Raw genomic sequence first — 57,671 nt, forward strand, 5'->3', positions numbered from 1 at the left:
CTCACATTCAACATTTCCATTCACAGTTCCTTTTCCGTTTAATTGCACTTTATGAAACTCGCCACCATTCGATGAACCGTAACCATTTATAATCAAATTATCTGTACGCATACTTTCTCCTCCACTACAACAATTTAGTTTTTAATGCTTCGGTATATTTCATAATCGCTTCGCGTAAAACGATTTTGGTGCCTTTTTCAAAAATTAAATCGTCCACGTTTGAAACTAATAAACATGTAGAAATCCCTAACTTTCGGACAATAATTAAGTCACAAGTTTTATGTTTAATTGCTTCATAATTTTCACGTAAAACTTGCAAGACCATTTTTCCTTCTTCTAAACTAATCTCTCCTGATTGCAGTAATTCTTCTAACATGTACACATAAAGAATATCTACAAATTGAAACTCTGCTCTTTTATTCGTTTGTTCTATGAAAAATTGTAAAACTGGTTCTGATGCAATCCCCTTGCATAAAATGTCTTCCTTTGTTAAAAGAATTTCTCTCACACTCGGCGAAAACATGTTCGCTAGTTCATCAAGTGATAAATCCTCTTTCATCGTTTGGATTTTATCGATACGCTCTAATATCTTTTCTTTCGGAAAAAATGTCTCTTGACCTGTAAACGTTGATTTTCGTACAAACCAATCTTCCGGAATTAAATTTTTTCTTTTCCACCTATATAACTGTCCGTATGAAATACCAGTTAGTTCTAATAAATCTTTTTTTGAAATTAAATCTGTACTCAACTGTATAACACTCCTTCCTGATAACAATGTAACATAACACTGTTACGCTGTAAATAGACTTTTATCACAAGTAGCGTAACAATGTGTAAAACAAACCTATTCCTACATACAAAAAAGGCTCTTACACACCTTATGAAAATGTGCAAAAGCCCTTATATATCAAGACTTAAACCAAATATTATAAAAATCAATCCAACCTTGTGAATTAATCATTATATTTTGAACTTTTTCATGTGTACTTACCTCTTGTTTATTACGATATAAAGGAATAATATGAATTTGACGTAACAAAGTATCCTCGATATCGCGTAACAGTGTAACTCTTTTCTCTAATTCTTCTTGTCTAAAATAAGGAGACAACTTTTCATGAAAGTCCATGCTGCTTTGTCCATGAATAAAACTATTTTTTGTAAGAAACATATATAATAGACTATCTTCTATTCGTTCACTAATTGTGGCACTATCATGCATCATATCGGCCTTTTGTATCGTACTTACTTCCAATAGCTCTTCTATATCAAGAAAATTATTTTCTACACGAATCCCATATTTCGCACACTCTTTTTGTATCCACTGTGCATCTTCAACATGATCTCGTCCTGTAAATGTGTAGAGTTGTAGCACTTCATTATGATAAGTACTCCTTTTAATTAAACTTTCTACATCTTCCTCAATCTCTACAATGCTTTCACCTGCTAATATTAGTTTTTTTGCCACTTCTCCACGTTCTCCGCCGAGTTCTTGAACGATTGTATAACCATGAATGATGTTATATAACGCTTTCCGAAATAACTCATCTTGCATTGGTCCTTCTTTCGTAAGATTACATGTTATATATGTCACGTTCGACTCAAGCCGAGACAATTCTTTATTATGTTTTTCTTTATCTTTATACTGCGCCTTTACTAAAACATCGTATGTACCTACACCTTGTTCTACATTCCACAACTCAACACGATCTAAAAAAGGTCTTTCACGAAAATATAAAGGATGTCCTTCTAAAATGAACAGATTTTCATTACTTTTATATAATTGAAAAGGCCCGGTTCCAATTAGCCCTCCTGCTTCATCTTCATTCACGATAGAACACTGTTCTGCACTTAGCATATGTAAAAACATTCGATTTTCTGTATGTAATTGAATTTCGAAAACGTAGTCATCCACTGAACGGATACTTTCAACGTGTTGTAACATCCATGTGTGTGCATTATTTTCCAGCTTTATAAATCGATTCAACGAGTATATAACATCATGTGCAGTAAGTTGTTTTCCATTATGAAAGTGAACTCCTTTTCGTAAGTAAAACGTCCATATTTTTTCAGCGTCATTATATTCCCAGTGAAATGCAAGTCTTGGCTCTATAATGTTTGTATTACCGTCTACATACACGAGTGTGTCGAATATATGTTTTACCATATGGCATTCTGAGCGCATTGTAGCGTATACAGGATCTAATGTGATATCTAAATTCATTTGTACTTGCAACCGGAGTACATCTCTTCTCCCTTCAGATGTCATTTCAACCTTATGACCAAATATTGAATCCACCCAGGAATGATATTCTCCCTTTACTGATGGAAAATGTGAGCTATAGCGTTCCACAAATATACTTCCGCTTTTCACATCCCCTTTTTTCGTTATTTCTTTTCCTCTATCTAAAATTAAAGACATCGGGTGCTTTTGAAATATTAACTTAGACCGATTTCCTCTGCCGCGACCTGGAAACCACTTAATCCAATTTAACTCATCTAATTTTTTTATAATTAATTTACTATTACGCTCTGTACAAAATAATGTACCAGATATATTTTGCACTGTTACTTCCAATCGTTCTCCCTCTTTTTTTCCTTTTCCATAAGCAATCCATAGTTCAATGTATTGATCTAAAATAAACATCATACTCCCCCTAAAAGGTGAAAAATCCTCCCTATAGTCTCTACCCTTTTTCCAACTCTCCTTTCATCTTATCATTTCAATATAGAAAGGAGGAATTAATATTGAATTATCTCTTACTTCGTTACAATAAACCTATTTTTATTAGATTGTGTGGTGAATTATTAACCCGAACGACTGAATCTATGTTAGCTCTCATTATGATTATTTACGTCAATAAAATGTTAAACGGCAATGTAATAATAACTATGCTAATTTTCGGATTACAGCCACTTTCAGACATTTTATTTACACTTATTGCTGGAGGAATTACTGATAAATATGGCCGAAAAAAGATTATGTTACTCGGATTATTACTACAAGGTGTTGCAATCGGCAGTTTCGTTTTCGCTCAATCTGTTTTTATATTTGCACTGTTATATGTCATTAATGGTATTGGCCGTTCCTTATACATTCCAGCTCAGCGTGCACAAATTGCTGATTTAACAAAACAAGAGCAGCAAGCAGAAATTTTTGCTCTCCTACAAACGATGGGAGCAATTGGATCCGTAGTCGGCCCTTTAATCGGTGCATGTTTTTATAATACTCACCCAGAATATTTATTTATCGTGCAAAGTGTAACCCTTACGATATATGCCGTTGTTGTTTGGACCCAGCTCCCAGAAACCGTTCCACCTATGAGTAAGTCGAAACAAACAGTTGAGGCAAGTTCACCAAAGCAATTTATTTTTAAACATTATGCCATATTCGGTCTTATGGTTTCTACACTTCCTATTAGCTTTTTTTATGCACAAACTGAGACGAATTATCGTATTTTTGCAGAACATGTATTTCCTAATCTCGTATTCATACTCGCATTTATTTCAACATGCAAAGCCATTTTGGAAATCATACTACAAATCTTCCTCGTAAAATGGTCTGAACGATTTTCTATGGCGAAAATCATCCTTATTTCTTACGCCTGCTATACAATAGCTGCAGTTGGCTTTAGTTATTCAACGACGATATTGTCGTTATTCTTCACCTTACTCTTTTTAGTCATTGGAGAAAGTATTGCTCTAAACCACTTGTTACGATTCGTTTCAGAAATTGCACCTCACAATAAACGTGGTTTATATTTTTCAATTTACGGTATACACTGGGATATATCTCGAACGTGCGGACCAGTTATTGGTGCAGTTTTATTAAGTAAGTTAAATGGAAGTATGCTGTTTTATATTTGTGCTAGTTTCTTATTAATTGGAGGTATTGTTCAAGCACTGTTTGTTCAAAATTTAGAACGTAAAAAAATCATGAACCAGCCTACACATAATTTATAGGTTACTACTTTTTCAGTAGATCAATATTTCTTGTTGGATGAATATTAAAAAACAAAAGTGAAGTATTTCGCGTATGAAAGTATGTTTTATATGGCAGGAGACGTTCCTTATTTACAACTAAAAACACCTCACTTAAGGAAAGTGAGGTGTTTTTGAAATCACTTAATTTCTTATCCTGCCATTTTATTAATACTATCCTCTGGTGAAAATACAGAAATATGATCTACCTTACCAGTCGATTTTGGAATGACAAATTTCAGCTCATACTGGTTATTTACTTTGTATACATATATTTTATCTTCACCATTCTCTTTAACTGAAGATGGTTTTCCTAATGCTTTTTCAATTTCTTGTAATGTAATCAATTTTAGTTCTGCATGATATGAGCGTACATCAAAAACTTGTGACCCTTTATTAAATCCGAAAACAATATTTTTATTTGTAAAAGTTGCGTACATTCCGTTCCCTGCATATTCGGTTTTATTTGCTTTCCCCCACGCTTTTTCAATTTCTTCAATATCCCCTGTATGGGCTCCAAATGGTACATTAGGTACTTTTCCTTCTTTTGCGAGTTCAAACAAATCTTTAACGTGGTTAATTGATTTTTGATTAAGTGTTCTATTTTTCGAATCTGGGTCAGGCGATGGTTTTGTTGTTTTTTCATTGCTTGGTTTTGCTTCAGGATTTTTCTGTTCTTCTGAAAAATTACTTTGTTCATTTTTATTATTTTCCGAGGTTGGATTTGTTTCCTTTTTTTCGTCTGTCCCTTTACATGCGACTAGCGCAAACATACATGTAAACACCAAAAATAACATAACTATTTTTAAATATATTTTCATCATTTTTACCCCCTATTGCATCTTATTCATTTCGTTAACCAACCCATTACAATACTTTTCAAATTATGTTTGTTCCAAAAAGTCACTGCTTCACTCTCTCCAAAAGCTTGTACAAAATATATTACAAAAGCTGTTTCTAAAAAGTAACCAAGTCTGTTATATCCGAAGTAACTACCTCCTGATAAACGAAACCATTTTCATATCCTTATTTAAACCTTCTCTTCTCAATGATAATATCCTCTATCTATAACTTAAAACATGCTCTCACAACAGCTCCTTGAAACAGAAAAAAACCAGTAGGAAGTGATTACTCTTTTCCTACTGATTGAAATAAAATTATACGGTAAATCTTAGCTTCTTAAAAAATGTAGCGATAGTATTTTTTACAGTTTCAAAATTATAAGCAAACGTGTTATCTCCACTTAATGATGAAATACATGTTAAACCTGCAGCTTTAATAAAAGCTTTTACATCTACAAGCATAGAATTAGCCTCCATGAATTTAATTACAATCATTATAACAGGTGTTTTACGATGCTAACATGAAAGTAATAAATAAATTTCTATTATTAATTTATCCCGCTATTTGCCGGGCAGTAAGATCCCCACCTCAAAATTCAGCGGAAACAAAGAAGTTAGGTGGGGGCCCTGCTGTCCGTAAAAGCCCGATTGGTGAGGGCTGATAATCAGTGGGGATGAACAAAACCCCCACTGATTAAAGTTTCACTTTATTTAGCTCACAGTACACCATTCCAATGTCATATAAAAAAGCTGCCCAAAAAGGGCAGCTTCAAATATGTATATTACACTTCGATTGATTTACCATCTTCAACAATATGATAAAGTAAATGCGCTAAATGATGAATTGGACCGTATTCTTCCTCTTCCTCATCTGTTTCACCTTGGAACTCAAGATCGTTTAAGTACAGTGCTAAAAATTGATAGTATAGTTTTAAATCAAATCCGTAGCACGCAGTTGGCTCTTCATGATCACCTTCGTATTGTAACATTAAGTATTGATCGTTTCCTTCTGCATCTTCTGCGTCAAAGAATACGAAGAATCCAACGTTTGTATCTAAATCAAATAGATGACGAGTGCCTTTTTCTGTTGCTTTGTTAAAGTCCTCTTCACTTAATTTATGTACTGTTGTCGCTTTAGCATTATCTTCTTGATGGAAATTTACTGTGAATGTTTTCAATGCTGACACCTCCTGATTGTATAATACTAGCATAACATATAAAAAGGACTGCTTACAAATGTAAACAGTCCTTACATTCATTTTCGCATTGCTCGTAATAAGAAGCTTACGATGAAAATTAAAATGATCGCACCGATTAAAGCTGGAATAATTGCATATCCGCCAATGACTGGACCAAAACTACCAAGTAATTTCGAACCAACCCAAGAACCGATAATACCAGCAATAATATTACCTATTACACCACCAGGTACGTCCTTTCCAGTAATTAAGCTCGCAAGCCACCCTAATATACCACCGACGATTAAAGACCAAATCATATAATAACCTCCTTTACATTTCACCAATCAAAATATAATTAGAAACAATTGCTTACCATTAGTTATGTGACATTTTTCATAAGTTATTCATGTTGTTCAACTTTAAGATTTTTGAGAATAATACACACAGATTAAACCTTTTTTTGAACTAACGATTTATCCGACTTGTTATTACACACATTAAGGACAATCTGGCTTCAATATTGTTCGCATAAACTCTTCTTTAAAAGCTGCATAGTTAAAACCAACAGCAATTCTTTGAATCGGCCGATCATCAAACCTTGTTGGCTCAGCTATTTTTCTAAAGTCTGCTACACTTTGGCCCCTAGTCACATCATTTGTCGTACTAATCCACACTGCCGATTTTTTATATTCGAAAATACTGTCATTTATAAACGAGATAAACGGTAATAAATCGTGTATAGGACTCCCACCAATACCCGGATATTCTTTTTTATAAAAGTTCTCATAATAAAAATCAATCATTGGTTTAATGAGTTTCGCCTGTCCAGTTCCTTGTTTATCTATTATATTGGCCATTTCAGGTGTTATAAGCGCGCCCTGTGTTACATTTAACGGGTATATGCTAGCGTTTTTCGCATATTTCATAACAATATTTGCTGCAATTGGATCACCATAAAAATTCGCTTCAGATACTGGTGTAACATTACCTGGAAATAGGAAAGCGCCGCCCATTATATAATACGAACAAATACGATCCATTATATTTGGATACAATAAAAATAACGTAGCAAGCGTCGTTAGTCTCCCTGTCGCCACAATTATAATATCTTCTGGACAAGGTTCGATTAATTTGATTAATTCACAAAAATTTTCTCGTTTACAAATTCTCATCTCAGGTGGAATAATAGGACCTAAACCGTGATCCCCGTGGATTTCAGGGAAAAACAAAGGCTCTTCAGCTGTCATCGGTCTACTCGCACCTTCAATAATTTTCACTTGTGTAGCATAATACCTTTCTAAAAAATAAACATTTTCCGTAACGATATCTCGTGATACATTCCCATACTCAGCAACAATACCTAGAATATCTAATTTACATGTTTTATTTGCATAAATTAACGCTACGGCGTCATCAATACCAAAGTCTCCAAAAAAGATAATTTTCTTATTAACTATTCTCCCCCCTCTTGAGCATAATCTACTATTATTATTATGTGAAAAAGACAAGGCGGTGAAACAGCGTAAACTAAAAAAGCCGCCTATTTATTGGCGACTTCAATCTTTTTATAAGACAAATATGCAAGTACATTTTTACTTGAATCGTATTTCGGGTTATTTCCTTTTCTCGGCTCTCTCATATGTGTCTTTTCAAATCCAGGAATGTCTGGCATTTTCCCCATAAATTCAAGCATTTCTTCCTCAGTACCTTCAATGCGTACACGAATCATTATAACTATTCCTCAATTCTCAGTTTCTCTGTACTAAGTATATCGTACTTCAGAAAGACTGCAACACATTTATCTTTTTAACGTTGTACTTTTTTTACATATAAACATAGCCATTTCAGTATAGAACGATTCTACTTTATTATCTTTAAATTGAATATTAAAATATTCCTTCATTTCGTTTGGTGCTTTCATCATACATTCTGTTAATTTTTCACGCTTTTGTAAAGGGACATCCATCATATTACACCACCAGTCAAAATCAAACTTCTTATCAAAAGTAAGACATGACTGCATTTGCAAACCGTTTTTTTCTAATAAAGTAAGCCATTCTGTCTTTTTTAGAGCTCGTTCATGACTTGGGTCACGCTTTTTTTCTATAAAATTATAAAATGTATCATATTCATTATTTTCTGGCGAAACATTATCTATTAAGATGAATAATCCATTATTCTCCAACGTACGATTTACTTCATAAATAAATTGAGCCGGACTCGTAAAATGATGGGCTGCAATCCGGCATGTAATTGTATCAAAAAAATGGTCTGCAAATGGTAAATTCTCTGCATTTCCTGCTACAAAAGATACATTTTCATGACCATTCTGCTTTATAAAAACTTTTGCTTTTTCTAACATCTGTTCTGTTAAATCAAGTGCAACTACTTCTTCAAACATAGGTGCTAACATATTTGCCACATGCCCGCCACCAGTAGCAACATCAAGAAGACGATTATTATGACGAGACTCAACTTGTTGAACTACATATTGTAAATCCAGTCCTTTAGCATGTATTTTACTATTTATATATTTATCTGCATTGCTGCCAAACTGTTTTTTCACAAGCTCTTCTTTACTCATATTATCATCTTCTTTCTATTGTTATTTACATATACGACTCATATAATTATTACAATTCTCTTAATGTATTTTCAAATCCTCTTTTCATCTCACTTCTTATCATATTTACCTTTCATTAAAATAATATAATTTTGCATTTTATTATTAAACAAAAAAAAGGCTATGGGAACTTCCCCCCTAACCTGAATAAATATTTACTACATTTTTATTTCTTCGTATATATCTATATAATATAAATCCTCTTTCAACTTCATAATAACATCTACTTCGTTATAAGTAGCCTCACGAGCATGTAAACCAAATTGATCCATACCAATCCATATCCACCCAGGTGTAAGATATAAAACATCTATATTAAAATAATCTAACTTAGTAAGCTCCGATGTAATAAATTTATCTTTATTAGCGATTTGTTTATCTATTAAACCGTATTCTTTCCCATTTTCAAATAGCGATATAAATTTCCCTACAATCGGATGTTCACGAACAATAAAATGATATTCTTTTTCTTCTATATTTACCACAATCAAACGAGAAACAGATAAATCAGGCCCTGAATTCGACATATTTGTTTATTCACCTCCTTATATAGGCTTCTTAAATATGATAACAAATGAATATTCAAATTAAGTTAATATAATGTAAAAAATAAAAAAGCTGATTTCCCTTTAGAAATCAGCCTTTATAATTTGATCAACTTTATTCTTTTACAAATTATTATAATGTTTCTTTTTCCTCATCATTTCCAGAAACTAAATTTCCTATAGCATCCGCTGTTACTTCCACTACAAATTCACAAATACCAGCTACAACTTCTCCAATTATTTCATCCATCTTTTTACCCCCTTATTTTATGTAACCTATTTGCATTATAGAAGAAATTGGTAAATACAAACTATCGAAAAAGGTGACATAAACCTTACAGAATTGTAAGCTCTTTTATCCCTTTACTTATCCCCTTTGAAACTCCAAGTATTTTTAGCAGACATATAGGCCATCATAATATGAAGCAAGTAATAATTTAGTGTCAGGAGGCATTTAATATGTATTACGTAAAATTAATTAAAGGTCAATCTTTCTACGCTTTTGATCATCGTTTCTTAGTGTCTGAAGAAGAAGAGGTTTCAGAGAAAATTTATAATTACTTACGACGTAATGAATTTTTTGAAGTACGTAAAGAAGAATATTCTGCTTAATTACAAAAAGCATTAAGAAAAATATCATCTTATTGTGATATATTCTTAATGCTTTTATGTAAATTTCTTCTTTTCAATAATTATTGTTGACTCTATTAAATAATCCAGTATTTGTCCAAGCTAATTCTTCACTATTTTCATATTCTAGTATATGAGGAGGTGAAGAATATGACTCATATCATTGATTACCAAGCTACTCAGCCTATAAGTAAAACTGGTGAAACAACTTTTGCAATCCCAGCTTCTCCAAATAAAGCAATTTTAGCAAATTTAAAATTGAGAATTTCAAGTAGAGATTCACGAAATAATCGAGTAGAATTAATCGCTACAGTTGGTGTAGAAGGTATAACTGAGATTTCCCAAGTTTTATTTCGAATTTTTCGTGATAATATTGAACTTTTCAATACACAAGTAGGTATTGAATCAACAGGTTCTGAACAATTCTACGTACAAACATTTCAAGCTATAGATCAAAACGTTAGCAGTGGAACACACGAATATTCATTAACTGTAGAAAACCTTACTAGTGGTGCAAGTGCAGAAGTTGTTGGCCCACTATCTTTTAGCGCTTTAGCTATTGGACAAGAGCGTAAATGTTGCTAAGTGAATCTAATATTTAATTTTGTACTTGAGAAAAGCGAGGCGTAGTTATACGTTCTTGCTTTTTTATATGTATCCTTACTTTCTATTAGCTTTAATCATAAATTTTTTACGTTTTGATTCACTTATTACATCAATTAACACATCAAATTTTTGACAAATCAAAAAGATTGAAATCCAATTATGAAACACGTAATATAGACTCTGACTCTAAAAAAGTTCGTATGAAAATAATGCATAAATAAGGAGGTTTTATATACGAGTTTTTCATTTTAAAAGACGGAGAGGTTTTATGTTATGTGGCGTAATAAAAACGTTTGGATTGTTCTAATTGGGGAGTTTATTGCAGGTCTAGGATTATGGCTTGGTATTCTTGGCAACCTTGAATTTATGCAAAAATATGTCCCTTCTGATTTCATGAAATCAGTTATATTATTTATCGGACTATTAGCCGGTGTTCTAGTTGGACCTATGGCTGGCCGTGTCATCGATCAGTATGAAAAGAAAAAAGTTCTTCTTTACGCTGGGTTTGGTCGAGTTTTAAGTGTTATTTTCATGTTTTTTGCTATTCAATTTGAAAGTATCGCATTTATGATCGCATTTATGGTTGCTCTTCAAATTTCAGCAGCATTTTATTTCCCTGCATTACAATCTGTAATTCCACTCATCGTACGTGAGCATGAGTTATTACAAATGAACGGTGTACATATGAATGTTGGTACAATTGCTCGTATTGCAGGCACTTCACTAGGTGGAATTCTTTTAGTTGTGATGAGTTTACAGTACATGTATGCCTTCTCAATGGCAGCATACGCCTTATTATTCCTCTCGACTTTCTTCCTACAATTCGAAGACAAAAAATCAACAACACCAAGTAAACAAGCTGCAAAAGATAATAGCTTTATGGAAGTATTTCGTATTTTAAAAGGAATTCCTATTGCTTTTACAGCACTTATATTAAGTATCATCCCTCTATTATTTATAGCTGGGTTTAATTTAATGGTTATTAACATTAGCGAAATGCAACATGATCCTACGATTAAAGGGTTCATATATACAATTGAAGGTGTCGCATTTATGTTAGGTGCCTTCGTAATTAAACGTCTATCTGATCATTTCAAACCTGAAAAATTACTATATTTCTTCGCAGTTTGTACTGCTTTTGCACATCTGTCATTGTTCTTTAGCGATATAAAATGGATGGCTCTTACATCATTTGGTTTGTTTGGGTTTAGTGTTGGCTGCTTCTTCCCTATTATGTCGACGATTTTCCAAACGAAAGTGGAAAAAAGTTATCACGGTCGCCTCTTCTCATTCCGTAATATGTTTGAGAGGGTTATGTTCCAAATCGTCTTACTTGGCACAGGCTTCTTCTTAGATACAATTGGGTTACAATATATGGTTCTCATCTTTGGAGTCGTTTCATTATTGATTATTTCTATTTCCCTTTCTAAGCAGAAACATTATGAAAAACAGCATTCGCAATCTGCGAATTTATAAAATAAACAAAGAAGTATGGGTCTAATATTGAATCCATACTTCTTTGTTTTATAATACGCCTATTTATTACGTTTATTGAAATTACCTAAAGGAGTATCCCCCTTTTATTTCGAATAGATTATAAAAAGTACTCTTTATAAAAGGAGTGGTAAAATGTCTGATGGCATCGAAGTATTTATTGTCCTGCTCTTTGCAATTGCTCTGTTTAGCACCCTAAACTTTTTAGCCATTTCCTTATCTGGACATAGTTTAAAAAAAAGAATCGTGGCAGGTTTCATATTTTTACTACTGACTCCCATTATCTTTTTGACTATCGCAACATTTGCTTCTATATTCGATAAAGCAGGATTTGGCGCAGGTACGTTAGCCTTTATGACCGCAAGCGTATATATATTAAATGGAATAGTGATTCTGCTTTCCTCTTTATTTATCCTCAAAAAAGACATAACATAGGCTATAGTACTAGCATGAATCTGACTTTACACTAGATTCATGCTTATTTAATTTCTCCTAAATTTTTATATGAAATTAAATAATTCTTTAAAAAAATTTAAACTTTATTTATTATAATATCCCTATCGTATTCGCACGTTTATTCAAATTTAAAAGAAAGGAGCACAAAATGAAAAAGGTTCTACTTACAATTCCTATACTAATCATCCTACTTAGTGGATGCAGCAGTAACGATATATACGGTTCTTGGGAAGTCGTTGACAATAAAAAAGGGGAATGCCCTGTATATTATAAATTTGAAACAGTTATCAAAAAAGAAAATAAAGAGGAAATTGTGCAAAATTTAGTAGAAATGCAAACAACAAAGAATAAAGACGATTTATATAAAGGCTCATTTGTCAAAAATTCTAATATATATCACATTGATTATGGTAATTCATTTACATCGGACCAAACTTTAAAAGTTGCCGACGGTACATTAAATGTATACTTTTTGACAGCCGAAAAATTATGCACATATAAAAAGAAATGATTACATTTCAGAGGAGACGCAGAAAATATTTTCTGCGTTATTTCACTTTAGAAATCGTCCACAAAAATAGCCCTTGTTTTCGTATTCTTTTTCATTCAAAACATGAGAAATATACTTAATAAAAACTAGAAAATATCTTAAGTTATATAAAATGAATCCTATAATAGACATTTCAATTAACACATCTACGCTATTTACATCGTTACTTTTCAAAATAGGCTAATCCTCCCTCTAAATTTGTCAATCGTTTTAATTTTCATAAAAAAATGATAAAATGTAAACATGTGTTTTCAGAATAATTAAAAACGCAGAATGAAAGCACTGTTTTTAGGAGGGGTTTTGATGACTTACACGTTAGCAACTAGAATGAAAGCATTCCAATCTTCTATATTTAGTGAATTAGGAGCCTATAAAAAAGAAAAAATTGCAGCAGGTCATAACATGATTGATTTGAGCATCGGAAATCCTGATATGCCGCCCGCTGATTTTGTAAGAGAAACAATGGTACATACAGCGAGTGAAAAAGAGAGCTATGGGTATACATTATCAGGTATTCAAGAATTTCACGAAGCTGTAACTGAATATTACAACAACACTCATAACGTTTTATTAAATGCGGATAAAGAAGTTTTATTATTAATGGGTTCACAAGACGGGCTCGTTCATTTACCTATGGTTTATGCAAATCCAGGTGATATTATATTAGTTCCTGATCCAGGATATACAGCTTATGAAACAGGTATTCAAATGGCTGGTGCAACATCTTACTACATGCCTTTAAAGAAAGAGAATGATTTCTTACCAGACTTAGAAGTCATCCCTGAAGAAATTGCCGATCAAGCGAAGATGATGATTTTAAACTTCCCAGGGAATCCCGTTCCAGCAATGGCTCATGAAGATTTCTTTAAAGAAGTAATCGCATTCGCGAAAAAGCATAATATTATCGTTGTCCATGATTTTGCTTATGCTGAATTTTATTTCGATGGTAATAAGCCAATTAGCTTTCTCTCTGTACCTGGTGCTAAAGAAGTTGGTGTAGAAATCAATTCTTTGTCAAAAAGTTATAGTTTAGCAGGTAGCCGTATTGGATATATGATTGGAAACGAAGAAATTGTTCGTGCACTTACTCAATTTAAATCTAATACCGATTACGGTGTATTTTTACCAATTCAAAAAGCGGCATCTGTAGCACTAAGAAATGGCGCTGCATTTTGTGAGAAAAACCGCGATATTTATCAAGAACGGAGAGATACTTTAGTCGATGGATTCCGAACATTTGGCTGGAATGTCGATAAGCCAGCTGGTAGTATGTTTGTCTGGGCTGAAATTCCACAAGGATGGACTTCTCTAGACTTCGCTTATGCATTAATGGATCGTGCGAATGTCGTTGTTACACCTGGTCATGCATTTGGACCTCATGGAGAAGGCTTCGTACGTATTGCACTCGTTCAAGATAAAGAAGTATTGCAACAAGTTGTTGAAAATATTAGAAATAGCGGCATTTTCGTCCTTGAAAAAGTAGATGAATTAGTTAAAAATTAGTTCCCACTCCCCTGCTTAACTTTAGCAGGGGTATTATTAATTGGAGGTACTTTCATATGCATATTAAAGACACGCTTCCCCATCGTTATCCATTTTTAATGATTGATAAAGTAACAAATGTAAAACAAGGTGAATCCGTTACAGGATATAAACTCATCACAAATAACGAATGGTTTATAAATGATAGTCAAAAACATATGCCTCATATGTTAATTGTAGAATCACTTGCCCAGCTTAGTGCATTTGTACATACAAGTGATTCTGAAGGACTAGGATTTCTCTCCTCTTTAGATGGAGTTGAATTCCACGGAAAAGCATATCCCGGTGATAAACTTGATTTACATTATGAGCTAACGCGCAATCGCCGAGGTTTTATTCTTGGTAAAGGTATTGCAACTGTAAACGACCAGCCTATTGTAACTATAGAAAAACTATTAATATATCAAGCAGATTAAAGTGTTCCTTATATCAGTTGGAAATATCTATTCTCAACCAATTAAGTAAATAGGAAAACATATTACGTAGTTAGGAGCAGGAAAATGGAACGTACTATCGGTATTGATGCTGGAGGCACATTAACGAAAATAGCTTATTTTAACGAAAAAAAGCTATTAACTTTTGAAAAATTTTATTCACATGAACAACATAAAATAATAGATTGGATTAAAAACAACAATGGCATAAAACAAATATGTATTACGGGTGGTAAATCGAAACTATTACAGCATCTGCTTACAGGTTCATATAAAATAATAGAGCTAAACGAATTTGAATCTACTCTTGCAGGTGTCCAATACATATTAAAAGAAGAAAAACACACTATAAACAATTTTATTTTAACCAATATCGGTACAGGTACTTCTATCCATTATGTTTATAATGAACAATATATTCGCGCTGGTGGAACCGGAGTTGGCGGTGGGACTATTATGGGACTTTCAAAATTGTTAACAAATATAGATCATTTTGAAGATGTAATTCCTCTAACAAAAGTAGGATCTAGAAAAGAACTAGATATTACGGTTGGAGATATTTATGGTGGTATTCTCTCACCTATTGATAATAGCTTAACTGCTAGCAATTTTGGTAAAGCCGCTATTTCAGAATCGAAATATAATAGCTCAGACATACTTGCTACTATACAAGGACTTGTTGGTGAAGTCGTTACTGCATTAAGCCTTCAATTCGCTGAAACAAAAAACATTAAACATATTATTTATATTGGTTCGACTTTATGTAATAACATACAACTTCAACATATTATAAGTAGCTACACCGAATATCAAAATAAAACACCAATCTTTTTACAAGATGGTGGTAATAGCGGTGCAATTGGTGCATTACTTCATGCTACGAAATAAAAAGCTGACTTTTGTCAGCTTTTTAAAAATGGCACTTCAAATTCAATAATTGATTCCCCGTTCTCTCCAATTCGCTCCACGCTTATTCTATCAATCACACAATTTAACTTCCCATGAAAACTAGGAATCTCCTTCACTACTTCAGCAGCTAATTTGGCACTTTCTTTTCTTCCGACTGTTACATGCGGGATGTACGGAATGTCTTCTTTCAAAAATTGTAATAAAGGTCCTGTATACAGCCTATCATGTAGTTCTTCTATTTGTTTTCTTCCTCTATCAACTTCTAAAAACAAATAGTTTCCTACGCTAGTGATACGATTTGCAAACTCAATTTCAATTTTGCCTCCCCCTTTTGATACATTAAAAATATAAGATTTTAATTCATCATTTGAAATATTACTCTTAAACGGGAATACGATTGTTATATGCGGTGGAATTAATCCAAATAAAGGATCATGTTTATGTCTAATGTTCTCTATTTTATCGATGGACATGTTGTTTAGAAAAAGTAAAATTGTACGCATTTTTATCCCCTCAACTTTTCCTCATTATAATATGTATCATATTCTATGACAGCCTGCCCTTCAACAACTTGTTTTGCTTACCTATAAAAATAAAAAAACTTCTCAAATGAGAAGTTTTCATATAGCATGATTATTATTTTCCCGCCAAACTTTCCTAAACTTTATATAACAAGCAATTCTCCATGGAATAATATACGAGACAGCAACAACGTAAAATAATAAACCAATCGTTTGTTGATCTAAATCAACGATAAATTGTCTTGAACCATATCTTAAAACGACAAGTGCAATAAAAGTAATTAAAAAAGCTGCACTTTTTTTCGTATAAATATTCCCATCATCTCTTCGCTCATAATTTGTTAGTGCTATAAGTGGTACAGAGAAAAGAATCCCAATAAATGCTGCTATAGCCACTTGTAGTACAGCTGGATGTACGGGACCTAAAAACCATACAATACCTGGTGTTAAAAATAGTAATGGCCATAAAATACGTTTTCCCGATCCCTTTATTGGCTTATACATGGAGCGATAACGACGCCAAAATATTAGTAGTGCAATGCATAAAAAAACGGTTATTAATGAAGAAGTATCTCCCATTCACTCTTCCTTCTCCCCTAAAATAATTGTATTTAAATTGTATCTTCAAACGAAACCTTACGAATAAATAGAGCGCTAATTACAATATATATGCAAATAAGAACTATCGAAACTAATATGAAATTAGGTATTTCTAGTAACTCCATCTTCTCCCCTCCATTATTTCAACTGGCTCACTGGATATTTAGCAAATAAAGATTTCCGAAAATCTTTATCTTCCACAAGCATTTTAATTTTTTCTTCTTTGCCGTTAAAGAACTTTATAACTTTATTTTTATCCCATATATCTTTTTCTTTTGGAAAATCATCGAATATTCTATGCAAAATTGATAACATTTCTTCCCTCGTTATCTTAAAGTTTTTATTCTCTACCTGAAACTCATAACTTTTTGCATTTGGCACTAAAATCACTAAATATATAGCATTAAAGAAAAAATTCTTCTTCATCGTATCCTTCTCATCAAACCAATACGTCTCAATCATTTCTTCTGTAAGAGCCCCACTTTCTTTTGCGCCATAGTTCACTTTTATATTTTCATTTTCTAAACTTATACTTTGAACTGTTCCACCACCGGGTAAATGATTAACAATTGCAACCACATCTGAATTATTACCAACGTATGTCCCAGTATATTTCTTAAAATCATCTGACCTAATATCATATATATCTTTTATTCTTTCTCCATTAGAACAAGCCGCAATGAATAAAAAAATTGTTAGCATAACGATCATGTTATGATGCATATATTTCATTTAGCATCCCCCATTTTTATCGATATTTCGTTAATTACAATATTTACTTTCAAATCCCTTTTAAATATACGCATTTTAATCAAAATTAAAAATTTTCATTTTTTATGTTTACAATTATCCATTAATTGTATATACTTACTAACGTAAGAAAAAAAATTCTAAAAGGAGGTCGAAGGAAATGATGAAATTACAATTACATGCATTAACTTTAGCGTTAACTGCACCTGTGTTTTCTGGACAATTAAATATGAATTCGACCACCCTAATGGAGAATTGAAAATCGTACTTTATTTCATTTAATTCATAAATTCGCCACAGGAGGCCGTATACTTTCCTGTGGCTTTTTCACGCCCAGCCATAGGAGAACTGTATCTTCCTGTGGTTTTTTTGCGCGATTTTTTAGTCTCTTACATTATTTTTCTAAGAAAGGAGCAACATTCAATGACTATTAGCGTATTGTTTTTAAGTATTACGATTCAAAGAAATATAATTTCCAAAGATGAAATTCTTCATAATGAGCAAATTGAAAAAGCTATGAATGATGTTAAGGAGCGCCAAGCACTTTACTGTGATCACCTGTAATTCCTTTTCGAAAGGAGGAATTCATTTATGACTTTTCATATTTTCTTTTTTACGACTGTACTTCAAAAAAATAATTTATCTGAAAATGAAATCAATCGTAAACAACAGTTAAAACAACTGACTGATAAAATAACTGACATTAAAAGTTCATACTACACTCAAATGTATTAAAAATATATTTTAAAGGGGTAATATATTCATGAAATTTAAAGCATTCTTTTTAACAATCACTATTCAAAAACGTAAGCTCTCACAGAAAGAGATTTTACGTGAACAACACATTCAAAATATTATGGACGAAGTAAAAGAGCTTCAATCTTCTTATTACACTCGTCTTTTCTAAATCACTTATAAAGGGGTAATTATTTTATGAAATTTAAAGTATTCTTTTTAACCATTACCATTCAAAAAAATAAATTTTCCGAGTCTGAAATGCTTCATGAGCGACAAATTAATCAGGCTATGGATTCTGTAAAAGAAAGACAAAGTCATTACTGTAGTCACCTGTAATTCCAATTCGAAAGGAGGAATTCACATATGAAGTTTCACCTATTCTTTTTAACGATTACGATTCAAAAAGAAACAATATCTCAAAATGAATTAAAACAAGAAAGACAATATAAACAAGTTATTGATGAAATTCGAGATCGTAGAAGCAAATACTACACTCACCTTTAATCGTTTAACTATATAGAATTGAAAGGAGTCGATTATGATGATGATAGCACGCTGTAAGGAAATGATTTGGATAGTTCAGAGGGATTCCACATAGTTTTATAGAGCTTATATCACACAAGTTCATCGCTGAATTTGATGTATAAAAAATATATAATAAAATCAAATCAACCCGCTTTTAATTATTTTTTTATAAACAAAAGATACACCACTTAAAAAGAGGTGTATCTTTCTCAGGTTTTACTATTTCCGATTACTTCTCTTCGTTTTAAACAATCTCACTAAGTTTGAAACAACTGTTTTTGTTACTGCATAAACTGGTACTGCTAAAATCATTCCGATGATTCCAGCAAAGTTACCTACCCCTAAAATTAGGATAATAATTGTTAATGGGTGGATGTTTAATTTCGAGCTCATAATACGTGGTGAAATAATATTACTTTCAAACTGTTGTACAATTGTTACGATAATAATTACGTATAAGGCTTGCATCGGAGATACGAACAGTCCTACAATAACAGCTGGTGCTGCTCCGATAAATGGACCTAAGTTAGGAATGATGTTTGTAAATGCTGCAATAATTCCTAAAACGAAAGCGTACGGTAAATCGATAATTAAATAACCGATAAAAGTAAACGCACCTACAAATATACAAACGAGCGCTTGCCCTTGAATATATGCAGATAATGTTTCGTTCGTTTCCTTAATGATACGAAGCCCCTCTTCACGGTAAGACTCTGGTAATAAACTTACCGCTTTTCCTGGAAAGGCATGTCCATCTTTAAACATGTAAAATAAAATGAACGGTACAGTAAATACAACTAATGCAACGTTCGTGATAATACCAAATAAAGCCGTTGCACTCGACGTAATTGTATTTGGTATATCTTTTAAGTATTCAATCGCATTTTTTTCAATTGTTTCAATGGAAACGTAGTTTTGTGTAGATAACCATTCAAACAACCTATGATGTGATAATTCTTGTATGTATACTTTTCCTTCTTTTATGTAGCCTGGCATATTTTTTACTAAGTCCATTAGCTGTTGTGAAATCGTAGGAACAACTACTCCAACGCCAACCGCAGTTAATGTTATGATAAAAAGATATAACAGCAATATCGCTAAATTTCTAGGTACTTTTTTATTCTCCAAAAAGATTAATACAGGATTAAATATGAAGTATAAAAAAAGCGCGATTAAGATTGGGAAAAATAATGTTGATATGAAGATACCAATCGGTTGAAATAAAAATGATATTTTTGTGCAAATAAATATGATTCCTACAACCATTAGCACTTCTAATGTCCAAAAGTGCACTTTTGATTTCAAAAAAATGGCCTCCTTTAAACTAGCACTTCTCTTCATTGTACCAAAATAAGTATGAATTTCACATAATATTTTCCTTTACAATATTCCAAAATACCAATAAATACACTACAATGAGATTACATACAAATTTGCAGGTAAAGGTGATAAAAATGACACAATGCATCATTTGCAGAAAAGATACGAAAGAACTTAGTGAACAATATGTCATTCCAGAAATATTATGTGGATATTATTTCACAAACTCAATTTGTGATACTTGTCATGAACAAATGACAACAAATATTGATCGTCCTTTAATTAGGCATAAATTGAGTCAATTTAAGATTGAACAAATGAAAAGACAAATTGATTCCCCACTCTATACGAATGAGCACGGTGAGGAACTTGCGGCTGCTGAGACTGATGTTGTCGAAGTAAGCGACGAAATTCTTTATTCTAATGCATTAATTATGAAACTATGTAAAAAGCACGATATTTCCTTACATAATGAAATTTGGAAAGAGGAACGTGTAACGAAAGTAGCCAGTTCTATTCAACGTGAATTGCTATTGGATAACCGTAAATATAAAATGAGTATATTAAAAATGGCTTATACATTCGCTGTACAAACAGTTGATGGCTACTTTGAAGATCAAGATGCGATTGATATCTCTACCATTCTCTCAAATGCAGATTTCGTGGAACTAAAAGAAAAAAGCATTGTACGTGATTTAAGCAAAAGTTCTTTATGGAATACGCTAAATACAAGTAGTGAAAATCATTACTTTATTTTACTTAGCGATAAAGACGGTCTGTTTTGCTTCATTCGTTTGTTTGACATTTTTGATGTTGTCGTTCATTTATCAGAAAAAAGATTTGACCTTCCATCACCCATTGTCGGTGTAAATAATGTGAATACACAGAAATTTTATGTCCAAAGTTTAAAACAGTATATGGATGGGCTGTTTAAAGAAAAAGCACCTACTATATAACAGAGACCAGAACATACGGTCTCCTTTCTTGATGAAAAGACACTGTGTTATAATGAGTATGAAAAGAACAATACAATCACATAAACCAATTATAAATTGTATATAAATAAAAAAGACTAGTGTGCGGCTACACACTAGTCCACGTAACTTAGCAGATTGGATTGTTCATTTATCCTATTTGTTTCTTACAAACAAAACAACCCACATTCTATAGGCATAGGTGGGTTGTTATTTTTTGAGCTTGTCTATTAAAACGACGACGAACGTTAACAATGCAACGAGAAACAGTCCACCCTGCAGTAGCAACGCTATTTCACTCACGTATTATCACCCCCCTCCTACTCGGAGAAGTGATAATTGAACAACCAACCGCACCTTAAGTTACCCTTTAATTTTACCATATTTTCTAATAATTTACGATGAAAACCCGCAAGCGAATAACTTGCGGGTTTTTTATCTCGTGTTAACAGGCAGTAAACAAAATGAAGCAATAAATAAGTGAAACTTTATTTCTCACTATTTTTTTAATGCATATGCATCAGCAATCATTTCACCAACAATTTTATTTTCTTCTTTCTTCTCGTCTTTCAATAATGGGAATAACAATTCTGCCACTTCATACGCTTCTTCTAAATGCGGATATCCTGATAAAACAAACGTATCAATTCCTAACGATTCATATTCTTTTATCCTTTCTGCTACTGTATGCGGATCGCCTACAAGTGCAGTACCTGCCCCACCTCTTACAAGTCCGATTCCAGCCCATAAATTAGGGCTTATCTCTAACGACTCTCTCGTACCTTTATTTAAATGGGTCATCCGTTTTTGACCAACCGAATCATATCTTGCAAATGTCTTTTGAGCAAGCTCAATTGTTTCATTATCCACATATTGAATTAAACGTTCTGCCTCTTCCCATGCTTCTTCTTCTGTTTCTCTTACAATTACGTGTAATCTAATGCCAAATCGCACTGTACGCCCCTTCTCTTCTGCAAGTTTTCTTACTTCTTCTATTTTCTCTTTCACTTGCTCTGGCGGCTCTCCCCACGTTAAATATACATCACTATGTTCAGCTGCTACTTCTTTTCCAGCAGCTGACGATCCTCCGAAATATATAGGAGGATATGGCGTTTGAACTGGTGGGAATACAACTTTACTATCTGTAACTTTAATATGTTTTCCTTCTAAAGAGATCGTTTCACCTTGCAATGTCGATTTCCAAACTTTTAAAAATTCATCCGCTGCTTCATATCTTTCATCATGATCAAGATATAATCCATCTCCTTGTAGTTCAACTGGATCTCCTCCAGCTACTACATTAATAAGCAGCCTCCCATGTGAAATTCTATCAAATGTAGATGCCATCCTCGCTGCAACTGTAGGGGACATTAGTCCTGGTCTCACTGCTACTAAAAATTTTAGTTTTTCTGTTTCAGCAGCAAGAGCTGAAGCTAACACCCAAGGGTCTTCACATCCTTGACCAGTTGGAAGTAAAACACCCGTATATCCTAAATAATCAGCTGCCGCAGCAACTTGCTTATAATAAACATATTCAGCTGCTCTTCCTCGTTTTGTCGTTCCTAAATATCGACCATCTCCATAAGCCGGAATAAACCATAATAATTCCATACCTTTACACACCCCTTATTTATTTTGAATCGTATACTAACACATTCTATATAAATTACCCCTAATAATTTATATGTTAATTCCCTGTCTCACCTTTAAAGTTATCTCGCCATCTTAAAAACTTCACTTCTAGTAAACGTACTAGAGAGTCAGAAAACTTCCCAACAAATGCAAATATAATTATGCCGACAAATACGATATCTGTATTTGAAAATTGCCTTGCATCCATAATCATATAGCCAATACCTTCTGTAGACCCCATAAGTTCTGCTACTACTAAACTCACCCACGCAACACCTAACGATAACCTTGCTCCTAGTAAAAGGTTAGGCAATGCAGCTGGTAAAATTAGTTTCGTGATTAATTTTCTTTTACTAAACTCTAACACTCTCGCAACATCAAATAACTTTGAATCCACACCTCTAATACCTAAAAATGCATTTACGTATAAAGGAAAAAATGCACCATCTGCAATTAATAACACTTTTGATGTTTCACCAAAACCGAACCATAATACGAAAAGCGGCGCAACAGCTAAATGAGGTACAGTTCTTAACATTTGCACAGATGGGTCTAAATATTGCTCACTTCTCGTTGAAAATCCAACAATCGTTCCTAAAATGATTCCTAAGCCCCCACCAATAAAGAAACCAGCCGCAGCCCTGAATACACTAATACTTAAATGGCCGAATAACTCTCCTGTTTTAATAAGCTCTTGGAAAGCTAGAAAAATATCTAATGGTGTTGGTAAAACTGTTTTAGAAACAAGACCGAATACGCCAGCCAACTGCCAAATTATTAATATAATAACCGGTATAGTAATCGCCCTTACTAAAACTTTTACATTTAACTTTCGTACCTTCTTTATGCCATTTTTCTTAATCGTTATACTCGCTGGTTTCATAACAGCTTTCGTATTTTCCACTTTACAAAACCTCTTTTCACTTCGCTTTCAATGCTTTTTCTACGAAAGAATTATCTACAACTTTTTCCGTCTTAATTTCTTTCTTTATAGAACCGAGCTTATATTGAAAATCCGCAGTCTTTTGTTGTTCTGCTATTATTTCCTTAGTTACCGGAACTAAAATTGGTTTGTCGTGATTAAACACTTCTTTTACAATCTCTGCATCTATCTTTTTTACAGAAGTGTATACTTTTATTACTTCATCTAAGTTAGCATCTTGCCATACACGTGCTTTCTCATAAACTTTGAGGAATTTCTCAACTAATTCTGGATGTTCTTTCGCAAATTTTGTCCTCGTAATTAAAAATTCTGGTGAAGAGACATTTAATGTTTCACCGTCTGCAATCACCTTCGCACCTTTATTTAACGTATGTAATGATATGAAAGGGTCCCAAATCGCCCATGCATCTACTGATCCTGATTCGAATGCAGGCTGCGCTTCATCTGGTTGTAATTGAATGACATTTACATCTTTTGCATCAATACCTTCTTTATCAAGTGCTCGATATAATAAATTAAAGGCACTACTTCCTTTTGCTACTGCAATTTTTTTACCTTTTAAATCTTTTACACTCGCAATCTTACTATCTTTTTGAACGAGAATTCCAGTTCCTTTTCTCGCATAACTTGTATTGGCGATTTCGGTAAATCCAATACCTGCTGCTTGCGCTGAAATGACTGGAGAATTCCCTACTTCACCAAAGTCTAACCGGTTTGATGCGATTGCTTCAAAATAAGGAGGTCCACTTTGGAACTCTGTCCATTTCACTTTAACTCCTTCTTTTTTAAACTCCTCTTCAAACCATCCCTTTTTCTTTGCTAGTAATAGCGGGCTTAATCCTTGCTGTATACCAATTTGTATTGTTACATCTTCTTTCTTACTACTTGCTGTACTTTTTTCACATCCTAACAAACATACTGATATAGCTAAAGCAAAAGAAAGAATTTTTAATTTTTTATACATATAAAATCACCCTTTTCCTATATACTTGTTTGAATCAACCCTCCATATTCAAACTGCTGTAATACTTTCGTTCGAAGTTGTTGGAACGATTGAGAAGTTTTATTTCGCGGATAAGGCAAATTATTTTCAATCACTTTATGTATTTTCCCTGGTTTTGCACTCATAATGATGATTCGGTTTGAAAGATATATCGCTTCGTCTATATCATGTGTAACGAATATCATTGTTGTTTTCTTCTGCTCCCAAATATTTAGCAATACTTCTTGTAAATGACTTCGAGTAAAAGCATCCAGCGCTCCAAAAGGTTCATCAAGTAATAATACATTTGGATCTCTTAATAACGCTCTCGCTATCGCAACACGTTGTGACATCCCGCCTGAAATTTCTTTCGGATACGATTTTTCAAAGCCATCTAACCGAACGATTTCAACCCATTCTCTTACCTTATCTTTCACATACTTATCTTTTAACGATAAATCTGCCGCTATATTTTCTTCAACTGTTAACCATGGAAAAAGCCTATGTTCTTGAAAAATAAACCCTTGTTTCTTGCTCGTTTTTAAGATAGGCTCCCCGTCAATAACAACTTCCCCTTCAAAATCATTATCTAGACCGGCAACAATTTTTAGTAATGTACTTTTTCCGCACCCACTCGGACCAATTACTGTAACAAAATCCCCTTTCTCTAATTGAAAATTAATATTCTCTAATACTTGAACAGTACCAGTTTGTTTCAAAAAATATTTTGATACCCCATCAATTGAAACAGTCATTTCTTCTCCTCCTTAAAATGATTCATATAAATGAACAGATTCAGTATTTGTGCAATAAAAAAACCAAAGGCATTTTATCAACAGATAAAATGCCTTTGGTTTCTCCAATCAGCAATACGTTATGGAATTAAGTACATATTATACAAATATTTCCGATAAGTCAACTAGGTTTTATCAAAACATACATATGATTCGTTTGAATATTTTTACTGTTGTTTATTTGAACGATATCATTTACTTACTATTTTTTCTGATTTTTAATCCACTGTAACCAATAAGAAAACTCACACGTTAAATGCATTTGATGGGATTTAATAACTAAGCGACGAAATTTCTACAAAAAAAGAGTAATTTCAAGAAATATGCTACTAACCTTAGATTTATTAAAAAAGTTAGATCATATAACTTGAGACTACTCATTCCCATTCAAAATATTTATGTAATTAAATTTTATTTCCTCTGCACCCTGGCTGTCTCCAAAACTATTGGTGGCAGCTCTTTTTGAATGATTTCTTTTAATCCATAAAGAGCTTTCCTCACATAACCACCTTCGAAATTCCCTAATGGTTCTGGTAATTCATCTTCATCCAATATGAAGTATTCTCCATTTGGAAGTACCATAATATCGATGATTAAATCTTCAAAGGAAACCACTTCATCTTTTATTTGTGTGTTTTTTACAATATTAAAATAGGAACCTAAATACTTTCCTTTTATATCTCTCCATACGTATAAATTGTACGGACGCTCTTTCCAGTAATATGCGATTGTATAACTTCCTTTTGGGATTGTTAACTTAGTATCATTTGCAGTCATTGTAAATGAATACTGCACCTCGTGAAATAAAACAATACTTTGTGATTGCTTTTCAAGTAATAAGCAATTGTGATCTACTATTGTTGAGTTATACCGGATTTTTCTTTCTATAATTTCAATTTTCGATGTAAGTAACTTATTCATTATTTTGTTTCCCCTTATGCTAGTTCTATCCTCAATTATATCCATTTATGTAGTGATAAAGAAGTGTATAGTTTTTTATATAATGATTTATAAAAGTATATAATAAAAACTCCTTCTTATTTAGAAAGAGTTTTTCACTATCCATGTTTCATATTTTTTCACTTCTAACGGAAGCTCATTTGTTTTTATGTAACTAACAGCACTATTACTCATGTTTTAACTTTTCCTTAACCGCATCATAAAATTTTCGTTCTTCATCAACATTTAAGTAAACACGACTTACTGTTTTAGAAAAGCCGTATAACAACTGCGCTTTCACTGGCTCTTTTAATGTTATTTCAAAAGTAGCAGGTTCTTTTATGAACTCCATAACAGTTGCATCCAATACCTGTTTCCTTTCTTTTGCCGTTAGCAATTCACCCTTGTAGAACGCAATATTATCAATTTGTGTAAATGGCATAACAATTTTCTTTCCTAATCCGATTTGAATGACTACTTGTTCTTCTGTTACGACAAGGGGATTTTTGGGCATCGCTTGTATTTCAGCTATAAAATAAATCATCGCGTATACATTTAAAATAAGTAAAATCCATGCTATTACTGGATTCCACTGATGTAGTAAATAATGAAAACCAATGCTTTCAATTATTGTTGCATGAATAATCATGATATACACACCTATAGCACCAGTCTTTTTATGATATGAGTATACAGATTTACCTGTTGGTACTTTTTCACGCCACGATAAAAACGCATAATAGATTAACTTACACTCTGTTAGAATGACATCTACTAACTTACTTCTTTTCATAGTAGCGTCAAACGCTGCATCAATTGCATAAGAAAAGGAATAATTTTCTCTTCTATATTCTTTATATTTTTTTATTATTTTAGGAAGCACTCTAACAATTTTATAGAGAAGGAATAATTCTAGACCTACAAATGCAATTTCAGCCGCAACAATAATATAAGAGATGAATGAAAAAGCTTGTAAATAGTCACTTGGAATAATAAATCTCGCAAAAATATAACCAGCTATTACAACAGGAACTATATACGTTAACGAGTATCTTTTTCGAATAATGAAGAAATACGTGATGATTGGAATGACAAACATGCAATCTAATAATGACCCAAGCACAACTTCTTTCGGCGCAACTGGTACAATTGGAAGGGCATACAATAAATAGTTTGGTAGCATAATTAAAAAGACGAGTCCAATCCAAACACCTTTTCGCCTTCGTGATAGTGTAACCTCCATACGTTCACTCCTTTATTTAAAAACCTCATTTAAATGGTCTTTATAAAATGAAATGGCACGTTCAAATTCTTTTACTTCCTCTACTTTCACGACAGTTTCAAGTAATAATTTCATCGCTGATTCGTGATCGTTTACGTTATATTTTGCTAATGATAAAAATACTTTCATCGGAGCGTTCTCTGGGAATTTTTTCACCCCAGCTTCTAATACTGTAATTGCCTTTTCATATTCCCCTATACAACGATATGTACTTCCTAAACCAATATAAGCACCGCAAAGCGATTCGCCATCAAGTCCATTTGCGATTGCCTGCTCATAATACGGAACTGCTTCTGTTTCTAGCCCCATTACATCATGTATCCACGCACACTGATACAGTACTTCTGCATCCTTTGTAAAGTTTGTTAATCCTATAAGCATCTCTTTAGACTGCGCATATTTCTTTTCGTTTCTAAGTTTAATAGCTTGCTTTAATAAATGTTCCATAGAATCCACTCCTCACCAATTATTCTGTGTATAGCTCTTGATTGGTATACGCTTCACATTCGTGTAAAAGTAAAATTCCCACCAATTAAAGTTTCGCTTACTTATTACTATGCGGATTCATTCTCATCTAAAAACTTAATTTTAAAAAGCAGTGACACGATTACATAATAACTCTAAGCTTTTGACAATTTCTTTCGCTGTTTCATCTTTCCCATTACACAACTTCCCTTTACCATCCTGTCCAATTACATAATGCACAGCTCCGCGCGAATATAAAGAATGTGGTGAATTCGCAATCATTACATTCGCCCTTGCTTCTTTCATTCTATTTTTTGCTCTTTCAAACAGTTCTTCTTCATTTAAATCACTTTCAAGTTTAAAACCAACAAGTACTGTTTCTGGGTCCCATTCTTTTATTTGTTTTAATACTTTTGGAGCCTTTTGAAAGTGAATAATCGGTGCTATATCACTTGAAATTTTTCCGTTCATATTAAGAACATTACCATCTTGATCACAAATTTTCTCCACAATCCAATCTGATCCAGCCGCTGCCATAATGACTGCATCAATCTTTTCATGTGATATGATACTTTTCATTTTATCTTGTAAATCAACGATTCCTTCAAATGGATGTAATTCTAACCCTCTATGTACATCACTCGGTTTCTCCGCAAAATAACCGTGTAAATATATAACATGTGCCCCTTTAGCTAGAAGTTCTTCTGCGATTATCCTTCCGATTGTACCTTTGGCCATATTCGTATGCCCGCGTACTTGATCCCATTTTTCTAGACAACCACCGCTCGTAATTAATACCTTTTTCCCCTTCATTGTAACCATCCCTTACTAATTTTTCTTACGAAACCATTCTGTTCCAAAGTCAACTATATCACGCTGTTTCATTAGACGACACATTGCATTCCCTATCTTCCCATTTTTTACAGTTCCTTTTCGCTCAAACTCCACACCAATTTCTACAAACTTCTCAGATTCGTAATCCATTTCAAAAAACTCTTTCCACACTCTTTCACCGTTTTCTATAATAGGTGCTCCTACTTGTATTAACTCACATGCACCAGAACGCACCTCGGATAAATGAACAGACGTATTGGAATCATATCCAACACCAATTAATAATACGTACCCGTCTAAATCATATATTTTTCTTAATGGAGATTCTTCTCCAAAGCTCATTGATAACGAATGGTTCATTGTTATTTCTACTGCATGTTTTCCCCATGCAGCAAAACTTCCTAACGGATGATTACTACGTACTACATTCGGATATGTACGAAAACATTCAACTATTTCACCCATTCCCCTTGTTGGGGTTATACGTGAATCAAATGCTGGGACGTTATCTCGGATAATTTGCCACCAGTCTTCCGGTACAGGTGGTCTTGACCAATGTTTCGGATCGGACAAATCCGAAGATTGCGTTGGCATTATTATCGTTCCTTCTTCCGTAACAACTTTCATTAATGCTTCTACTACAGCAACCGCACCACCAGATATCCACCCGATAGAACTTAGTGATGAATGAACGATAATTGTCATTCCTTTTTCGACTCCTAATGCTTTTAAATCTTTTGTTATTGTTTCGATTGTATTTGGAAATTGTGTACTTGCTACTATTTCATTCATTTTCATATTGGTTCCCCCACTAGCTACGTAAATTTAAACTTTTATATAAATATATTATCATATTTTTCTTAATTTTTAACTTAATCATTTTTCATATCTATAAAAAATGGTAATATTATTACACAAAAAAATTTTTAAATTATAATATCCAGATTTAAAACACAAAAAGAGAGTGAAGATTTTACATCCAACCATAAAAAGCTGTTTTATACATAGACGAAAGAGCTCATCACAAATGATGAGCTCTTTGTTTACTTTATCCTTCAATTGTAACCCCAGTAAACATTGATAAGTTTCCCGTTATTTTCTCACCTACACGTAAAAATAAGCCTGCTGCTCTTCCGCTTATACAGTGAGAGCCAATTAATAGTTTACCAGTATATGGACCATCCCATGTGTCAATGGTATAGTCAGGCATTTCTATGTATTGCTGGTATATCTTCCTTTGTTCAAAGTAATACTCTGTTTTATCTTCAGCTAATAATTCATCATTTTCGTATATAGATACTCCGCCACCTTCACGACCAAATACAGGTTTGGAAACGTATGATTCATGTCTTTCTAGAAATCGCTTATTTGAAAAATATGTTGGTAGAAAGTATTTATAAATAATGTCTTGCTCTTCTTCTGTAAAGAAAACACTTTCTTCATAAAGCTTCCAAATTAGTGCGAGTACACTTTTGTTTTGCATAACAAATGCGGCTGGCGGATTAATAATTTTCACTCTTTCTTGCGCAATATGATCTAAAAATTGTAAACCAATCCTTTTTCCATTCTTATCAACGTCCGTTACTAAATACTCTATTGGATACAGTCTATATAAATATTTTATTTTTTCTCCACTCGGCGTATATATACCATCTTCCGCAACGACAATGTCTTGTATTCCTACATAGTCCGTTGACTGATTTAAGCAATACGTTCTTAAAAACTGAACCGTTTGACTATCTTCATCGTGCCAATCATAACTAGTAAAATATATCGTCTCTTCAGGGCCTATATGATAGTCATGTTTAATTTGTTCCCATGCCTGCACAATATGCTCTTCTATATGGTTTGGGTGATTTACATCATGATAACGGCATAACACTTCATTTGCGACAGACGGTTCTAAATAGCCTGTTGGCGTATCACAATTTACTTCTATTAATTTTATATCGTCACCATTTACGATAAAATCAAACCTTGTAAAATATGAAAATAAACCATTATGTTTCATTCTCGCCATTTCCCACGCTTCAGCTGGGAATCCAAGTTTTTGAAAATCTTCTGTCGTATTTACAATATATTGATACGTTCTATATAACACATACATGATTTCTTCTGTCGCTTTTGAGATAGCAGTATAAGTTTTTGCTGGCATGCGATACATCCCTGTTGCCATATATTGATTCCATTCTTCATTCTCTAACAGACTAGGCCAAGTGAAACCATTCCTACTAGCCTCTTCTGCAAGTGAAAACCATACTTTCATATACTCTTCTTGCTCTCGTTCTGTATACATTACTCCATTACCCTTTCGTTTTAGGATCCTGCTGGCGCTTTTGCGTTTCCAATTCCACTTGAACCAGAGTTTACTTTCGGTGTTTGCGTAGTAGATGATTTTGGCGTATTTGTATCTGGTGTTACTTTATTGGATGGATTTGGCTGCTGTTTATTTAAATCTACTTTATTGGAAGTATTATTGTTACCGTTAGAACCACCAGTATAACCACCGCTACTACCGCCACCTGTTCTACGCTCATCTTTTTCACGATATGGAATAACATTATTTGCATACGGTTTCTTCATTAAATTTGGTTTTGCTGTATAATTCATATTTGAAGTTCTACTCGCTAATAAATATCCTGCTACAAATGGAAGTATCGGTAAATGAGAGTTTTCATGATAAGATGAAAATGACGGATTATTTTCCTTGCATAACTCATCTTTCTCTACATTTTCATTGGTTGGGGCTTTATCATCACAATTTAATGTTTCTTGTTCATTTCTTTGTTTTGCACCATCTGTTTTAACAGCTGTACTTTCTTGCTGAGCAGTTTCTTCTTCATAATCACCACAACCTGTTAATAAAAAAGATGACACCCCTATTGAAGTAGCTATTTTTATAAACTTACTTTTCTCCATTCTCACGTGTTATACACCTATCTTCTTTTATCTATATTTTTCCAGATACCTATATTATATAATGAAATTATTATTTTTTTCAAACTATATTCAATATGTACAATTATATATTTTCATGCTATTTTTCCATGTAACAATGAAATCTTTCTATCCCTGGATATTTTTCTCCTAAACTTTTAACTTGAAAACCAATTCTTTTATAAAATTCTACCGCCCCATCGTCTGTCTCTGCTTCTATATAAGTCAATTGGTATACTCTTACAATCTCTTTAATCATTTGTAGTGCAATTCCTTTTTGACGATAATCTGGAGCCACTGCTATATGACATATTCGTGCTTTAGTTTCTCCGATTATTTCAATACCTAGACAAGCTTTTTCTTTATATTTGTACAAAGTCCCTTTATTACTTTGATAAAATATTATTGCCTTCTTTAAGCTTATTTCATTTGGACCGACGGCATATTGTAGCACATTTAATATTGAATCTTTTTCAATTTGTTCAACGCGATGTATATTCATACTTTCATCCCTTTCTATGAAAAAAAGACTAACTCTTAATAAAAAGAGCTAATCTCATTACGCCGTTATTTTTTCTTCTTTTTTTACAACGACAGCCACATAACTATGAAGTATCATTCCAATAATAACGAGACTCATACCAATCCAAGATAATGATGACGGAATTGGTGCAGATAACCAGATCAGCTCTCCTACTAGCGCAAATAAAACTTCACCAGACTGCGTCGCTTCCACTGTTGCTAATTTTTGCGGATCATCTTTCACAAGATCTGTTGCAAAGAAAAATAATACTGTCGCGATTAACCCAGAGCTAACTGCTACAATAAAACATTGAAAAACTTGGCTACTTGACGGTAATCCGCCTGTTGATACTTCGTAACCAGATAATAAAAACCAAAATGGTAAACTTGCTAATGTCATACCGAGTACTCGCTGAAATACATCTAATTCCCCTTTACAAACTTGCATCATTTTTCTATTTCCAAGAGGATACGCAAATGCTGCAATAAGTACAGGAACTACACATAAAACGGTTTCACGAATACCTAATGAAGAAGCATGTTCTGCTTGCATGAGAACAACACCGAATAAAATAATGCCCGACATAACTAATTCCTTCATCGGAAGTTTTTTATGTAGTGGATCCACCGCAAAAAATGGTGTTAACAAAATCCCTGCAACGATTGTAATTTGCCATGTTGATGCAACAAGCCAACCTGGTCCGAACGCTCCAGCAAAACTAAGCGGTGCATAAAAGAGACCAAATCCAACGATACTCCACACTAACCATTCTTTCGGATTGTTTTTCATATATTGAAAGAGTTGCTTTAAGTTCCCTCTATACATAACAATAAGTAATAGCATTGGAACCATAAAATAATACCGTAATGATGCACTCCAAATCCAGCTTCCACCTTCTAAGTCCATTGCCCTGTTTAAAACAAAAGTAAAGGCAAAGAAAAATGATGCCAATATCCCTATAACAATTGCTTTCATTGTAAAACCCCTTGTATTTAATTTTTTATCTCTATGACATATATTTTAGTATACGCGATGAAAAATCTACATACAAACTTACATTTCACTTTGGGATGATGAAGGAATTGTAGTAGATTTACATGGGAATAAAGTACATTGGTATGAAATCGAGGCCATTACATATCAAAATTTTCAAGGGTCAAAATCTACTTTAATCTCGACCCACTATACTCACCATGAAAATATACACATCCGCTATAAAAGATGGCTACCAACTATTGCACATTCAATTTACTGGTTTTCTATTGAGAAACCAAAAGATTATCATAAAAATTTAATGATAGCTTGGGAAGAAAAGCGAACGAATAAAAACAAACGCCTCCTTTAATTATTATTTAGGGGCGTTCGTTCATTCAAAAATTAAAGAATATGTAGTTTATATTCTCTGTATAATTTCCTCAAACGACTGATATGAGCTTGATGATACCGATTATGATCTGCTATATGCCATATTCACCATCTTATTGTCGCAGTTTCGCCTTTTTCATACAAAACTTCCTCTCTTAAAAGAACAACACCATATGTTCATCATCACTATACACACCACTCATTTTTATAGCCCTTTTTTCAATTCCGTATGTTTTAAATCCCATTGATTCATATAATCGTTTGGCTGGTTCGTTCGTTGACACAACCCCTAAATTCAATTGCTCTAGCTTCATCTCTTTTGCCCTTTCAATTGCTTTACGTATTAAATCACGTGCAAGACCACTTCTTCGATTTTCAGTATCTACATACATTGCAACGATATGTCCTTTATGCTTATATGCGTCTTTTTCTTCTGTTAATAAAGTAACAACCCCAACTAAACGATTTTCATTATTAAAAGCACCAAATGTAAAACTACTATTGGATGAAAGATTACTAGCAACTCGTTCAAGAGGATTTTCTTGACGTACTGCTTCTTCATAAGTCGTTATAAATGCTTCTGGATTTACTTGTAATGCTTGTAAACGTAACTCCCAATATTGTTTTGCATCCGCTTTTGTAAGTAATCGAATCATTTTATCTTCCCCTTTTTAATTTACATAATATTTTTATAGGCTACTTTTTTGATTCATACTCTTCTTTTAATATACTGTAACGATTGCGATGAATGAACTTCCCCTGTCTCAATCGATCATTTCTCATTAACCCTTCGCATACAAATCCGGCACTTTCATAACTCTTTTTAGCTTTTGTATTATCTTCATCTACACGTAACCAAATTTTCTCCAATTCAAACTGAGAAAAACCTATTTGTAACATGCTGTTTAGAGCTGCCATTCCAAATCCTTTACCCCAATAGTCTTTATTTCCAATCGCAATTCCTAGTTCAGCATTTTTATTTGTTTTATCAAAATTTTTAAGGTCTACCCATCCAATATGTATACCTGCCTCAGTAACGATTGCCCTTTGTTCATAACCATTTTTTCGGCTTATACAAGCTTCAATCCAGTTTCTCGTATCTCCACGAGTGAACGGAGGATATTGATCTGGTACGACTAAATGCTTTGTTACATCTCTATCTAATGACCATTGATAGCGATCTTCTACATCATCTAGTTTCAATTCTCTTAATTGAACATATGGTACATTCATTTTTCTCTCCCCTTTTTATTTACCAATAGAAAATCCTTCGAACACTCTTCCACCATACTGTTCTAACGTCTTTTCTATAAAATGAATTAATTCATTTTTCTCTCCCGTTTTATAAAAATGATCAAAAGCGGCTACAAATTTGTTTGCATATTGCTCATCATATCTTCTTAGCACTCTAATAAACCATTTTGAACTCCCAAGCCACTTACCATTTACTCTTAATACATATTCATGTACTAAATCCGCTAATAAATTAGCGATAAACAATTCTTCTTCTCTTTTTGTTGCACCAATAAAGTCATCTAAAGTATCCGTAATAAAATATCGCTTCTGCTTAATCGTTTCTTCGGTCCATTTAGCTGGTCCTTTATGTAGTAAATCATTCGCTTCTTTTTTTAATTTCTCAACAATTTCCTTTTCACCTTTTAATGCAATCCCTTCCGAAACTAATTGTGGTAACGACGGTCTCCCTCGATCACAATCCATTTTGAAAAAGGTTTTATATGTTTCAAAATTATGAACAAACACCTCAACAGGCCATCCATTACTATAGAAAGATTCCCTATAGCAAGAAGTTAAACTTTGGTCAACTATTACAATATCAAGGTCAGATGTTTTCGTCGCTTCTCCTCGTGCAACGCTTCCGCCGAGTAAAGCTACATCACAATTAGAAAATTGTAATGTAATTATGTTTTGTGCTGCGTCAATTGCTTTCATAACCGATCCTCTTTTCTTATTTCACTTTCTTTTTTTCAGCTCTTTCTCTCGCTTTTTTTATATAGCTTTCTGCATCTGGTGTTTTACATGATGTTGCACCGTGATCAACCTCTACTTTTCCAATTTCACGTGCAATTTCAATCGCTTGTCGCTCTAAGTCTTCATTACGAATTCCTATTGCGATTAAAGCACTATTCATCGCTTCTTTTTTTCTATTTTTTTCATTATGTATATTTTCTTTAATCTCTTCTAAGTACGGAGAGAAGAAATCATCATGTAACGTTTTATTTTTAATCGCTATATTTGCTAATAAAGACCAGCCAGCTCTTCCAATCCATTCATCATTAGACTTTGTCCACTCTTCCATTCTTTCTATTGCAATTGGCGAAGTACATATAGATGTCATAAGAACATCCATCAAACAGTAATAATCAACATCCTGAATCCAACTATTAAGCTGTTCTGTCGTTATTTTTTTCGGATCTAAAATATAAGTTGCTAATGTCATTGCGTCCATATTTTTCGTTTCCCACAATCCAACTGCTAAATCATGATCTTTTTTTATCTTCTTTTTTAACAATTTTAAATTCGCAAAACTAACTCCAAATAACGGCTCTTTCGCTCCGTGGTTTTTATACGTTTTTCGATTTTGTTCTGTTCCATATTCCTCTAGTTGCTGCATTACTTCCTCAAGTAACATATACCCACCTCTTTATCTTTTATGTTGACTGTATATATGTATGTACGATATATTCTACATTACTTTTTGGTTTTCCTATATTTATTTTTAAAATACGGTATGTGAAATTTTTAAACATTGCACAGCTACACCATCAAAAAACTATACATGTTAAACATACAGTTTTTTGATGGTATCAATTTTCCGTAGAATAAGATATAAACTACGAAAGAACTTTTAATGAGATGTGTATTTCCAACATGTTTAGAAAACTCTTTAAAATGGTTTACTATCATACTTTTATACCTCCTTCATAAATTATGTTTACTACATTTATTCTTAGCCAAAATACTTTCTACATTTTAATAACTCTCTCAATAAGATTTTCTTATATAAAAATCCCTACAAACGCTGTAGGGATTTATGTCTAAATCATTTTGCTACACTCTATTTCATATGAAAATAGTTTCCTTATTCAGATGCATTCATAAGCACAATTCTCCAACCATCTGGATCCTCTATTGTGGTTCCTTTCTCTATCCAATACGGGTTTTCTGGTTCCACCTCATGATAGCCGATATTACTTAATCGATTCACTATCTTTTCAATTTCATCTTTATTAGGCATATAAAAAACTAGTAAATTATCTTTTGTCGGTGCCGGACATGGACTTCCATTAACATGTGTAGTAAACTCCAAATGATACTCTTCATCTGGTAATCCAAACATAACCCCGTCATATCCTTCGTGATTGTGAAATTCCCCTATACGTTTTAGTCCTAATCCTGTTTCATAAAAACTGATCACTTCTTCAAATTTATCTGTTGGTCTTGCAATTCTAAATTGAACCCAATTCTTCATGCAATTCTCCTCCTTTTCATTTTTCAAAGCTTTATAGTAATTAGTATAGGTTACATATATTCCCTTTAACATCCCTCATTAGTGTGAGCTTCCTAAGTTGAAAGATCTATTAGTTAATAAACAATAGGACTTTAGTATAAATTGCTATTTTGCATTGTTTCTAATGTTATCCATGACTGCCCAATTGGATTAACATATGGCCTTTCCTCATTACAAATTTTACAGGGAGAAGGTGCTTCTTCATTTTCGGGATACTGTACTCCACATGTAGTGCAAATATAATTATTCATATTCCCGCTCCTTTTTTCATATAATTGTTTCTTTACCAATATTTTAATAAAAATCAAAAATATTCGAATCAATATTTGGAACGAAAACGAAGTGATACGAAAGTATGATTTGGTGATTGAAAGTTTAAATAATAAAGGTTAAATTCATTCTATTTTTCAAAACTGCAATTGATATAAAATCTTGCATACTTTTGGGTAAACTTTTTTACAAGTGTAAAAAAGTTTCTTTGCATTTCCCTACCTATAATTGCTAATATAGTAGAGTAGAACTTTTATAGAGAGAAGGAAAATTATGCACAATGGAATTCGAATGACAACTTTAGTAAAAAGGGCTATGTTAGTTTGTGCGGGAGTATTATTCACATACGAAGCGGCTTTTGGATCAGTACATACTGCTTTAGCTAGTACAGAGGATGAAGCAAAATCTGTTCAACTTGTAAGTGAGATTCAAACATCTCTTGCTCCGAAAGAAGCTCCAAAACATTATAACGGGCAAGTTAGAAAAGTCGCTTATTTAACATTTGATGACGGTCCTGGAAAATACACAGCTGAGCTTTTAGATATGTTAAAGAAAGAAAATGCAAAAGCAACATTTTTCCTAATTGGTTCAAACGTAAAAGCTTTCCCTGATCTTGTAAAACGCGAAGATGCTGAAGGCCACTACGTTGGGATGCACAGTATGACTCATAACTACAAAAAACTTTACACTGAAGGTCATTACGTAGATGAAATGAAGGAAGACCAAGGCTTAATCGCTGGTGTTTTAGGTAAATCACCAGTATTAACTCGTCCAGCTTACGGCTCTATGCCAGGATTAAACGAAGGTCTTCGCAACAAAGTTGTAGACAATGGCTTAAAAGTTTGGGATTGGACAATTGATTCTTTAGACTGGAAATATAACAAAATGCAAGTTGATGCTGCATCAGCTAAAATTGTAGAAAACGTTCTAGCTCATTCTACAAATCCAACAGAAGTTATCCTTATGCATGATATTCATCCACAATCAGTAAAAGCAGTACCTGGAATTATTAAAGGACTGAAAGAAAAAGGATATGAATTAGAAGCATATAATGAGAACGAACACTTCCCATTAAACTTCTGGCATGATAATCGTATGTAATGAAAAGACTTGATCCCCTCTAGTAGGTTATCAAGTCTTTTTATCGTTTTTAGAATTTCCTTATAGAGAAAACCTATACACGCTTGCACCATATCAATATTATACGTCCCTTCCCTTTTATCAAATAAATTTAACTTTGAAATATCACATGCTATCTTTAACCTAGTTTAAATAAGTAGATGTTATATAATCGTATTTATAGTGCAAACTGAAGAAGCTTGGAATCAATTTAAGAAAGAAACGCGATAAGTAAAAAACTACAAAAGCGACTTATTCAAAATAAAAACATACATATCAGAATACAGTCAAAAAAGGATTGAATATACAATTTCAATCCTTTTTTATATTATCAACACTTTAGCACATATTACTCTTAAGGAGTGATATGTATATGGATTTTCTTTCACCTGAATATTTGTCTGCCTTGCTTGCCATTATTGTAATCGATTTAGTGTTAGCCGGAGATAACGCCATCGTAATTGGATTAGCAGCAAGAAGATTACCGAAAGACCAACAAAAGAAAGTTATCATTTGGGGAACTATTGGAGCAATTGCCATTAGAGCCCTCGCTACCTTAGTTGTCGTTTGGTTATTAAAAATACCTGGATTACTCCTAATTGGTGGTGTACTTCTTATTTGGATCGCTTACAAGCTGATCGCTGAGGGCAAAAATCATGATATTAAAGCCGAAGAAGGATTTTGGTCTGCTATTAAAACTATTATTATTGCTGATGCGTTAATGGGCATTGATAATGTACTCGCTGTTGCAGGAGCTGCCCATGGTAACTTTTCTTTAGTAATCATCGGATTATTAGTGTCTATTCCAGTAGTCGTATGGGGCAGTACATTAATTTTAAAATGGGTGGATCGTTTTCCTGTCATCATTACGATCGGAGCAGCCGTTTTAGCTTATACTGCCGCGAAAATGATTGTAGATGAGAAATGGTTCGCTGGATTTTTCGAAAGTAACCCTTTCGTTAAATGGGCATTTATCATTATTATCATCGTCGGTGTAGTTTTCTTCGGAAAGGCAAAACAAAAAGCAACAGCTGGTTCTGTCTCATAATGATGGTATATTTACAAATAAAAGGCGCTATTCATATGAATAGCGCCTTTTATTATTTATTTAGCTTCCCCTTCCGGAGTCGTTTTTACCTTCGTTTTGTTTTTATCACGGTTGTTATAGTTATACTTCGAACGATCTACTGGAGTGAATCCTTCCGGTGTGTAGAATCGTAATAAGTCACCATTTACGACTTGGTCAGAGTATTTTAGTGAGTTTTGAACCATTTGTTCATTTTTCTTTATTTCATCTGTAAATTCTACAGGTTTTCCAGTAGTTGTATCATAGTATTTGCCGTTTAGTGCAGTAACTGTTGGGCTTACGTAGTTACCGTTACGGAACGCAACGACTTGTTTATGATCTGGTGATAATAAATCAGAACCGAATTGAACATAATTCTTTGTATCTGTACCTAGTAAGTGTAATAGCGTTGGAAGAACGTCAATTTCACCACCGTATTGATGTTGTACGCCACCTTTCACTCCTGGTACACGAACGATTAATGGTACACGTTGTAACTGTGCATTTTCAAATGAGTTCATTTCTTTACCCATTACTTTTGACATTGCTGCATTATGATTATCTGAAATACCGTAATGGTCTCCGTACATAACAATAATTGAGTTATCATATAAACCAGATTGTTTCAAGTAATCGATGAAGCCTTTTACAGATTCATCTAAATAGCGTGCTGTTTGGAAGTACGTATCTACTGATGAATCACCTGTTGTTGCTGGTTCAATCGTTGCTTCTGCCTTATCGATTGGATAAGGGAAATGGTTCGATAACGTAATAAACTTTGTATAGAACGGTTGTTTCAACGTTTGTAATAACGGAATAGATTCATTAAAGAACGGTTTATCTTTTAATCCGTAGTTTACTACGTCTTTTTCATTCATATCGTAGTATGACGCATCAAAGAATTTATTAAAACCAAATGATTTATAAATATCGTCACGGTTCCAGAATGTTTTGTAGTTACCGTGGAATACTGCTGATGTGTATCCTTGTTGTCCTAAAATAGCTGGTGCCGATTGATACGTATTATGAGATTTCGTTGTAAAGACAGAACCTTGCGGTAAGCCAAACATTGAATTCTCTAACATAAACTCCGCATCAGATGTTTTCCCTTGTCCTGTTTGATGGAAGAAGTTATCAAAGTATAGTGTATTCGCATCTTTTGTAAATGAGTTTAAGAACGGTGTAACTTCTTGACCATTTAATTTGTAATCAATTAAGAAGTTTTGGAATGACTCTAAATGAATGTAAATTACGTTCATTCCCTTTCCTTTACCGAAATACTCAGGATTTGGACTTGCATAAGTTGATGTTAAATAATTTCGTACTTCTGTCATATTATCGCCATCCGCTAATGCTCGTTCTGTCGATGCTTTCGCACTTTGAATTCCATCATAAATTGTGTAGTTGTATGCACCTAAATATTTCACAATATAATTACGGTCAAACGTTCTTGTTAATAATTCAGGACGGTCAGACTCTGCAAGACCTAAGTTAACACTGAATAATAAAATACCTACTACAAATACTAGAGATAATTTATGCTTCGCAACACGAATTGGTTTTGGATTTGCAAATTTTGTTGCGACTAACACAATTAATATAATCGTGTCTAAGAAGTATAATGGATCATAAAGATGTAGCAACGCAAGAATACTACCACCTAAATCTCCAAAGTTATTCGTTTGTGTTAATGTCGGGAACGTAATAAAGTCACTGAAAAAGCGATAGTATACTACGTTTGCGTATAAAAGAATCGACAATAACAAATTAATGATAATTAACCAAATATAAGATCGTTTCCCTTTTGCAAATAATGCAAGTCCTAAAAATAGAACTGCTGAACTAAGCGGGTTAAAAAACAGCAAGAATTTTTGGATTGTGTTTGAAATTCCTAAATTGAATTCCGTTACATAAGCTGCATATGTTTTGAGCCACAATAAAATAACGGCAAACAGAAAGAATCCAAAATGATTGCTTAACACACTTTTGCTCTTTAATAAGAACTGTTTCATTTCTCCACCTCTTTTGATCATCCAAGGCTTATTTTTTTATAAGTCTGTCTCTCTATTCAAATTTTCTTCTTCAAATAGATTATCTTTATTTAACTATATGAAGAATATTAGTAATTATAATTTGAAGCTAGTATTTATTCAACTATTTCTTTCTAGACATTTTGACCTTGGTTTCTATTTAACAAAATAAATTTGTAACATTTCCTGTTTTCTCCCAAGATTCATCCGCTAATTATGACACCCCATACTATATACCTTTATAAACTCATTCGCAAACTATTCTATCTCCAAATTTGGTACATATTTCACATGACAAAATAATACGATTTGATTATATTACTCCACTTACATTTCCCTTCTTCAACTAACTCTTTAAATCTTAAAGTCATTACATCCCTTCCATACATGAAAGAATTCTCCTGTTCATTAATATTATATTTGAATAATTATTCATTTGATCGACCAGCGATGTTACGTTTTCTCGACAAAAAACTCGCTCTAAAAAGAGCGAGTTTTTTCATTATATATTATTGACCTTTGTACATTGCATCTACTTGTTTTTGAAGTTCCTCATTTTCTAAGAACTCATCATAAGTAGCCTCTTTATCAATTACACCGTTTGGTGTTACTTCGATAATGCGGTTTGCAATTGTTTGCACGAACTGATGGTCATGAGATGTGAATAAGATTGTACCTTTGAATGCAATTAAACCGTTGTTTAATGCTGTGATTGACTCAAGGTCTAAGTGGTTCGTTGGATCGTCAAGTGTGATTACGTTCGCACCACTTAACATCATTTTAGATAACATACAACGAACTTTTTCGCCTCCAGATAATACAGAAACGTTCTTCTTAACTTCTTCACCTGAGAATAACATACGGCCTAAGAAACCACGTAAGAAGCTTTCAGACTCATCTTGTGGAGAGAATTGACGTAACCATTCAACTAAGTTGTAATCACTGTTCTCAAAGTACTTAGAGTTATCTCTTGGGAAGTAAGATTGAGAGGTTGTAACACCCCATTTGAATGAACCGCTATCCGGCTCCATTTCACCCATAAGAATTTTAAATAATGTTGTCATCGCAATATCGTTACGGCCGATAAATGCAACTTTATCACCTTTATTTAAAGTGAAGTACACATTATCTAACACTTTTTCACCATCAATTGTTTTAGAAAGACCTTCAACAGTTAATAAGTCATTTCCTACTTCACGCTCAGGTGTGAAGCCAACGAATGGGTAACGACGTGATGACGGTCTAATATCATCTAATGTAATTTTGTCTAATAATTTTTTACGAGAAGTTGCTTGTTTCGCTTTAGAAGCGTTTGAACTAAAGCGTGCAATGAAGTTTTGTAACTCTTTTACTTTCTCTTCTTTTTTCTTATTAGCATCTTGTGTTAATTTTAAAGCTAATTGGCTTGACTCATACCAGAAGTCATAGTTACCAACATAAAGTTGAATTTTACCGAAATCAAGGTCAGCCATGTGCGTACATACTTTATTTAAGAAGTGACGGTCATGGGATACTACGATAACTGTGTTTTCAAAGTTCATTAAGAAATTTTCTAACCATTGAATCGCTTTTAAGTCCAAGTGGTTGGTAGGCTCATCTAATAATAGAATATCAGGTTGACCGAATAAAGCTTGAGCAAGTAATACTTTTACTTTCTCTGCCCCAGTTAATTCTGACAATTTCTTATCATGAAGATCTTCACCAATACCTAAACCTTTAAGAAGAATTGCAGCTTCTGACTCAGCTTCCCAACCGTTAAGCTCAGCGAACTCACCTTCAAGTTCAGCAGCGCGCATTCCATCTTCATCACTAAAGTCTTCTTTCATGTAAATAGCATTTTTCTCTTGCATTACTTTGTAAAGTTGCGTGTGACCCATAATTACTGTTTCTAATACTGGGAACTCTTCATATTCGAAGTGGTTCTGTTTTAATACTGCTAGACGCTCACCTGGCGTAATATGTATGTCACCTGTTGATGGTTCAATTTCTCCAGATAAAATCTTTAGGAATGTAGATTTACCAGCACCGTTTGCTCCGATTAAACCGTAGCAGTTACCTGGCGTGAATTTTATGTTAACATCTTCAAATAATTTGCGATCCGCGAAACGCAAACTAACGTTACTTACTGTAATCATTTGTGTCCTCCTACTAATACCGCTTATTTCAGCGTTTTCTCACCGATTGTCTTAAAAAATCGCATATTACGACTCAATTATTGTAGACTATAGCTATTATATAGTAGAAGCTGGATGAATAGCAACGGTTGATTACCTTTCTACAATGAAATCGGATAGTTTTTGTCCCTTCCCCTAGCTATTGTATGTATATCATCGACCTCTTTCTCATATAACCTTTCACTGCTCATTCTGTAATATATCGGATTCATTTTCATCTGAAATATTATATACCGAAAAAACTGTAGAGAAATCATTCCCTACAGTCTCTTCTTATTTCGTATTTATTATTTTCTCTTTGTAACTCTTCATTTTACTCGTTAACCCTATTAACGCCGGTAATAATATCGGCATCACAATTAAAGCTAATAGAAGAAGTGCAACGCCAACTACTGATGCAACTTGTATAAGTGTTAATACACCTGATGGAATTAATGCTGCAAATGTCCCGCCTAAAATTAGCGCCGCTGATAATACAACTCCTCCTATATGACGAGATGCAGTTACAATTTTCGTTACCGAATCCCCTTCTATCTCGTTATAGCGCATCATTACGAAAATACTATAATCCACTCCTAAAGCGACAATCATAATGAAGCTAAAGAATGGAACATTCCAGCTTAATGAATCTACATGTAATACATGTGCACTAATTTGTTCGCTTATACCGAGTGATGCGAAGTACGCTAATAGTAATGAGCCAATAATAAATATTGTGTTTAGTAATGAGCGTGTAATTACGATTAATACAATCGCAATTCCAATTAACATAATTGTAGCTGTACGTAAGAAATCTTGCCCTGTTACTTCTTTTAAATCAACGTTTCTAGCTGTTGTTCCGCCAATTGCTGTTTTCGCATCATGTAATTCCGTTCCCTTTACAGTGCCATCGATTGTTTTATTGATTTCTTGAATAATTGGCATCGCTTCTTTTGAATACGGATTTACATCTAAAATGATAGTCATTTTAGCAATTTTTCTATCCTGCGACATGTACGTGTTCAATGCTTTTTGGAAATCTTCTCCCTCTAGCACTTCTTTTGGAATATAAAACTTCTCAGAGCTCTTCGATTCATTGAGCTCCCCTAAATATTTTTGTGCGTCATGCAGGCCATTACTTACTTTTCCAAGCCCTTCTGTACTTTTAGATAAACCGGATTGTAATTGCCCCATCTTTTCTTGCAGGTCTTTAAGGCCCGTTAAAAGTTGTCCTTGCCCATCGTTTATTTTCGTTAATCCAGATTGTAACTCAACTGATTTATTTGCAATTTGTTTTGAACCTGAAGAACCTTCATTTAATCCATTTTTAAGATCGGCTGCTCCCTTTTGTAACTTATTAACTCCATTGCTCATTTCTTTTAAGCCGTTATCCACTTTCAGTAACGATTGATTCGCTTCTTTAAATGAACTCATCGCCGTTTTGTGCTGTGTTGCTAATTGATTTAATTCATTTGAAAGTACGCTTAATTTCTTTTGAGCCTCTTTAGCAATTCCTATCGTTTGTTGTATGTTTGGATCATTCGCTAATTCTGGTTTCGTTTGAACGAAATTGGTCATTAACATTTCAATTTGTTCATATCCCTTTTTCGCACCATCAATCGCTTGAAAAATACTTCCGAAGTATTGATCGTAAGAGTTTAAACCTTTTTCTAACTGTGCATAACCAGCATGCAGCTGCGACGTTGCATTAGATAGAACATTTATATTTTCGTTTACTGAAGCTAAACCACTCTCAATTTGCTGTGCTCCTTGTGCACCGTCGTTTATGCCATTTGATAATTGATGTAAAGCTGTTCCTAATGCTGATACCCCGTTTTTCGCCTCGTTCGTTCCATCAATTAATTTTTGAACATTCGCAAGACTATTTGAATCATTACTTCCCATTTTATTTTTCGCATCTGTTAATCCATCATTAATTTCCTTTATGCCACCATCGGCATCTCCTAATCCTGTATTCAATTCTCCCGCTTGCTTATTTAAATATAATTCTTTTATCTTCTCACCAGTTGGACGTGTTGGTGCATATACTTCTGACACACCTTTAACTTTCGAAATTTTATCAGTTAATTCGTCTAAAATTTGTAGAGAAGTTCCTTCATCCAGCTTTTTATCAGATTGAATGACTAATGTACTCGGTGAAGAGAAACCAGGCGGAAAATGATCCTCTATTACGTTAATACCCATCTTGGATTCATACTTATTATCCACTTCAAATAAATCATTGTAATTAAGTGTATTAGAGTATTTTAATACGAAAGGAATCGATATTACGAATACGATGATTAAAGCGACAAATGGCCTTGCTACTGAGTTTTTCGCAAAGAATCCCCATAAGCGACTATCCTCATGACCTTTAAATGTTTTAACTGGATAAAACATTCCTTTTCCTAAAAGCACCATGAAAAATGGATTTAAAGTCGTTAATACGAGTAATAATACTAAAACACCAATTGCTACCGCTGAAGTCGATTGATATAATTTAAAACTTGCTAAAGCAAGTGATGCAAAACCAATTAGCACCGCTATTCCGCTATATAATACAGTTTTACCTGCTGATTTGAATGTTTCTTTCGTAGCTAAAAATGCATTTTCTTGTTTACTTAATTCTTCTTTAAACCTCGTATATAATAAAATGTTATAATCTGTTCCTACCCCAAACAGGACGACGACTACGAACACTTGTGTAAAGTTTGAGAATGGAAAATTAAATTGATCTACAAGCTGGGCAATAATCCCCATTGAAACTAAATACGATATACCAACTGTAAGAAGAGAAACAATTGGAACAACTGGTGAACGGAATACGAGGATTAATACTACAAGAATGAAAATGATTGAAATAACTTCTGTCTTTTTCACTCCCTCTTGAGAGGATTTAAGAAAATCACCCGCTATTAAGTCACTTCCTGTTAAATACGTTTTTACCCCTTTCGTTTGCACTTTTTCATGAAGATTATTTGAAACTTTTGATATTTCACCATGTTTTTTATCTATCGATATTTGCGTTAAAATAGTCGTATTATCTTTAGAAACTAATTGTTTCTCCAAGTCTTTATTGTCTAAATGTGAAACAACTTCCTTAATTCCTAATTGCTCTTTTTCATTTTGCAGGGCGTTGATTGTTTTTGTTATTTCCTTTTTTTGTTCATCTGTTAAAGCTGCCTTATTGCCACTATTAAAAACGGCTATAATTTCATACTTTTCAACCCCTTCTTTATTCATCTCTTTCATCATCTTGTCAGCAATACTGCTTTGCTTTGTATTAGGGATTGTAATTTTCCCTTTTTCTTTCACTAATTGATCCATATTAGGCATCGTTACGACCATTGTAATAGTAATAACTATCCATAATAGAAAAGATAAACTTCTCCAACTTTTTAACTTGCTCATTTGAATCATCTCCCGTTTTGAAAGTTTCACGTTAGTAACGGAATGAACGTTCATTCCTATTGTTCTATTACATTATTTTGTAAATTCTATTAAACTAGTCTTTCCGGAATGAATGTTCATTCCCTTAGTTACACAAACATCCTTTCCTACTCTCATTTTTTAAATCTATTTAGGAATGAATATTCATTCCTTTCCTTATAAAGCTATAGAATCAAATGATTCTAATAGCGTTCCAAGAGCTTTCTTCTAATTCTTTTACTAACTCTTTCGAGTATTCTAATTGCCCTGTTGCAATTACTTTCGTTAATTTTTCTAGCGGTTGATATACAATAATAATTAAAGCAACTGGAGGCAATGGACGAAGAAAACCTTTTGCGATTCCATCTTCAATAATATTCATAAAGAAGCCTATAAAATCATCAAATATTTTCTTACTCTGTTCATCAAGAAAATAACTATCACAGTGAGAATTTGTAAATAAAAAAGCATCTACATTGTTTCTCGCAAATTCAAATAAACGGTTGTACGTATGACTAAACTGTTCACGAATATTTGCTTCAACAGGAAAATCCGTTTTTATTATTTCAGAAAGCTCTAACATACTTTTTGAAAATAATGAGTTAACAAGTGCCTCTTTATTTTCAAAATAGCGATAAATAGTACCCGCACCGACTTTTGCCTTTTCAGCGATCATTGGAATTGTCGTACCATCGTAACCACGCTCTGCAAAAAGTTGCATCGCAGCATCAAAAATATCCTCTTGTTTGTTTTTAGCCATTTTTTCCACCTCTATTTCCAGGAATGAAAATTCATTCCGTTTTTAATTATAAATTACATGGATTAAAAGTCAAGTGCGTGACAAAGTATAGTTACGTTTTAGTGAAAAAATTATATCAACGATTATTAGAATATATCAGCGCAAGTCTAATTATATCAGCGATTTTCAGGATATATCGACTTACCGACAACCAAAGAGAAAGCTGTCCCAAAAATTGTTTTTGGGCAGCCCAATTTTCTATTGAAAACTTAAAAGAAATCATAAATAAATGCTTCTCGTACCGGAACTATTTTCTCAAACGCTTGTATTTCCTTTTCACTTCCGCTAATTAATTCTAATTCATTCAGTTGTAACGGACGTTTATAGCCGAACATTATTGTAGATAACTCGTTTATATCCAGTTTGATGCCTTTATCTATTGTTTTTTCTTTTATTATTGTTATTTCATGATTTGCAAGTCTCACTGTTATGTTATTCCACGGAGCAAATGCGTCTGTAATGTTTAGGATCACTTCTTGCTGTACATTGCTCCAATTCAACTCATATTGTTTTAAGAACTGCTCTACATCTACAATTCTTCCCATAAAATATGGTTTTATTTCTGTCTTCACGCGCGGCTCTTGCAATGAATATAATAACGGTTCGCTTTCACTTACTGTCATTTCAATTTCTTTAATCATAGAATCATGCTGACAAATAAAGTTCCACAGACCATTTCGTGCTTCATTATGCAGTGGTACAAATTCTTCTACTGTCATTTTATAGTTTTCTATTTTGTATAACATGTAACCTGCTGCCTTTTTATTTTCATCATAGTAAATCGCTAATGTTAAATCATCATAAACCGCTTGTAACCACCAGTTCTTCTCTCGAACTAACATACATGAAAAACGTTCTGCAAATGCTTCATAGAGCTTCTCGACTTCTTCTGGATGATTTTCTTTATTAAAACGTTTCACAGTACCATTTACTTGTTTTTTCATCACTAAATCGCTCTTACTTATATGACATTTGAGTAGATTCGCACAAAGTTCCCAGCCGTATTTACGATAAAATGAAACAGCAAATGGATGTAACATAGAGACTGTATAGCCATCTTTTTTCATTGTTTGAAGTGAATGTTGAAGTAGCTCTTTTACATACCCACTTCTTCTGTACTCTGGATACGTCGCTACTCCTGCAACGCCACCCATTTTAAATTTTTCTTTACCTATGTAAATATGAAACGGAATGAGGTGTAGTTTTGCCGCTAAGTCTTCCCCTTCCATAATGCCGTATATTTCATGACTTTCCTTCATCTTTGTAAGTTGCTGCTGTAATCGTTCCTCATCTACTTTATATTGAAAAGCGTATTCTGATAAACGTAATGCTTCTCTGAACTTATCTTCTTTTAATTGTATGACATTCATATAATTCTCCTCCATTCCCTGTTTGAATTGTATCATAATTCTTACTATTATAGTTCGGTAAGTGAAACTACAAGGACGTTTTAACAAAAAAAGCAGATACATCACGTATCTGCTTTCCATCCTTTTTATTTAGCTAATTTTTGAAGTTCGTCAAAGAATGTAGGATATGATACACCTACTGCTTCTGCATCTTCAATAATTGTTTTTCCTTCTGCCAGGCAACCAGCAATTGCAAGCATCATTCCGATACGGTGATCACCATAACTATTTACTGCATTGCCTTTTAGAGCTGATTTTCCGTAAATGATCATACCGTCATCAGTTGCTTCTATGCGAGCTCCTAGTTTCGTTAATTCAGCAACGACTGTATCAATACGGTTTGTTTCTTTTACTTTCAATTCATGTGCATCTTTAATTACTGTAATTCCTTCTGCTTGCGTTGCCGCTAATGCGATTACAGGAATCTCATCGATTAATCTAGGGATAATATCTCCGCCAATTTCAATTCCTTTTAATGAAGATGTTTCGATTGTAATATTTGCAGCTGGTTCCGATGCCCCTTCGTTAATTAGATCTACAGTGAACGTAGCACCCATTTTTTCTAAAACATCAATAATACCTGTACGGGTTGGATTCATCCCTACATTTTGTAATACTAGTTTACTATTTGGGATGATTGCACCTGCTACTAAGAAAAATGCTGCTGATGATACGTCACCTGGCACTTGAATGTCTGTTGCTGTTAATTTTTGTCCACCTGACAGCTTCACTGTTTTCCCTTCGCGAGTTACTTTAACACCAAATGCTTCAAGCATTCTTTCCGTATGGTCGCGTGAAATATGTGGTTCTGTAACAACTGTTACACCTTCTGCACGAAGACCTGCAAGTAAAATAGCCGACTTTACTTGTGCACTTGCAACAGGAGAAATATATTCAATTGCTTTTAAATCTCCGCCACGTATTGTTAACGGTGTAAATGTTCCTTCTTCTCGGCCGTCTATGTTTGCGCCCATTTGTTTTAATGGGTTTGTTACACGCTTCATCGGTCTTTTTGCGATAGATTCATCACCTTGTACGCAAGAGAAAAATGGTGTGTTAGCTAATATACCTGACATTAATCGGATTGTTGTACCAGAATTACCAACATCTAATACAGCTTTCGGTTCTTGTAAACCTTCTAATCCTTTACCAACTACAGTAACCTCATCACCGTTTTGCGTAATTTCTACTCCCATTTCTTTAAAACATGAAATCGTACTTAAACAGTCTGCACCGGGCAAGAAACCTTTAATTGTTGTTTTCCCTTCTGCAATAGAACCGAACATAACAGCACGGTGTGAAATGGATTTATCACCTGGGATTGTAATATTACCATTCAATCCGTTATTAACGGGTTGTATTGTTCTTTCTTTCACGTTTTTCACCTTCTCATTTAAATTGTTTCATAAGTTTGGTATTCTTCTTCTCCAAGCGCTAGCTTTGCTTTCATACGATCTTCTTCCCTTTGGAAGCTAATACGTAATACCCCAAGCAGTCCTTCACGCGCTTCTAATATTTGCAAGTTCGTAATACTAATTTCCTCGCGCGCTAAAATACTCGTAATATGAGCCAATGCCCCCACCTTATCTAATACATCGACGTATAAGTCGTGATAGGCAGGAATTGCCCCTCTCTTTCTTACTGGTAAAGAATCACGGTATTCTTTCGCATCTGCAAAATAGTTTTGAATCTCGCCTGCATCTCCGGTAGAAACTGTTTTATATAAATCTTCCATTTCAGAGATCCACTCTTTTAATAATACCATTAAATGCTCTCGATTTTGCTTTACAATATCACTCCACATTTTTGGACTACTAGATGCGATACGTGTAATGTCTTTGAAACCTCCAGCAGCTAGTTGATGAATGAGCGGATTATCTCCTGCATGTTTCTCAACTTGCTTTACTAAACCTGCTGCGATAAGGTGCGGAAAATGACTAACGATCCCTGTTACATAATCATGTTCTTCCGTATTTAAAACAAGAAAATGTGACCCTGTTCCTTTTAACCATACTTTAAGGTCTTCCACTTGTTTATTTGGCACGTGATTCATCGGTGTTAAAATGTAAAATGCATTTTCAAACAAATGTGCCTTTGCACTTTCAACTCCCGTTTTATGAGAACCCGCCATCGGATGTCCACCAATGAAAGAAACATCCTTTGAAAATAAAGCTTCCGCTTCGTTCATAATAGACCCTTTTGTACTACCAACATCAGTCACTATAACATCTTCTCGTAAACGGAATGACGCAAGTTTGTGTAATAGCTTCTTCGTTTCTTCAACTGGAGAAGCAAAAACAATTAAATGTGCCTCTTCACATGCACGCTGTAAATCAACTCCTATTTCATCTACTACGTGTAATTCTTTTGCACGCTCTACTTGCTCTTTAAATATATCGTACCCTGTTATCGTTACATCGTGCTCTTTCTTAATTGCTAATGCGAGAGAGCCTCCTATTAAACCTGTTCCAATTAATACTACCTTTTTACGCATTTGCCTCATCTCGAGACTTATTTTTTTTATTTTCAAAGTGTTGTTTTAACACTGAAATCACCCCTTCATTTTGCTCCCTTGTTCCAACTGTAATACGGACACCATTCGGGAACGGACGAATAATAAATCCTGCATGTGCACAAGCTTCATAAATCTCTCCAGCATTATCTACCGGTAAGAAGATGAAATTAGTTTGTGACGAATAAAATGGTATACCGTTTTCCTTACAGAAACTCTCGTATTGCTGTAATCCTTCTGTATTCATGTGAACTATTTCTTTAATAAACTCGTCATCACCAAAAGCAATCGTCGCTGCTTTTTGCGCTAATGAAGATACGTTAAATGGTAAACGTACGACATTTAATTTCTCAATTAGCTCTTCCTGTCCGATCGCATATCCAACGCGGAAAGAAGCTAATCCGTATGCTTTAGAAAACGTTCTAAGTACAAGAATGTTTTTATGTTTTTCTAAAAGCGGTAATGTCTCAGGGAAATCTTTTGCTGTTACGTATTCATAGTACGCTTCATCAATGACAATTAACGTATTTTCACTAATGCCTTCAATAAATTGAGTTAATTTTTGCTCATTCACATATGTGCCCGTCGGGTTGTTTGGATTACAAATCCATACGATTTTCGTATTATTATTTACCGCTGACGAAATTTCGTCTAAATCGTATACACCTTTATTTAAAGGAATTTCTTTCACTTCACACCCTTCAATAATCGCATGATGGCGGTACTGCGGGAATGTTGCACCTGCTGTTACAATGTTATCTCCCGCTCGTAATACGGCGCGGCTTATTATTTGAATGATTTCATCTAAACCACTACCACAAAGTACTTGTTCCATTTGCACATGCAACTTATCTGCGATTGTTTGACGGAGCGTTGTAGCACCTCCGTCAGGATATAAAGCATGTTCCAACCAAGAGTTTTGCAACTCTTCTAAAACTCTCGGTGAACAACCAAATGGATTTTCATTCGATGCTAATTTCACAAACGAATGATCTCCGTACACTTCTTTCATTTGTTCTGGTGATTTACCTGGTTTATATGGTTGTAATGATGATAGTTGATCTTTTACTTGCACGTTAAACCCACCTTTTTATTAAAATTCTTTTGCGTAGTTATTGTGTTGCATAATGTTTTGTTTTAATAATTCCATACGATCTTTTCCGAATTGTTCGACTAGTGCATCTGCAAGTTCCCATGCCACAACAGATTCAGCTACTACACCCGCTGCTGGTACTGCGCAACTATCAGATCTTTCAATACTCGCTTGGAATGCTTCTTTCGTATCAATATCAACGCTTGCTAACGGTTTGTATAAAGTAGGAATTGGCTTCATCACGCCTCTTACGATAATTGGCATACCTGTTGTCATACCGCCTTCTAAACCGCCGGCATTATTCGTTTTTCTCGTGTATCCTTTTTTTTCATCCCACAGAATTTCATCATGCACTTTGCTTCCTGGTTGTCGTGCCGCTTCAAAACCTACGCCGATTTCAGCACCTTTAAATGCATTTATACTCATAATTGCACCAGCAAGTTTTGCATCTAATTTACGATCGTAATGAACGTAACTACCAACGCCAATCGGCATACCTTCTGCAATGACTTCCACAATACCACCGATTGAATCTCCACTACTTTTTGCGTTGTCAATCGCATTCATCATTTCTTGCTCTACTTCTTTATCTAAACATCGAACTGGTGAGTTTTCAGTAATTGTTTGAATTTCTTCAATTGATAAGTTTGAAATATGTTTTGCTTTTACTCCACCAATTTCAAGAACATGTCCTGCAATTCCCACGCCTAATTCGCTTAAAATTTGTTTTGCAACTGCACCAGCAGCTACACGAACTGTCGTTTCTCTTGCAGATGACCGCTCTAATACGTTTCTTATATCACGATGACCATATTTAATTGCTCCATTTAAATCTGCATGTCCGGGACGTGGTTTTGTAATTGTACGTTTCATGTCTTTACTTTCTTTTTCCGAAATTGGCTCTGCACCCATTACTTTCGTCCAATGTTTGAAATCATCATTTTTTACAATTAACGTAATCGGTGATCCAAGTGTCATCCCGTGACGAACACCACTTACAATTTCAACTGTATCTGTTTCAATTTGCATACGTCTTCCGCGTCCATGACCTTTTTGTCTTCTTAATAATTCTTTATTAATATGTTCCGCCGTAAGTGTCAAACCTGCTGGTACACCTTCTAAAATAACTGTTAACTGCGGTCCATGTGATTCTCCAGCTGTAATGTATCTCATTTCTCTTGCCCCTTTACTATTTTTTTGTACAAAAAAGTCCCTACTGAGCGCTCAGTAGGGACGATGTTTATCGCGGTACCACCCTAGTTGTAGACTTCTTTCGTCTACCTCTCTTCTTCTTTAACGATCGTTCGACCGTCTTACCCTCCAAAAGTTGTCGGGAAAGATGCTCCAAGGCTGTAATTCATGCTTACCTTTGTACTGATTCACACCGACCATCAGCTCTCTTTAACAGTGAGATAAGCACTACTGTTTCCTCTTCAATGCATATATGATATGGAATTAAGATAATTTATTTTTGAAACCTTTTAACTCATCCATGAATCTATGGAATTCTGGAATGTCCATTTGTTGTGCAGAATCTGATAATGCAACTGCTGGATCTGGATGAACTTCAGCCATTACTGCATCTGCGCCAATTGCAAGTGCCGCTTTCGCTGTTGGTAATAATAAATCTCTGCGTCCAGTTGAATGTGTTACATCAACGATAACTGGTAAATGTGTTTCTTTCTTTAAAATTGGTACTGCAGAAATGTCTAATGTGTTACGTGTTGCTCTTTCGTATGTGCGGATACCGCGCTCACAAAGAATAATTTGATCGTTACCTTGCGCAATGATGTATTCCGCTGCGTTAATGAACTCATCAATTGTTGCTGCTAATCCACGTTTTAATAATACTGGTTTGTTAACTTTACCTACAGCTCGTAATAAATCGAAGTTTTGCATGTTACGTGCGCCAACTTGAATTACATCAACGTAGTCTAATGCCATTTCAACATCGTTCGGATTTAAAATTTCACTAATAATTGCTAAGTCAAACTCGTCTGCTACTTGACGTAAAATTTGAAGTCCTTCTACTCCTAAACCTTGGAAATCATATGGAGAAGTTCTCGGTTTGAATGCACCACCGCGCATTAATTTTAAGCCTTGGTCTTTCATCGCTTGCCCTACTTGACGAACTTGTTCTAAACTTTCTACTGCACAAGGTCCCATGATGAACGTTTGTGTTCCGTTTCCAATCAATTCACCTTTTACATCAACAATTGTATTTTCTTGTTTCTTTTTACGTGATACTAGTAACGCTTTACGGTTATCATCTTCTTGTAACTCTAAGCTTGCTTTGAAAATCGTTTTGAAAATATGTTGAACTGTTGATGTTTCGAATGGTCCTTCGTTATGCTCTGCAATCATATCAAGTACTTCACGCTCACGTACTGGATCAAAGCGTTTCGTGCCTTGTACTTGCTTTTGCTCTCCAATTTTTTGAACAATTTCACCACGTTTGTTTAAAAGGTGTAATAGTTGTAAGTTAATTTCATCTACCTGTTTACGTAATTGATCTAATTCATGATTTGCCATTTGGAAATCCTCCTCTAATGTTTTAAAAGTATAGTAAGAGAATAAAAAATTCTCTATTTTCTGAACTGACTAATTATACAAATTTATAGTGGAATCGATACCTCTTCTTATTTTAAACTAATAATTCGTACAAAGACATGAACTACTAGTTAAAAACCCACTTTTTTGTACAAAAAAGCCCTACTGATTCAATCAGTAGGGACGATATTTATCGCGGTACCACCCTAGTTGTAGACTTCTTTCGTCTACCTCTCTTCATTGTTAACGATCATCTGACCGTCTTTCCCTTCATAAAGACAATACTATCTTTACTACGAAAAAGATGCTCCAGGACTGTAATTCGCTCTTGTTTATGTACTGGTTTGCACCAACCACCAGCTCTCTGTTACAGGGAAACAACAACTACTGCTTTTCCTTTCAATGCATGACTATTTAATTTTCAAGTTGAACCACTAAAATACAAAAAGTCCCTACTGAATAAATCAGTAGGGACGATATTTATCGCGGTACCACCCTAGTTGTAGACTAACTTTCCGTCTACCTCTCTTCACTGTTAACGATCAATTGACCGCTTTTTCCTCATAAAGACAAACTATCTTTATTACGAAAAAGATGCTCCAAGACTGTAATTCATGATTATCCCTGTACTGGTTCACACCAACCACCAGCTCTCTGTTACAGTAAGACTAACCACTACTGTGATCTCTTCATTGCACTTTGTTTATTCAAATGTTTTTGAAATTGAATAAGTATGATTCGTATTATAGAACGCTTTTCAAAACACTGTCAACAACTTTTTATATATTTTTTTAAATTCCACTTTCGTCCTATAATTCTTTTTGTAAATCACCCATTACAATTCCTATGCGAATTATTTCATTTTCTAGTAAATGTAAAACATATTCCTCTACTTCATACTGAACTAATAATTCTTTTATTTGTATGATTTCTTTTTCAAATAAAACGGCTTCGTGACATGTTTGTAGTAAAATAAAAAACACATTTGCAAACATTTCTTTATGCGCTTTCATACTTTCTTTTTTATGAAGCATTTCAATCAATAACCGCTTCATTTCCTCACCTGTACATTTACCATGTACACTTGAAAATGCACGAGACATAATACATAATCCTTTTTCTAATATTTCATCCATGTATAAAATAATACGTAAAAGCATCACATATTCTCTCGCAGTTATCTCACCCATTTTTGGTCGTTCTCGCAAAAATACACTGAGCCAAGCTGTCCAAAACTTTTGTTGTTCTTTTACACTTAATGTTTTGACGTAATAGCATAAAAACTGCATAAACTTAATTTTATTTTCTTCATTTTCTAGTATGAGTAACGGGTATAACCAATTTGTTTTTTGCTCCCAATATAGTACACATTTAATAAATACAAAGCTAAGCCACTTCAAGAAAGCTTCTCTCGTATGCGGATGTAATACTTCCAAATGTTCTATCGCATACTTAATAAATCGCTTCATTTCTGTAAATAAAGGTAAATTTATTTGCGTGTAACATAAGCCGGCCCATGCATATTCCGTAATCTCATTTTGTTTTTTTAAATCTAAGTATGGTAACAAATATTTTCGGCACCATTGTTTTTCAATATGATATAGAAATGTAATATCTGCTATTAAACGAGCAAACATAAAGTTTGTTCGTTCCGAATTAACTCTTACTTGTTCTTCAAATAAAAATAAATATTCATATACATTACGATCGTATAAATGATCATATGATAACAACTTTAATAATACAGCCGTCATTTTTCCAACTGGATGCTGAATTGATTCATTATAAAAATCTTGTT

Annotated in this window: 62 protein-coding genes, 3 pseudogenes and 3 other annotated features (2 of these 68 cut by a window edge); of the genes and pseudogenes, 17 read left to right on the forward strand and 48 right to left on the reverse strand. The window is 33.8% G+C overall.

All coding sequences use genetic code 11. The features are described from left to right. The 3 genes from QO049_RS04990 to QO049_RS05000 form a co-directional block, all read right to left on the reverse strand. A protein-coding gene (locus QO049_RS04990; protein WP_098347957.1) for a bactofilin family protein crosses the window boundary here: on the reverse strand, nt 1-111 show its 5' end (the start). 600 nt of this gene lie to the left of the window's left edge; the window shows 111 of its 711 coding nt (coding positions 1-111); it begins with the start codon at nt 109-111; its stop codon lies beyond the left edge, outside the window. A gap of 13 nt (nt 112-124) precedes the next feature. Further along, nucleotides 125-748, reverse strand: a complete 624-nt coding sequence (locus tag QO049_RS04995) for a YhbD family protein (RefSeq protein WP_000102238.1) — start codon at nt 746-748, stop codon at nt 125-127. Between the two features lie 159 nt (nt 749-907). Next, complete coding sequence (locus QO049_RS05000; RefSeq protein ID WP_048567582.1) at nt 908-2,644, reverse strand: ABC transporter substrate-binding protein; 1,737 nt, start codon at nt 2,642-2,644, stop codon at nt 908-910. A gap of 101 nt (nt 2,645-2,745) precedes the next feature. On the opposite strand from QO049_RS05000, the gene QO049_RS05005 reads away from it, so the two are divergent. Further along, the gene (locus tag QO049_RS05005; RefSeq protein ID WP_044584561.1) at nt 2,746-3,960 is read left to right on the forward strand and encodes an MDR family MFS transporter; all 1,215 of its coding nucleotides are present in this window, start codon (nt 2,746-2,748) and stop codon (nt 3,958-3,960) included. Between the two features lie 170 nt (nt 3,961-4,130). Here QO049_RS05005 and QO049_RS05010 read toward each other — a convergent pair whose 3' ends face one another. From QO049_RS05010 to QO049_RS05050, 9 genes and pseudogenes are all read right to left on the reverse strand, one after another. Then, entirely contained in the window at nt 4,131-4,802 is a 672-nt protein-coding gene (locus tag QO049_RS05010) for a YjgB family protein (protein WP_002098287.1), read from the reverse strand. Between the two features lie 23 nt (nt 4,803-4,825). Continuing rightward, nucleotides 4,826-4,996, reverse strand: a pseudogene (locus QO049_RS05015) (aminopeptidase); the annotation flags it as partial. Nucleotides 4,997-5,135: 139 nt separating this feature from the next. Beyond that, nucleotides 5,136-5,282, reverse strand: coding sequence for a hypothetical protein (locus tag QO049_RS05020; RefSeq protein WP_000959548.1), 147 nt, complete (start codon nt 5,280-5,282; stop codon nt 5,136-5,138). A gap of 320 nt (nt 5,283-5,602) precedes the next feature. Beyond that, nucleotides 5,603-5,998, reverse strand: coding sequence for a hypothetical protein (locus QO049_RS05025; RefSeq protein ID WP_000847587.1), 396 nt, complete (start codon nt 5,996-5,998; stop codon nt 5,603-5,605). 77 nt (nt 5,999-6,075) lie between these two features. Then, nucleotides 6,076-6,318 (reverse strand): GlsB/YeaQ/YmgE family stress response membrane protein, encoded by a 243-nt coding sequence (locus QO049_RS05030; RefSeq protein WP_000638306.1) that lies wholly within the window; start codon nt 6,316-6,318, stop codon nt 6,076-6,078. 180 nt (nt 6,319-6,498) lie between these two features. After that, complete coding sequence (locus QO049_RS05035; protein WP_246960254.1) at nt 6,499-7,509, reverse strand: nucleoside hydrolase; 1,011 nt, start codon at nt 7,507-7,509, stop codon at nt 6,499-6,501. Nucleotides 7,510-7,541: 32 nt separating this feature from the next. Further along, nucleotides 7,542-7,730: a DUF3970 family protein gene (locus QO049_RS05040; protein WP_000621885.1), complete on the reverse strand. Its 189-nt coding sequence runs from the start codon at nt 7,728-7,730 to the stop codon at nt 7,542-7,544. 69 nt (nt 7,731-7,799) lie between these two features. Continuing rightward, a complete protein-coding gene (locus QO049_RS05045; RefSeq protein ID WP_016110158.1) occupies nt 7,800-8,585 on the reverse strand; it encodes a class I SAM-dependent methyltransferase in 786 nt (261 codons plus the stop codon). A 197-nt stretch (nt 8,586-8,782) separates the two neighbouring features. Then, nucleotides 8,783-9,151, reverse strand: coding sequence for a hypothetical protein (locus tag QO049_RS05050; protein WP_000071478.1), 369 nt, complete (start codon nt 9,149-9,151; stop codon nt 8,783-8,785). Nucleotides 9,152-9,628: 477 nt separating this feature from the next. Here QO049_RS05050 and QO049_RS05055 point away from each other — a divergent pair, with 477 nt between their 5' ends. The 8 genes from QO049_RS05055 to coaW all read left to right on the forward strand — a co-directional run bounded on the left by QO049_RS05055 (nt 9,629) and on the right by coaW (nt 15,769). Beyond that, nucleotides 9,629-9,781 carry a YqbF domain-containing protein gene (locus QO049_RS05055; RefSeq protein WP_000291905.1) on the forward strand — a complete coding sequence of 51 codons (153 nt, stop codon included), beginning with the start codon at nt 9,629-9,631 and terminating at the stop codon, nt 9,779-9,781. A gap of 168 nt (nt 9,782-9,949) precedes the next feature. Then, complete coding sequence (gene exsC, locus QO049_RS05060) at nt 9,950-10,384, forward strand: exosporium protein ExsC (protein WP_000148800.1); 435 nt, start codon at nt 9,950-9,952, stop codon at nt 10,382-10,384. A gap of 294 nt (nt 10,385-10,678) precedes the next feature. Next, on the forward strand, nt 10,679-11,881 hold the full coding sequence (locus QO049_RS05065; protein WP_000269261.1) for an MFS transporter: 1,203 nt from the start codon (nt 10,679-10,681) through the stop codon (nt 11,879-11,881). A gap of 153 nt (nt 11,882-12,034) precedes the next feature. Continuing rightward, complete coding sequence (locus QO049_RS05070) at nt 12,035-12,334, forward strand: hypothetical protein (protein ID WP_246960257.1); 300 nt, start codon at nt 12,035-12,037, stop codon at nt 12,332-12,334. 169 nt (nt 12,335-12,503) lie between these two features. After that, complete coding sequence (locus QO049_RS05075) at nt 12,504-12,866, forward strand: hypothetical protein (protein WP_087967007.1); 363 nt, start codon at nt 12,504-12,506, stop codon at nt 12,864-12,866. Between the two features lie 342 nt (nt 12,867-13,208). Further along, nucleotides 13,209-14,408 carry an LL-diaminopimelate aminotransferase gene (locus QO049_RS05080; RefSeq protein WP_000222700.1) on the forward strand — a complete coding sequence of 400 codons (1,200 nt, stop codon included), beginning with the start codon at nt 13,209-13,211 and terminating at the stop codon, nt 14,406-14,408. Between the two features lie 56 nt (nt 14,409-14,464). After that, a complete protein-coding gene (locus tag QO049_RS05085; protein WP_000547659.1) occupies nt 14,465-14,863 on the forward strand; it encodes a 3-hydroxyacyl-ACP dehydratase FabZ family protein in 399 nt (132 codons plus the stop codon). A gap of 84 nt (nt 14,864-14,947) precedes the next feature. After that, nucleotides 14,948-15,769, forward strand: coding sequence for a type II pantothenate kinase (coaW, locus tag QO049_RS05090; protein ID WP_246960260.1), 822 nt, complete (start codon nt 14,948-14,950; stop codon nt 15,767-15,769). Between the two features lie 14 nt (nt 15,770-15,783). Here coaW and QO049_RS05095 read toward each other — a convergent pair whose 3' ends face one another. The 4 genes and pseudogenes from QO049_RS05095 to QO049_RS05110 all read right to left on the reverse strand — a co-directional run bounded on the left by QO049_RS05095 (nt 15,784) and on the right by QO049_RS05110 (nt 17,643). Beyond that, nucleotides 15,784-16,293: a 2'-5' RNA ligase family protein gene (locus tag QO049_RS05095; protein ID WP_098645225.1), complete on the reverse strand. Its 510-nt coding sequence runs from the start codon at nt 16,291-16,293 to the stop codon at nt 15,784-15,786. A gap of 117 nt (nt 16,294-16,410) precedes the next feature. Further along, nucleotides 16,411-16,890 carry a CcdC family protein gene (locus QO049_RS05100; RefSeq protein ID WP_000502975.1) on the reverse strand — a complete coding sequence of 160 codons (480 nt, stop codon included), beginning with the start codon at nt 16,888-16,890 and terminating at the stop codon, nt 16,411-16,413. A 32-nt stretch (nt 16,891-16,922) separates the two neighbouring features. Beyond that, nucleotides 16,923-17,030: pseudogene (locus tag QO049_RS05105) on the reverse strand (DUF4052 family protein); the annotation flags it as partial. Nucleotides 17,031-17,049: 19 nt separating this feature from the next. Then, entirely contained in the window at nt 17,050-17,643 is a 594-nt protein-coding gene (locus QO049_RS05110) for a DUF4825 domain-containing protein (protein ID WP_284489193.1), read from the reverse strand. 441 nt (nt 17,644-18,084) lie between these two features. On the opposite strand from QO049_RS05110, the gene QO049_RS05115 reads away from it, so the two are divergent. The 5 genes from QO049_RS05115 to QO049_RS05135 are packed head-to-tail and all read left to right on the forward strand — an operon-like array spanning nt 18,085 to nt 18,903. Then, nucleotides 18,085-18,225 carry a YrzI family small protein gene (locus tag QO049_RS05115; protein ID WP_000156176.1) on the forward strand — a complete coding sequence of 47 codons (141 nt, stop codon included), beginning with the start codon at nt 18,085-18,087 and terminating at the stop codon, nt 18,223-18,225. Between the two features lie 27 nt (nt 18,226-18,252). Beyond that, nucleotides 18,253-18,396 (forward strand): YrzI family small protein, encoded by a 144-nt coding sequence (locus QO049_RS05120; protein ID WP_000142715.1) that lies wholly within the window; start codon nt 18,253-18,255, stop codon nt 18,394-18,396. Nucleotides 18,397-18,424: 28 nt separating this feature from the next. Continuing rightward, nucleotides 18,425-18,568 carry a YrzI family small protein gene (locus QO049_RS05125; RefSeq protein ID WP_000668961.1) on the forward strand — a complete coding sequence of 48 codons (144 nt, stop codon included), beginning with the start codon at nt 18,425-18,427 and terminating at the stop codon, nt 18,566-18,568. Nucleotides 18,569-18,594: 26 nt separating this feature from the next. After that, a complete protein-coding gene (locus QO049_RS05130; RefSeq protein ID WP_000669805.1) occupies nt 18,595-18,735 on the forward strand; it encodes a YrzI family small protein in 141 nt (46 codons plus the stop codon). A gap of 27 nt (nt 18,736-18,762) precedes the next feature. Then, nucleotides 18,763-18,903: a YrzI family small protein gene (locus QO049_RS05135; protein WP_000668497.1), complete on the forward strand. Its 141-nt coding sequence runs from the start codon at nt 18,763-18,765 to the stop codon at nt 18,901-18,903. Between the two features lie 240 nt (nt 18,904-19,143). Here the strand turns inward: QO049_RS05135 and QO049_RS05140 are convergent, their stop codons facing one another. Further along, nucleotides 19,144-20,229, reverse strand: coding sequence for an AI-2E family transporter (locus QO049_RS05140; protein ID WP_000837892.1), 1,086 nt, complete (start codon nt 20,227-20,229; stop codon nt 19,144-19,146). Nucleotides 20,230-20,378: 149 nt separating this feature from the next. Here QO049_RS05140 and QO049_RS05145 point away from each other — a divergent pair, with 149 nt between their 5' ends. Further along, a complete protein-coding gene (locus QO049_RS05145) occupies nt 20,379-21,200 on the forward strand; it encodes an HNH endonuclease (protein WP_000189710.1) in 822 nt (273 codons plus the stop codon). Between the two features lie 228 nt (nt 21,201-21,428). On the opposite strand, the gene QO049_RS05150 is transcribed toward QO049_RS05145, so the two are convergent. The 20 genes and pseudogenes from QO049_RS05150 to QO049_RS05245 form a co-directional block, all read right to left on the reverse strand. Continuing rightward, nucleotides 21,429-21,521, reverse strand: coding sequence for a putative holin-like toxin (locus QO049_RS05150; protein ID WP_001289320.1), 93 nt, complete (start codon nt 21,519-21,521; stop codon nt 21,429-21,431). 195 nt (nt 21,522-21,716) lie between these two features. Then, nucleotides 21,717-22,829 (reverse strand): FMNH2-dependent alkanesulfonate monooxygenase, encoded by a 1,113-nt coding sequence (gene ssuD, locus QO049_RS05155; RefSeq protein ID WP_246960263.1) that lies wholly within the window; start codon nt 22,827-22,829, stop codon nt 21,717-21,719. 76 nt (nt 22,830-22,905) lie between these two features. Then, entirely contained in the window at nt 22,906-23,754 is an 849-nt protein-coding gene (locus tag QO049_RS05160) for an ABC transporter permease (protein ID WP_000432134.1), read from the reverse strand. 16 nt (nt 23,755-23,770) lie between these two features. Beyond that, entirely contained in the window at nt 23,771-24,757 is a 987-nt protein-coding gene (locus QO049_RS05165) for an aliphatic sulfonate ABC transporter substrate-binding protein (protein WP_284489194.1), read from the reverse strand. Nucleotides 24,758-24,774: 17 nt separating this feature from the next. Continuing rightward, the gene (locus tag QO049_RS05170) at nt 24,775-25,530 is read right to left on the reverse strand and encodes an ABC transporter ATP-binding protein (RefSeq protein WP_000218582.1); all 756 of its coding nucleotides are present in this window, start codon (nt 25,528-25,530) and stop codon (nt 24,775-24,777) included. A gap of 450 nt (nt 25,531-25,980) precedes the next feature. Next, the gene (locus tag QO049_RS05175) at nt 25,981-26,490 is read right to left on the reverse strand and encodes a ribonuclease FAU-1 family protein (RefSeq protein ID WP_069605051.1); all 510 of its coding nucleotides are present in this window, start codon (nt 26,488-26,490) and stop codon (nt 25,981-25,983) included. A 205-nt stretch (nt 26,491-26,695) separates the two neighbouring features. Further along, nucleotides 26,696-27,751, reverse strand: coding sequence for a hypothetical protein (locus QO049_RS05180; RefSeq protein ID WP_284489195.1), 1,056 nt, complete (start codon nt 27,749-27,751; stop codon nt 26,696-26,698). Between the two features lie 12 nt (nt 27,752-27,763). Then, a complete protein-coding gene (locus tag QO049_RS05185; protein ID WP_000400636.1) occupies nt 27,764-28,237 on the reverse strand; it encodes a tetratricopeptide repeat protein in 474 nt (157 codons plus the stop codon). Nucleotides 28,238-28,378: 141 nt separating this feature from the next. Beyond that, nucleotides 28,379-29,068, reverse strand: coding sequence for a phosphopantothenoylcysteine decarboxylase domain-containing protein (locus QO049_RS05190; protein ID WP_000676724.1), 690 nt, complete (start codon nt 29,066-29,068; stop codon nt 28,379-28,381). Nucleotides 29,069-29,083: 15 nt separating this feature from the next. Next, a complete protein-coding gene (locus QO049_RS05195) occupies nt 29,084-29,887 on the reverse strand; it encodes an AAC(3) family N-acetyltransferase (RefSeq protein WP_000783343.1) in 804 nt (267 codons plus the stop codon). 250 nt (nt 29,888-30,137) lie between these two features. Continuing rightward, on the reverse strand, nt 30,138-31,385 hold the full coding sequence (locus tag QO049_RS05200) for a glutathionylspermidine synthase family protein (RefSeq protein WP_000287883.1): 1,248 nt from the start codon (nt 31,383-31,385) through the stop codon (nt 30,138-30,140). A 20-nt stretch (nt 31,386-31,405) separates the two neighbouring features. Next, nucleotides 31,406-32,014, reverse strand: coding sequence for a hypothetical protein (locus QO049_RS05205; protein WP_001242222.1), 609 nt, complete (start codon nt 32,012-32,014; stop codon nt 31,406-31,408). A 112-nt stretch (nt 32,015-32,126) separates the two neighbouring features. Further along, complete coding sequence (locus QO049_RS05210; protein ID WP_098208241.1) at nt 32,127-32,528, reverse strand: GNAT family N-acetyltransferase; 402 nt, start codon at nt 32,526-32,528, stop codon at nt 32,127-32,129. A gap of 57 nt (nt 32,529-32,585) precedes the next feature. Further along, nucleotides 32,586-33,524, reverse strand: a complete 939-nt coding sequence (locus tag QO049_RS05215; protein WP_000644587.1) for a DMT family transporter — start codon at nt 33,522-33,524, stop codon at nt 32,586-32,588. Nucleotides 33,525-33,926: 402 nt separating this feature from the next. Then, nucleotides 33,927-34,073, reverse strand: a pseudogene (locus QO049_RS05220) (DinB family protein); the annotation flags it as partial. Next, nucleotides 34,070-34,570, reverse strand: coding sequence for a GNAT family N-acetyltransferase (locus QO049_RS05225; protein ID WP_246960274.1), 501 nt, complete (start codon nt 34,568-34,570; stop codon nt 34,070-34,072). The pseudogene QO049_RS05220 and the gene QO049_RS05225, both read right to left, overlap by 4 nt. A gap of 40 nt (nt 34,571-34,610) precedes the next feature. Continuing rightward, complete coding sequence (locus QO049_RS05230; RefSeq protein WP_246960277.1) at nt 34,611-35,147, reverse strand: GNAT family N-acetyltransferase; 537 nt, start codon at nt 35,145-35,147, stop codon at nt 34,611-34,613. Between the two features lie 15 nt (nt 35,148-35,162). Then, nucleotides 35,163-35,864 (reverse strand): nucleotidyltransferase domain-containing protein, encoded by a 702-nt coding sequence (locus tag QO049_RS05235; protein ID WP_000643682.1) that lies wholly within the window; start codon nt 35,862-35,864, stop codon nt 35,163-35,165. 16 nt (nt 35,865-35,880) lie between these two features. Next, nucleotides 35,881-36,564, reverse strand: a complete 684-nt coding sequence (locus QO049_RS05240; protein WP_000923455.1) for a DNA alkylation repair protein — start codon at nt 36,562-36,564, stop codon at nt 35,881-35,883. Between the two features lie 450 nt (nt 36,565-37,014). Then, nucleotides 37,015-37,404 (reverse strand): VOC family protein, encoded by a 390-nt coding sequence (locus QO049_RS05245; protein WP_284489196.1) that lies wholly within the window; start codon nt 37,402-37,404, stop codon nt 37,015-37,017. A gap of 582 nt (nt 37,405-37,986) precedes the next feature. Here QO049_RS05245 and QO049_RS05250 point away from each other — a divergent pair. Together QO049_RS05250 and QO049_RS05255 are read left to right on the forward strand one after the other, a co-directional pair. Continuing rightward, nucleotides 37,987-38,814 carry a peptidoglycan-N-acetylglucosamine deacetylase gene (locus QO049_RS05250; RefSeq protein ID WP_000551444.1) on the forward strand — a complete coding sequence of 276 codons (828 nt, stop codon included), beginning with the start codon at nt 37,987-37,989 and terminating at the stop codon, nt 38,812-38,814. A 391-nt stretch (nt 38,815-39,205) separates the two neighbouring features. After that, entirely contained in the window at nt 39,206-39,880 is a 675-nt protein-coding gene (locus QO049_RS05255) for a TerC family protein (RefSeq protein ID WP_048567567.1), read from the forward strand. A gap of 56 nt (nt 39,881-39,936) precedes the next feature. Here QO049_RS05255 and ltaS read toward each other — a convergent pair whose 3' ends face one another. From ltaS to QO049_RS05310, 11 genes are all read right to left on the reverse strand, one after another. Then, nucleotides 39,937-41,910, reverse strand: coding sequence for a lipoteichoic acid synthase (ltaS, locus tag QO049_RS05260; RefSeq protein ID WP_000808774.1), 1,974 nt, complete (start codon nt 41,908-41,910; stop codon nt 39,937-39,939). Nucleotides 41,911-42,437: 527 nt separating this feature from the next. Next, on the reverse strand, nt 42,438-44,063 hold the full coding sequence (locus QO049_RS05265; protein ID WP_000633864.1) for an ABC-F family ATP-binding cassette domain-containing protein: 1,626 nt from the start codon (nt 44,061-44,063) through the stop codon (nt 42,438-42,440). 312 nt (nt 44,064-44,375) lie between these two features. Next, nucleotides 44,376-47,492 carry an MMPL family transporter gene (locus QO049_RS05270; RefSeq protein ID WP_142329791.1) on the reverse strand — a complete coding sequence of 1,039 codons (3,117 nt, stop codon included), beginning with the start codon at nt 47,490-47,492 and terminating at the stop codon, nt 44,376-44,378. Between the two features lie 211 nt (nt 47,493-47,703). Beyond that, a complete protein-coding gene (locus QO049_RS05275) occupies nt 47,704-48,270 on the reverse strand; it encodes a TetR/AcrR family transcriptional regulator (RefSeq protein ID WP_001107299.1) in 567 nt (188 codons plus the stop codon). Between the two features lie 248 nt (nt 48,271-48,518). Continuing rightward, nucleotides 48,519-49,679 carry a GNAT family N-acetyltransferase gene (locus QO049_RS05280; protein WP_246960280.1) on the reverse strand — a complete coding sequence of 387 codons (1,161 nt, stop codon included), beginning with the start codon at nt 49,677-49,679 and terminating at the stop codon, nt 48,519-48,521. Between the two features lie 125 nt (nt 49,680-49,804). Beyond that, nucleotides 49,805-51,094 carry a 3-phosphoshikimate 1-carboxyvinyltransferase gene (gene aroA / locus QO049_RS05285; RefSeq protein ID WP_098208246.1) on the reverse strand — a complete coding sequence of 430 codons (1,290 nt, stop codon included), beginning with the start codon at nt 51,092-51,094 and terminating at the stop codon, nt 49,805-49,807. Between the two features lie 17 nt (nt 51,095-51,111). Further along, on the reverse strand, nt 51,112-52,212 hold the full coding sequence (gene tyrA / locus QO049_RS05290) for a prephenate dehydrogenase (protein WP_001228131.1): 1,101 nt from the start codon (nt 52,210-52,212) through the stop codon (nt 51,112-51,114). After that, the gene (gene hisC, locus QO049_RS05295) at nt 52,205-53,305 is read right to left on the reverse strand and encodes a histidinol-phosphate transaminase (protein ID WP_001197272.1); all 1,101 of its coding nucleotides are present in this window, start codon (nt 53,303-53,305) and stop codon (nt 52,205-52,207) included. Before hisC ends, tyrA begins: the two co-directional genes overlap by 8 nt. An 18-nt stretch (nt 53,306-53,323) precedes the next feature. Beyond that, complete coding sequence (gene aroC, locus QO049_RS05300) at nt 53,324-54,496, reverse strand: chorismate synthase (RefSeq protein ID WP_001269429.1); 1,173 nt, start codon at nt 54,494-54,496, stop codon at nt 53,324-53,326. A 53-nt stretch (nt 54,497-54,549) separates the two neighbouring features. Beyond that, nucleotides 54,550-54,769, reverse strand: a binding site (T-box leader). Nucleotides 54,770-54,778: 9 nt separating this feature from the next. Further along, nucleotides 54,779-55,855, reverse strand: a complete 1,077-nt coding sequence (locus QO049_RS05305; RefSeq protein WP_001273575.1) for a bifunctional 3-deoxy-7-phosphoheptulonate synthase/chorismate mutase — start codon at nt 55,853-55,855, stop codon at nt 54,779-54,781. Nucleotides 55,856-56,049: 194 nt separating this feature from the next. Then, nucleotides 56,050-56,285: a binding site (T-box leader), on the reverse strand. A gap of 54 nt (nt 56,286-56,339) precedes the next feature. Beyond that, nucleotides 56,340-56,575, reverse strand: a binding site (T-box leader). A gap of 107 nt (nt 56,576-56,682) precedes the next feature. Next, on the reverse strand, nt 56,683-57,671 hold the 3' end of the coding sequence (locus QO049_RS05310) for a DUF4020 domain-containing protein (RefSeq protein WP_246960283.1). Its footprint extends 2,494 nt past the window's final position; only the last 989 of its 3,483 coding nucleotides appear in the window; the start codon falls outside the window, past its right edge; the stop codon is at nt 56,683-56,685.

The organism is Bacillus sp. RB3, from assembly GCF_030164735.1.
Taxonomy (GTDB): domain Bacteria; phylum Bacillota; class Bacilli; order Bacillales; family Bacillaceae_G; genus Bacillus_A; species Bacillus_A cereus.

Bases quoted from the DNA above. Each gene is read 5' to 3' on its own strand.
- QO049_RS05270 (WP_142329791.1), bottom strand. From the start codon at position 47,492: ATGAGCAAGTTAAAAAGTTGGAGAAGTTTATCTTTTCTATTATGGATA.
- QO049_RS05210 (WP_098208241.1), bottom strand. From the start codon at position 32,528: ATGAATATACATCGCGTTGAACAAATTGAAAAAGATTCAATATTAAAT.
- QO049_RS05240 (WP_000923455.1), bottom strand. From the start codon at position 36,564: ATGTTACTTGAGGAAGTAATGCAGCAACTAGAGGAATATGGAACAGAA.
- ltaS (WP_000808774.1), bottom strand. From the start codon at position 41,910: ATGAAACAGTTCTTATTAAAGAGCAAAAGTGTGTTAAGCAATCATTTT.
- QO049_RS05045 (WP_016110158.1), bottom strand. From the start codon at position 8,585: ATGAGTAAAGAAGAGCTTGTGAAAAAACAGTTTGGCAGCAATGCAGAT.
- QO049_RS05265 (WP_000633864.1), bottom strand. From the start codon at position 44,063: ATGATTACAGTAAGTAACGTTAGTTTGCGTTTCGCGGATCGCAAATTA.
- ssuD (WP_246960263.1), bottom strand. From the start codon at position 22,829: ATGGAATTATTATGGTTTATTCCGGCTTATGGAGATGGTCGATATTTA.
- QO049_RS05145 (WP_000189710.1), top strand. From the start codon at position 20,379: ATGACACAATGCATCATTTGCAGAAAAGATACGAAAGAACTTAGTGAA.
- QO049_RS05030 (WP_000638306.1), bottom strand. From the start codon at position 6,318: ATGATTTGGTCTTTAATCGTCGGTGGTATATTAGGGTGGCTTGCGAGC.
- QO049_RS05130 (WP_000669805.1), top strand. From the start codon at position 18,595: ATGAAATTTAAAGTATTCTTTTTAACCATTACCATTCAAAAAAATAAA.
- QO049_RS05050 (WP_000071478.1), bottom strand. From the start codon at position 9,151: ATGTCGAATTCAGGGCCTGATTTATCTGTTTCTCGTTTGATTGTGGTA.
- QO049_RS05095 (WP_098645225.1), bottom strand. From the start codon at position 16,293: ATGCGTACAATTTTACTTTTTCTAAACAACATGTCCATCGATAAAATA.
- QO049_RS05135 (WP_000668497.1), top strand. From the start codon at position 18,763: ATGAAGTTTCACCTATTCTTTTTAACGATTACGATTCAAAAAGAAACA.
- exsC (WP_000148800.1), top strand. From the start codon at position 9,950: ATGACTCATATCATTGATTACCAAGCTACTCAGCCTATAAGTAAAACT.
- QO049_RS05215 (WP_000644587.1), bottom strand. From the start codon at position 33,524: ATGAAAGCAATTGTTATAGGGATATTGGCATCATTTTTCTTTGCCTTT.
- QO049_RS05110 (WP_284489193.1), bottom strand. From the start codon at position 17,643: ATGAAATATATGCATCATAACATGATCGTTATGCTAACAATTTTTTTA.
- aroC (WP_001269429.1), bottom strand. From the start codon at position 54,496: ATGAGATACATTACAGCTGGAGAATCACATGGACCGCAGTTAACAGTT.
- coaW (WP_246960260.1), top strand. From the start codon at position 14,948: ATGGAACGTACTATCGGTATTGATGCTGGAGGCACATTAACGAAAATA.
- QO049_RS05080 (WP_000222700.1), top strand. From the start codon at position 13,209: ATGACTTACACGTTAGCAACTAGAATGAAAGCATTCCAATCTTCTATA.
- QO049_RS05100 (WP_000502975.1), bottom strand. From the start codon at position 16,890: ATGGGAGATACTTCTTCATTAATAACCGTTTTTTTATGCATTGCACTA.
- QO049_RS05245 (WP_284489196.1), bottom strand. From the start codon at position 37,404: ATGAAGAATTGGGTTCAATTTAGAATTGCAAGACCAACAGATAAATTT.
- QO049_RS05055 (WP_000291905.1), top strand. From the start codon at position 9,629: ATGTATTACGTAAAATTAATTAAAGGTCAATCTTTCTACGCTTTTGAT.
- QO049_RS05190 (WP_000676724.1), bottom strand. From the start codon at position 29,068: ATGAAGGGGAAAAAGGTATTAATTACGAGCGGTGGTTGTCTAGAAAAA.
- QO049_RS05185 (WP_000400636.1), bottom strand. From the start codon at position 28,237: ATGGAACATTTATTAAAGCAAGCTATTAAACTTAGAAACGAAAAGAAA.
- tyrA (WP_001228131.1), bottom strand. From the start codon at position 52,212: ATGCGTAAAAAGGTAGTATTAATTGGAACAGGTTTAATAGGAGGCTCT.
- QO049_RS05085 (WP_000547659.1), top strand. From the start codon at position 14,465: ATGCATATTAAAGACACGCTTCCCCATCGTTATCCATTTTTAATGATT.
- QO049_RS05175 (WP_069605051.1), bottom strand. From the start codon at position 26,490: ATGAATAAGTTACTTACATCGAAAATTGAAATTATAGAAAGAAAAATC.
- QO049_RS05230 (WP_246960277.1), bottom strand. From the start codon at position 35,147: ATGAATGTACCATATGTTCAATTAAGAGAATTGAAACTAGATGATGTA.
- QO049_RS05115 (WP_000156176.1), top strand. From the start codon at position 18,085: ATGACTATTAGCGTATTGTTTTTAAGTATTACGATTCAAAGAAATATA.
- QO049_RS05000 (WP_048567582.1), bottom strand. From the start codon at position 2,644: ATGTTTATTTTAGATCAATACATTGAACTATGGATTGCTTATGGAAAA.
- QO049_RS05275 (WP_001107299.1), bottom strand. From the start codon at position 48,270: ATGGCTAAAAACAAACAAGAGGATATTTTTGATGCTGCGATGCAACTT.
- QO049_RS05165 (WP_284489194.1), bottom strand. From the start codon at position 24,757: ATGTATAAAAAATTAAAAATTCTTTCTTTTGCTTTAGCTATATCAGTA.
- QO049_RS05235 (WP_000643682.1), bottom strand. From the start codon at position 35,864: ATGAAAGCAATTGACGCAGCACAAAACATAATTACATTACAATTTTCT.
- QO049_RS05170 (WP_000218582.1), bottom strand. From the start codon at position 25,530: ATGACTGTTTCAATTGATGGGGTATCAAAATATTTTTTGAAACAAACT.
- QO049_RS05075 (WP_087967007.1), top strand. From the start codon at position 12,504: ATGAAAAAGGTTCTACTTACAATTCCTATACTAATCATCCTACTTAGT.
- QO049_RS05010 (WP_002098287.1), bottom strand. From the start codon at position 4,802: ATGATGAAAATATATTTAAAAATAGTTATGTTATTTTTGGTGTTTACA.
- QO049_RS05255 (WP_048567567.1), top strand. From the start codon at position 39,206: ATGGATTTTCTTTCACCTGAATATTTGTCTGCCTTGCTTGCCATTATT.
- QO049_RS05125 (WP_000668961.1), top strand. From the start codon at position 18,425: ATGAAATTTAAAGCATTCTTTTTAACAATCACTATTCAAAAACGTAAG.
- QO049_RS05180 (WP_284489195.1), bottom strand. From the start codon at position 27,751: ATGGAGGTTACACTATCACGAAGGCGAAAAGGTGTTTGGATTGGACTC.
- QO049_RS05070 (WP_246960257.1), top strand. From the start codon at position 12,035: ATGTCTGATGGCATCGAAGTATTTATTGTCCTGCTCTTTGCAATTGCT.
- QO049_RS05225 (WP_246960274.1), bottom strand. From the start codon at position 34,570: ATGATTCGATTACTTACAAAAGCGGATGCAAAACAATATTGGGAGTTA.
- QO049_RS05065 (WP_000269261.1), top strand. From the start codon at position 10,679: ATGTGGCGTAATAAAAACGTTTGGATTGTTCTAATTGGGGAGTTTATT.
- QO049_RS05200 (WP_000287883.1), bottom strand. From the start codon at position 31,385: ATGTATACAGAACGAGAGCAAGAAGAGTATATGAAAGTATGGTTTTCA.
- QO049_RS05305 (WP_001273575.1), bottom strand. From the start codon at position 55,855: ATGGCAAATCATGAATTAGATCAATTACGTAAACAGGTAGATGAAATT.
- QO049_RS05280 (WP_246960280.1), bottom strand. From the start codon at position 49,679: ATGAATGTCATACAATTAAAAGAAGATAAGTTCAGAGAAGCATTACGT.
- QO049_RS05250 (WP_000551444.1), top strand. From the start codon at position 37,987: ATGCACAATGGAATTCGAATGACAACTTTAGTAAAAAGGGCTATGTTA.
- QO049_RS05195 (WP_000783343.1), bottom strand. From the start codon at position 29,887: ATGAAAATGAATGAAATAGTAGCAAGTACACAATTTCCAAATACAATC.
- QO049_RS05120 (WP_000142715.1), top strand. From the start codon at position 18,253: ATGACTTTTCATATTTTCTTTTTTACGACTGTACTTCAAAAAAATAAT.
- QO049_RS05040 (WP_000621885.1), bottom strand. From the start codon at position 7,730: ATGATTCGTGTACGCATTGAAGGTACTGAGGAAGAAATGCTTGAATTT.
- QO049_RS05020 (WP_000959548.1), bottom strand. From the start codon at position 5,282: ATGCTTGTAGATGTAAAAGCTTTTATTAAAGCTGCAGGTTTAACATGT.